This window comes from Polaromonas sp. P1_H6 (genome assembly GCF_056405195.1).
The window spans coordinates 57,672-110,206 of record NZ_JBFUCN010000013.1 but is presented as its reverse complement, the minus strand read 5'-3'; the positions used below and the strand labels follow the sequence as shown (position 1 = coordinate 110,206).

The 52,535-nt window shown below is 63.7% G+C and carries 64 protein-coding genes, 1 tRNA gene and 1 riboswitch (2 of these 66 cut by a window edge); of the genes, 36 read left to right on the top strand and 29 right to left on the bottom strand.

All coding sequences use genetic code 11. The annotated features are described in order from the left end of the window. The 7 genes from AC1D1F_RS14010 to AC1D1F_RS13980 all read right to left on the bottom strand — a co-directional run. A protein-coding gene (locus AC1D1F_RS14010; RefSeq protein ID WP_477676913.1) for a DinB family protein crosses the window boundary here: on the bottom strand, positions 1 to 166 show its 5' portion. Its footprint begins 362 nt before the window's first position; only the first 166 of its 528 coding nucleotides appear in the window; its start codon is at positions 164 to 166; its stop codon lies beyond the left edge, outside the window. Continuing rightward, positions 163 to 372: a DUF1737 domain-containing protein gene (locus tag AC1D1F_RS14005; protein WP_477676914.1), complete on the bottom strand. Its 210-nt coding sequence runs from the start codon at positions 370 to 372 to the stop codon at positions 163 to 165. Before AC1D1F_RS14005 ends, AC1D1F_RS14010 begins: the two co-directional genes overlap by 4 nt. Before the next feature lie 70 nt (positions 373 to 442). Beyond that, positions 443 to 1,756, bottom strand: coding sequence for a D-amino acid dehydrogenase (locus AC1D1F_RS14000; protein ID WP_477697092.1), 1,314 nt, complete (start codon positions 1,754 to 1,756; stop codon positions 443 to 445). Positions 1,757 to 1,865: 109 nt separating this feature from the next. Then, positions 1,866 to 1,974: riboswitch (glycine riboswitch) on the bottom strand. Between the two features lie 193 nt (positions 1,975 to 2,167). Beyond that, positions 2,168 to 2,701: a GrpB family protein gene (locus tag AC1D1F_RS13995; protein ID WP_477676916.1), complete on the bottom strand. Its 534-nt coding sequence runs from the start codon at positions 2,699 to 2,701 to the stop codon at positions 2,168 to 2,170. A gap of 14 nt (positions 2,702 to 2,715) precedes the next feature. Beyond that, the gene (locus AC1D1F_RS13990; protein ID WP_477676917.1) at positions 2,716 to 3,198 is read right to left on the bottom strand and encodes a thioredoxin domain-containing protein; all 483 of its coding nucleotides are present in this window, start codon (positions 3,196 to 3,198) and stop codon (positions 2,716 to 2,718) included. Next, on the bottom strand, positions 3,195 to 3,929 hold the full coding sequence (locus tag AC1D1F_RS13985; RefSeq protein WP_477676918.1) for an alpha/beta fold hydrolase: 735 nt from the start codon (positions 3,927 to 3,929) through the stop codon (positions 3,195 to 3,197). The genes AC1D1F_RS13990 and AC1D1F_RS13985 overlap by 4 nt, the downstream gene beginning before the upstream one ends. A gap of 56 nt (positions 3,930 to 3,985) precedes the next feature. Continuing rightward, positions 3,986 to 5,218 (bottom strand): CaiB/BaiF CoA transferase family protein, encoded by a 1,233-nt coding sequence (locus tag AC1D1F_RS13980; protein ID WP_477700756.1) that lies wholly within the window; start codon positions 5,216 to 5,218, stop codon positions 3,986 to 3,988. Between the two features lie 211 nt (positions 5,219 to 5,429). On the opposite strand from AC1D1F_RS13980, the gene AC1D1F_RS13975 reads away from it, so the two are divergent. The 7 genes from AC1D1F_RS13975 to AC1D1F_RS13945 all read left to right on the top strand — a co-directional run bounded on the left by AC1D1F_RS13975 (position 5,430) and on the right by AC1D1F_RS13945 (position 11,187). Continuing rightward, complete coding sequence (locus AC1D1F_RS13975; RefSeq protein ID WP_477676919.1) at positions 5,430 to 6,398, top strand: hypothetical protein; 969 nt, start codon at positions 5,430 to 5,432, stop codon at positions 6,396 to 6,398. 126 nt (positions 6,399 to 6,524) lie between these two features. Further along, positions 6,525 to 6,908, top strand: a complete 384-nt coding sequence (locus tag AC1D1F_RS13970) for a DUF1801 domain-containing protein (RefSeq protein WP_477700755.1) — start codon at positions 6,525 to 6,527, stop codon at positions 6,906 to 6,908. A gap of 340 nt (positions 6,909 to 7,248) precedes the next feature. Further along, a complete protein-coding gene (locus AC1D1F_RS13965) occupies positions 7,249 to 7,701 on the top strand; it encodes a hypothetical protein (protein WP_477679402.1) in 453 nt (150 codons plus the stop codon). 175 nt (positions 7,702 to 7,876) lie between these two features. Beyond that, positions 7,877 to 8,662 carry a hypothetical protein gene (locus AC1D1F_RS13960; protein ID WP_477696811.1) on the top strand — a complete coding sequence of 262 codons (786 nt, stop codon included), beginning with the start codon at positions 7,877 to 7,879 and terminating at the stop codon, positions 8,660 to 8,662. A 41-nt stretch (positions 8,663 to 8,703) separates the two neighbouring features. Next, on the top strand, positions 8,704 to 9,393 hold the full coding sequence (locus AC1D1F_RS13955; protein ID WP_477696810.1) for a hypothetical protein: 690 nt from the start codon (positions 8,704 to 8,706) through the stop codon (positions 9,391 to 9,393). A gap of 5 nt (positions 9,394 to 9,398) precedes the next feature. Next, on the top strand, positions 9,399 to 10,250 hold the full coding sequence (locus AC1D1F_RS13950; RefSeq protein ID WP_477696809.1) for a hypothetical protein: 852 nt from the start codon (positions 9,399 to 9,401) through the stop codon (positions 10,248 to 10,250). A 163-nt stretch (positions 10,251 to 10,413) separates the two neighbouring features. Then, positions 10,414 to 11,187: a hypothetical protein gene (locus AC1D1F_RS13945; RefSeq protein ID WP_477678244.1), complete on the top strand. Its 774-nt coding sequence runs from the start codon at positions 10,414 to 10,416 to the stop codon at positions 11,185 to 11,187. Between the two features lie 52 nt (positions 11,188 to 11,239). Here the strand turns inward: AC1D1F_RS13945 and cynS are convergent, their stop codons facing one another. The 8 genes from cynS to AC1D1F_RS13905 form a co-directional block, all read right to left on the bottom strand. Further along, entirely contained in the window at positions 11,240 to 11,683 is a 444-nt protein-coding gene (gene cynS, locus AC1D1F_RS13940) for a cyanase (RefSeq protein WP_477648254.1), read from the bottom strand. Between the two features lie 48 nt (positions 11,684 to 11,731). Beyond that, positions 11,732 to 12,526: an ABC transporter ATP-binding protein gene (locus AC1D1F_RS13935; RefSeq protein ID WP_477678243.1), complete on the bottom strand. Its 795-nt coding sequence runs from the start codon at positions 12,524 to 12,526 to the stop codon at positions 11,732 to 11,734. A gap of 154 nt (positions 12,527 to 12,680) precedes the next feature. Continuing rightward, positions 12,681 to 13,544: a nitrate ABC transporter permease gene (gene ntrB / locus AC1D1F_RS13930; protein WP_477678242.1), complete on the bottom strand. Its 864-nt coding sequence runs from the start codon at positions 13,542 to 13,544 to the stop codon at positions 12,681 to 12,683. Beyond that, complete coding sequence (locus AC1D1F_RS13925; protein ID WP_477696808.1) at positions 13,541 to 14,899, bottom strand: CmpA/NrtA family ABC transporter substrate-binding protein; 1,359 nt, start codon at positions 14,897 to 14,899, stop codon at positions 13,541 to 13,543. The genes ntrB and AC1D1F_RS13925 overlap by 4 nt, the downstream gene beginning before the upstream one ends. A gap of 117 nt (positions 14,900 to 15,016) precedes the next feature. Further along, the gene (locus AC1D1F_RS13920; protein ID WP_477678240.1) at positions 15,017 to 15,682 is read right to left on the bottom strand and encodes a response regulator; all 666 of its coding nucleotides are present in this window, start codon (positions 15,680 to 15,682) and stop codon (positions 15,017 to 15,019) included. After that, positions 15,679 to 16,902: a sensor histidine kinase gene (locus AC1D1F_RS13915; RefSeq protein WP_477696807.1), complete on the bottom strand. Its 1,224-nt coding sequence runs from the start codon at positions 16,900 to 16,902 to the stop codon at positions 15,679 to 15,681. The genes AC1D1F_RS13920 and AC1D1F_RS13915 overlap by 4 nt, the downstream gene beginning before the upstream one ends. Before the next feature lie 114 nt (positions 16,903 to 17,016). Then, the gene (locus AC1D1F_RS13910; protein ID WP_477696806.1) at positions 17,017 to 18,822 is read right to left on the bottom strand and encodes a heparinase II/III domain-containing protein; all 1,806 of its coding nucleotides are present in this window, start codon (positions 18,820 to 18,822) and stop codon (positions 17,017 to 17,019) included. Positions 18,823 to 18,897: 75 nt separating this feature from the next. Continuing rightward, positions 18,898 to 19,485 (bottom strand): hypothetical protein, encoded by a 588-nt coding sequence (locus AC1D1F_RS13905; protein ID WP_477675946.1) that lies wholly within the window; start codon positions 19,483 to 19,485, stop codon positions 18,898 to 18,900. A 262-nt stretch (positions 19,486 to 19,747) separates the two neighbouring features. On the opposite strand from AC1D1F_RS13905, the gene AC1D1F_RS13900 reads away from it, so the two are divergent. The 11 genes from AC1D1F_RS13900 (at position 19,748) to AC1D1F_RS13850 (ending at position 28,301) form a co-directional block, all read left to right on the top strand. Further along, complete coding sequence (locus tag AC1D1F_RS13900) at positions 19,748 to 20,242, top strand: hypothetical protein (protein ID WP_477675945.1); 495 nt, start codon at positions 19,748 to 19,750, stop codon at positions 20,240 to 20,242. Positions 20,243 to 20,247: 5 nt separating this feature from the next. Continuing rightward, on the top strand, positions 20,248 to 21,555 hold the full coding sequence (locus AC1D1F_RS13895) for an MFS transporter (RefSeq protein WP_477675944.1): 1,308 nt from the start codon (positions 20,248 to 20,250) through the stop codon (positions 21,553 to 21,555). After that, on the top strand, positions 21,552 to 21,995 hold the full coding sequence (locus AC1D1F_RS13890; RefSeq protein ID WP_436155839.1) for a PTS sugar transporter subunit IIA: 444 nt from the start codon (positions 21,552 to 21,554) through the stop codon (positions 21,993 to 21,995). Before AC1D1F_RS13895 ends, AC1D1F_RS13890 begins: the two co-directional genes overlap by 4 nt. Then, positions 21,964 to 22,233, top strand: a complete 270-nt coding sequence (locus AC1D1F_RS13885) for an HPr family phosphocarrier protein (protein ID WP_477675943.1) — start codon at positions 21,964 to 21,966, stop codon at positions 22,231 to 22,233. The genes AC1D1F_RS13890 and AC1D1F_RS13885 overlap by 32 nt, the downstream gene beginning before the upstream one ends. Before the next feature lie 3 nt (positions 22,234 to 22,236). Beyond that, on the top strand, positions 22,237 to 23,163 hold the full coding sequence (locus tag AC1D1F_RS13880) for a tetratricopeptide repeat protein (protein ID WP_477696805.1): 927 nt from the start codon (positions 22,237 to 22,239) through the stop codon (positions 23,161 to 23,163). After that, the gene (ptsP, locus tag AC1D1F_RS13875; protein ID WP_477675941.1) at positions 23,160 to 24,926 is read left to right on the top strand and encodes a phosphoenolpyruvate--protein phosphotransferase; all 1,767 of its coding nucleotides are present in this window, start codon (positions 23,160 to 23,162) and stop codon (positions 24,924 to 24,926) included. The genes AC1D1F_RS13880 and ptsP overlap by 4 nt, the downstream gene beginning before the upstream one ends. 117 nt (positions 24,927 to 25,043) lie before the next feature. Beyond that, on the top strand, positions 25,044 to 25,505 hold the full coding sequence (locus AC1D1F_RS13870) for a Spy/CpxP family protein refolding chaperone (RefSeq protein ID WP_477675940.1): 462 nt from the start codon (positions 25,044 to 25,046) through the stop codon (positions 25,503 to 25,505). Beyond that, positions 25,462 to 25,953 carry a DUF4260 domain-containing protein gene (locus AC1D1F_RS13865; RefSeq protein WP_477696804.1) on the top strand — a complete coding sequence of 164 codons (492 nt, stop codon included), beginning with the start codon at positions 25,462 to 25,464 and terminating at the stop codon, positions 25,951 to 25,953. Before AC1D1F_RS13870 ends, AC1D1F_RS13865 begins: the two co-directional genes overlap by 44 nt. Next, on the top strand, positions 25,947 to 26,321 hold the full coding sequence (locus AC1D1F_RS13860) for a hypothetical protein (protein ID WP_477675938.1): 375 nt from the start codon (positions 25,947 to 25,949) through the stop codon (positions 26,319 to 26,321). Before AC1D1F_RS13865 ends, AC1D1F_RS13860 begins: the two co-directional genes overlap by 7 nt. 7 nt (positions 26,322 to 26,328) lie before the next feature. Beyond that, positions 26,329 to 27,012 (top strand): response regulator transcription factor, encoded by a 684-nt coding sequence (locus AC1D1F_RS13855; protein ID WP_477675937.1) that lies wholly within the window; start codon positions 26,329 to 26,331, stop codon positions 27,010 to 27,012. Continuing rightward, positions 27,009 to 28,301 carry a sensor histidine kinase gene (locus AC1D1F_RS13850; RefSeq protein WP_477675936.1) on the top strand — a complete coding sequence of 431 codons (1,293 nt, stop codon included), beginning with the start codon at positions 27,009 to 27,011 and terminating at the stop codon, positions 28,299 to 28,301. Before AC1D1F_RS13855 ends, AC1D1F_RS13850 begins: the two co-directional genes overlap by 4 nt. Before the next feature lie 7 nt (positions 28,302 to 28,308). Here AC1D1F_RS13850 and AC1D1F_RS13845 read toward each other — a convergent pair whose 3' ends face one another. Next, entirely contained in the window at positions 28,309 to 28,869 is a 561-nt protein-coding gene (locus AC1D1F_RS13845) for a 2OG-Fe(II) oxygenase (RefSeq protein ID WP_477675935.1), read from the bottom strand. A gap of 30 nt (positions 28,870 to 28,899) precedes the next feature. After that, the gene (locus tag AC1D1F_RS13840; protein WP_477675934.1) at positions 28,900 to 29,817 is read right to left on the bottom strand and encodes a LysR family transcriptional regulator; all 918 of its coding nucleotides are present in this window, start codon (positions 29,815 to 29,817) and stop codon (positions 28,900 to 28,902) included. Between the two features lie 153 nt (positions 29,818 to 29,970). Here AC1D1F_RS13840 and AC1D1F_RS13835 point away from each other — a divergent pair, with 153 nt between their 5' ends. Continuing rightward, positions 29,971 to 31,440 (top strand): MFS transporter, encoded by a 1,470-nt coding sequence (locus AC1D1F_RS13835; RefSeq protein ID WP_477675933.1) that lies wholly within the window; start codon positions 29,971 to 29,973, stop codon positions 31,438 to 31,440. On the opposite strand, the gene AC1D1F_RS13830 is transcribed toward AC1D1F_RS13835, so the two are convergent. Beyond that, positions 31,403 to 32,242, bottom strand: a complete 840-nt coding sequence (locus AC1D1F_RS13830) for a DMT family transporter (protein ID WP_477675932.1) — start codon at positions 32,240 to 32,242, stop codon at positions 31,403 to 31,405. The two genes, AC1D1F_RS13835 and AC1D1F_RS13830, sit on opposite strands and share 38 nt — an antisense overlap. Positions 32,243 to 32,447: 205 nt before the next feature. On the opposite strand from AC1D1F_RS13830, the gene AC1D1F_RS13825 reads away from it, so the two are divergent. Next, on the top strand, positions 32,448 to 32,648 hold the full coding sequence (locus AC1D1F_RS13825) for a hypothetical protein (protein ID WP_477655772.1): 201 nt from the start codon (positions 32,448 to 32,450) through the stop codon (positions 32,646 to 32,648). Here AC1D1F_RS13825 and AC1D1F_RS13820 read toward each other — a convergent pair. The 7 genes from AC1D1F_RS13820 to AC1D1F_RS13790 are packed head-to-tail and all read right to left on the bottom strand — an operon-like array spanning position 32,642 to position 37,422. Beyond that, positions 32,642 to 33,352, bottom strand: coding sequence for an AraC family transcriptional regulator (locus AC1D1F_RS13820; protein ID WP_477675931.1), 711 nt, complete (start codon positions 33,350 to 33,352; stop codon positions 32,642 to 32,644). The genes AC1D1F_RS13825 and AC1D1F_RS13820 overlap by 7 nt on opposite strands. A 10-nt stretch (positions 33,353 to 33,362) precedes the next feature. Then, positions 33,363 to 34,400 carry a lipoyl synthase gene (gene lipA, locus AC1D1F_RS13815; RefSeq protein ID WP_477675930.1) on the bottom strand — a complete coding sequence of 346 codons (1,038 nt, stop codon included), beginning with the start codon at positions 34,398 to 34,400 and terminating at the stop codon, positions 33,363 to 33,365. Between the two features lie 28 nt (positions 34,401 to 34,428). Next, positions 34,429 to 35,139, bottom strand: a complete 711-nt coding sequence (gene lipB, locus AC1D1F_RS13810) for a lipoyl(octanoyl) transferase LipB (RefSeq protein ID WP_477675929.1) — start codon at positions 35,137 to 35,139, stop codon at positions 34,429 to 34,431. A 16-nt stretch (positions 35,140 to 35,155) separates the two neighbouring features. After that, positions 35,156 to 35,482 (bottom strand): YbeD family protein, encoded by a 327-nt coding sequence (locus tag AC1D1F_RS13805; protein WP_477675928.1) that lies wholly within the window; start codon positions 35,480 to 35,482, stop codon positions 35,156 to 35,158. A 14-nt stretch (positions 35,483 to 35,496) separates the two neighbouring features. Further along, a complete protein-coding gene (locus AC1D1F_RS13800) occupies positions 35,497 to 36,399 on the bottom strand; it encodes a D-amino acid aminotransferase (RefSeq protein WP_477675927.1) in 903 nt (300 codons plus the stop codon). A 46-nt stretch (positions 36,400 to 36,445) separates the two neighbouring features. Continuing rightward, entirely contained in the window at positions 36,446 to 36,979 is a 534-nt protein-coding gene (locus tag AC1D1F_RS13795) for a DUF2062 domain-containing protein (RefSeq protein ID WP_477675926.1), read from the bottom strand. Then, the gene (locus tag AC1D1F_RS13790; RefSeq protein ID WP_477696802.1) at positions 36,976 to 37,422 is read right to left on the bottom strand and encodes a DUF4149 domain-containing protein; all 447 of its coding nucleotides are present in this window, start codon (positions 37,420 to 37,422) and stop codon (positions 36,976 to 36,978) included. The genes AC1D1F_RS13795 and AC1D1F_RS13790 overlap by 4 nt, the downstream gene beginning before the upstream one ends. A gap of 219 nt (positions 37,423 to 37,641) precedes the next feature. On the opposite strand from AC1D1F_RS13790, the gene AC1D1F_RS13785 reads away from it, so the two are divergent. The 10 genes from AC1D1F_RS13785 to AC1D1F_RS13740 all read left to right on the top strand — a co-directional run bounded on the left by AC1D1F_RS13785 (position 37,642) and on the right by AC1D1F_RS13740 (position 45,402). Further along, the gene (locus AC1D1F_RS13785; RefSeq protein ID WP_477677890.1) at positions 37,642 to 38,142 is read left to right on the top strand and encodes an ATP synthase subunit I; all 501 of its coding nucleotides are present in this window, start codon (positions 37,642 to 37,644) and stop codon (positions 38,140 to 38,142) included. A gap of 12 nt (positions 38,143 to 38,154) precedes the next feature. Continuing rightward, positions 38,155 to 39,027 carry a F0F1 ATP synthase subunit A gene (gene atpB, locus AC1D1F_RS13780; protein ID WP_477655763.1) on the top strand — a complete coding sequence of 291 codons (873 nt, stop codon included), beginning with the start codon at positions 38,155 to 38,157 and terminating at the stop codon, positions 39,025 to 39,027. A gap of 72 nt (positions 39,028 to 39,099) precedes the next feature. Next, positions 39,100 to 39,363, top strand: a complete 264-nt coding sequence (atpE, locus tag AC1D1F_RS13775) for a F0F1 ATP synthase subunit C (protein WP_007868969.1) — start codon at positions 39,100 to 39,102, stop codon at positions 39,361 to 39,363. Positions 39,364 to 39,437: 74 nt separating this feature from the next. Then, positions 39,438 to 39,908, top strand: coding sequence for a F0F1 ATP synthase subunit B (locus AC1D1F_RS13770; RefSeq protein ID WP_477677889.1), 471 nt, complete (start codon positions 39,438 to 39,440; stop codon positions 39,906 to 39,908). A 12-nt stretch (positions 39,909 to 39,920) separates the two neighbouring features. Then, the gene (locus tag AC1D1F_RS13765; RefSeq protein WP_477655761.1) at positions 39,921 to 40,451 is read left to right on the top strand and encodes a F0F1 ATP synthase subunit delta; all 531 of its coding nucleotides are present in this window, start codon (positions 39,921 to 39,923) and stop codon (positions 40,449 to 40,451) included. Between the two features lie 62 nt (positions 40,452 to 40,513). Further along, the gene (gene atpA / locus AC1D1F_RS13760; RefSeq protein ID WP_411884717.1) at positions 40,514 to 42,067 is read left to right on the top strand and encodes a F0F1 ATP synthase subunit alpha; all 1,554 of its coding nucleotides are present in this window, start codon (positions 40,514 to 40,516) and stop codon (positions 42,065 to 42,067) included. 47 nt (positions 42,068 to 42,114) lie between these two features. After that, entirely contained in the window at positions 42,115 to 42,981 is an 867-nt protein-coding gene (gene atpG, locus AC1D1F_RS13755; RefSeq protein WP_477655760.1) for a F0F1 ATP synthase subunit gamma, read from the top strand. A 5-nt stretch (positions 42,982 to 42,986) separates the two neighbouring features. Further along, complete coding sequence (locus AC1D1F_RS13750) at positions 42,987 to 43,502, top strand: hypothetical protein (protein WP_477696801.1); 516 nt, start codon at positions 42,987 to 42,989, stop codon at positions 43,500 to 43,502. A gap of 28 nt (positions 43,503 to 43,530) precedes the next feature. Beyond that, complete coding sequence (gene atpD / locus AC1D1F_RS13745; RefSeq protein ID WP_477700754.1) at positions 43,531 to 44,943, top strand: F0F1 ATP synthase subunit beta; 1,413 nt, start codon at positions 43,531 to 43,533, stop codon at positions 44,941 to 44,943. A gap of 39 nt (positions 44,944 to 44,982) precedes the next feature. After that, entirely contained in the window at positions 44,983 to 45,402 is a 420-nt protein-coding gene (locus AC1D1F_RS13740) for a F0F1 ATP synthase subunit epsilon (protein WP_477655757.1), read from the top strand. A gap of 374 nt (positions 45,403 to 45,776) precedes the next feature. Here AC1D1F_RS13740 and AC1D1F_RS13735 read toward each other — a convergent pair whose 3' ends face one another. From AC1D1F_RS13735 to AC1D1F_RS13725, 3 genes are read right to left on the bottom strand one after another with little or no spacing between them, the layout of a single operon-like run. Next, positions 45,777 to 46,313: a TPM domain-containing protein gene (locus tag AC1D1F_RS13735; protein ID WP_477696798.1), complete on the bottom strand. Its 537-nt coding sequence runs from the start codon at positions 46,311 to 46,313 to the stop codon at positions 45,777 to 45,779. Between the two features lie 4 nt (positions 46,314 to 46,317). Then, entirely contained in the window at positions 46,318 to 47,208 is an 891-nt protein-coding gene (locus AC1D1F_RS13730; RefSeq protein ID WP_477696797.1) for a TPM domain-containing protein, read from the bottom strand. 18 nt (positions 47,209 to 47,226) lie between these two features. Continuing rightward, positions 47,227 to 47,829, bottom strand: coding sequence for a LemA family protein (locus AC1D1F_RS13725; protein WP_477696796.1), 603 nt, complete (start codon positions 47,827 to 47,829; stop codon positions 47,227 to 47,229). Positions 47,830 to 47,872: 43 nt separating this feature from the next. Between AC1D1F_RS13725 and AC1D1F_RS13720 the strand changes: the two genes are divergently transcribed. The 4 genes from AC1D1F_RS13720 to AC1D1F_RS13705 are packed head-to-tail and all read left to right on the top strand — an operon-like array spanning position 47,873 to position 50,832. Then, the gene (locus tag AC1D1F_RS13720) at positions 47,873 to 48,721 is read left to right on the top strand and encodes a hypothetical protein (RefSeq protein WP_477678782.1); all 849 of its coding nucleotides are present in this window, start codon (positions 47,873 to 47,875) and stop codon (positions 48,719 to 48,721) included. Between the two features lie 40 nt (positions 48,722 to 48,761). Continuing rightward, positions 48,762 to 49,208 (top strand): YybH family protein, encoded by a 447-nt coding sequence (locus AC1D1F_RS13715; RefSeq protein WP_477655751.1) that lies wholly within the window; start codon positions 48,762 to 48,764, stop codon positions 49,206 to 49,208. 24 nt (positions 49,209 to 49,232) lie between these two features. Next, positions 49,233 to 50,219, top strand: coding sequence for a YheT family hydrolase (locus AC1D1F_RS13710; RefSeq protein ID WP_477678784.1), 987 nt, complete (start codon positions 49,233 to 49,235; stop codon positions 50,217 to 50,219). A gap of 28 nt (positions 50,220 to 50,247) precedes the next feature. Continuing rightward, the gene (locus AC1D1F_RS13705) at positions 50,248 to 50,832 is read left to right on the top strand and encodes a DUF2946 family protein (protein ID WP_477696795.1); all 585 of its coding nucleotides are present in this window, start codon (positions 50,248 to 50,250) and stop codon (positions 50,830 to 50,832) included. A 64-nt stretch (positions 50,833 to 50,896) separates the two neighbouring features. Here the strand turns inward: AC1D1F_RS13705 and AC1D1F_RS13700 are convergent, their stop codons facing one another. Beyond that, positions 50,897 to 51,763: a c-type cytochrome gene (locus AC1D1F_RS13700; RefSeq protein ID WP_477696794.1), complete on the bottom strand. Its 867-nt coding sequence runs from the start codon at positions 51,761 to 51,763 to the stop codon at positions 50,897 to 50,899. Positions 51,764 to 51,995: 232 nt separating this feature from the next. Here AC1D1F_RS13700 and AC1D1F_RS13695 point away from each other — a divergent pair. Both AC1D1F_RS13695 and AC1D1F_RS13690 read left to right on the top strand, forming a co-directional pair. Then, a tRNA-Arg gene (locus AC1D1F_RS13695) sits at positions 51,996 to 52,071 on the top strand. 113 nt (positions 52,072 to 52,184) lie between these two features. Next, a protein-coding gene (locus tag AC1D1F_RS13690) for a DUF6538 domain-containing protein (RefSeq protein ID WP_477700753.1) crosses the window boundary here: on the top strand, positions 52,185 to 52,535 show its 5' end (the start). 1,374 nt of this gene lie beyond the right edge of the window; 351 of the gene's 1,725 nt are visible here — the first part of the coding sequence; its start codon is at positions 52,185 to 52,187; its stop codon lies beyond the right edge, outside the window.

The window sequence follows — 52,535 nt, the reverse complement described above, 5'->3', positions numbered from 1 at the left end:
CATGGCAGACCTGGCCCAGCGCCGAAAAGGTCTCGCTCGGGATGCCCTCCCACGACGAAGGCGTCCAGTCGCTGTGGCTTTCGGGAATGGCCGCGTAAAACTGCTCGAGCTGGTTCGGGAAGTTCGCCATCGCCTGCAGGGTGGCGGTATTCAAGGGAGCGCTCATGGCTTGTCGCTCCGAACCGAAGGCCAGAGCAGCGCCTGCGCCACGATCACCCTCTCGCCATTGAAGGTCGCCGTCGGCGAGCCGTAAAGCTCGTAGCCCAGCGCCAGCATCTCGCTGACCCGGTGGCAGAAACTCGCGTCATCCGGGCCCGTGAGGAGGCGGTAGGCGGGAAGGCCGTCGGGCGGCGTGGTGGTGGGTGATGTCATGGCGGCAGGCGGCGAATGAACGGAGGGCGATATTACCGTGTCCGTTCAAACGCTGCATGGGCGCCCGCCCTCAGGCCTTCGCCATGCCCGGCAGGGCCATAGGGCGGCCCGGCGATTGCATGCCGGTGAACGCAAAATCCACTTCCGGCACACGCCCGCTCACGATGTCGGCAATCGCCGCGCCCGAGCCGCAGGCATGCGTCCAGCCCAGCGTGCCGTGGCCCGTGTTGAGGAACAGATTGGAGGTTTTGCTCTTGCCGATGTAAGGCACGTTGCTAGGCGTCGCCGGCCGCAGCCCGGTCCAGAACTGCGCGCCTTCGCCGTCCGTCATCTCCGGGAAGAGCTGCTTCACGCGGCGCACGATGGCATTGCAGCGCACCAGGTTCAGCTCGGTGTTGTAGCCGTTGAGTTCCGCCGTGCCCGCGATGCGCAGGCGATTGCCGAAGCGCGAGAACACCAGCTTGTACTCGTCGTCCGTCAGGCTCACCTGGTAGGAAGCCGCCTCGTTGATCACCGGCAGCGTCACCGAATAACCCTTGGCCGGGTAGATGCGCAGGCTCTGTCCCAGCCGCTTCGCCCATGGCGCGCTGAAGGCGCCCAGGCACATCACATAGGCATCGGCCTTCAGCATCTCGACGCGCCCGCCCGCCTCGCCGTGGCCCCCGGCGACCAGCACGCCGTCCAGTTGCCCGCCGCTGGCCAGCACATCCAGGATGTTGGTGTTGTAGAGAAACTTCACGCCTGCCTGCTCGCAGCGCGCGGCCAGTGCGGTGGTAAAAGCCTGCGCGTCGCCCGACTCGTCGCTGGGCGTCATGCTGCCGCCCACAATGCTGGCGCGGCACTGCGCCAGCGCGGGCTCAATCGCCACACATTCGTCGGCGGTTTTCATGTCCAGTTCGCAGCCGTGCTCGCGCATGATGCGCGCCGGCTCCTGCGCCGCGTCGTACTCGGCCTGGCTGGTGTAGAAGTGCAGGATGCCTTGGGTCTTCGCGTCGTACTGCAGGCCCAGTTCGGCGCGCAGTTTTTGCAGCGCGCCGCGGCTGTACATGCCCAGGTTCACGATCTGCCGGATGTTTTGCGCGGTGCGCGCCGGCGTGCAGTTGCGCAAAAACTCCAGGCCCCACAGCCACTGGTTCACATCGGCCCGCAGCCGGAACAGCAGCGGCGCGTCTTCCCGCGCCAGCCACTGCAGCACCTTGAGCGGCGCGCCCGGGTTGGCCCAGGGCTCCGCGTGGCTCACGGAAATCTGCCCGCCGTTGGCAAAGCTGGTTTCCATCGCGGCCGCGCCGCGCCGCTCAATCACCGTGACCTCATGCCCGCGCTGCGCCAGATACCAGGCCGTCGTGACCCCCGTGACACCCGCACCCAAAACCATGACTTTCATGGCGATTCCTTTTTTCAAGCAGAAATGGCTGTTGCGCAAGCGCAATGCCTTGGAGGTGCTTGAGTCAAAGAAGAATCATGGCAACCGCCAGGCCATTACAGGCTTGCGGCCGCTTCCACTGTCCTTGGTACCTGAGAGATTCAGCCGCTGCTTTCGCAACGGCCTTGCTCCTTCGGTGCGCCGCACCTTGCATGCGGCGTCTCTCCAGACGGCTGTGTGTTTCCGGGCAGTACGGGACCTGAGCGATTATGGAAGTTTGCGCCTTCGGTGGCCGCCCCCTGGGGGCAGCGCTCTCCTGCTTGAACGGTTTGAATTTACCACCGAAGCCGCAGTTGCCAAGCGCGAATCCGTCATCCAGTACAGGTCCAGCGGGTTGATTCAGCGGCTTAATAGTAGCTAGTAGGGTGGCGTTCAGCCTTCACACACCGAACGCACAAACGCGGCCTTGCCCTCGGTATAGGCCTCGCGGTCGCTCGGGAACCGGGTCGCCAGGTCGGCCTTGAGCGCCGCATAACGCGCCGCCAGCGCGGCATCCGCCCTCAGCGCATCGCGAAAACGCAGGCGCTGCGCCCACACCCCGCCGCCATGCACCACCAGGTGCAGGTGGTGCGTGCGGTGCCCGTTCGCCCAGCGCATCAGCCATTGGCGGTTTACCAGCGTGGCATTAAATTCGGCGGAGGCCGTATAGCCTTGCGTGCACAGCGGCGCCACCAACGCCCTGGCCGCCGCCATCGAGGCCACACCAGCCAGGATGTCGATCACCGGCTTGGCGACCAGCCCCGGCACGGCCGTGCTGCCTATGTGCTCAATGGCGATGAAATCATCGGGAAACAGCGACAGCAACCGCTCGCGCTCGGCCTCGAACAGGCCGGGCCAGCGCGGGTCGTAAGCCCGCAGCGTCACCTCCTCATGGATAGCGGCCTGCAGCGACCCGGCGTCCGTCATGGCGTTATCAGGCCCTAGCGCAGCGCCACCACCGCCCGGCGCGCCAGCAGCAGTCGCTCGTCCAGGTAGGCTCCGTAAAAATCCGGGATCGCCGCGCCCACCAGCGGCTCGGCCAGCTTCTGCCCCTGCGGGCCCAGGAAGAGCACCGTGGGCGTGAAAGTCGCCTTCCAGGTCCGGGCCTGCGCGGCCGCGGTCGTGGCCTTGCCGTCAAAGCCCGTCAGCGGCGTGTGGCTGTCGGTGACGTTGAGCTGCCAGGCCTCCAGCCCGGTCTCCTTGCGCGCGGGCAGCAGGTAATTGCGCCGCACCAGTTCGCAATAAGGGCAGCCGGGCAGGGTGACCAGCAGCACCAGCGGTTCGCCGCGTGCGGCGGCCAGCCCGGCCGCCTCCGGCAGCGAGGCCGGCACCGGCAGGGCGCTGTCCTTGGCTTGGGCCTGCAGCGGCCAGGCCAGGCTGCCCGCCAGCGCCGCCGTAAAACCGCGCCGGCCCACCGCCTTCATTCAGCGCACTCCAGCAGGATGTGCGCCAGCGCTGCCGGCTCGGTCACCATGGGGTCATGGCCGGTGGCCAGTTCCACCACCCGTGAATTCGGCAGCCAGGCGCCGTCCCAGAAGGCCGGGTCCCGCGCGCGCAGCCGGCTGGGCGTAATGGTCGCCAGCGCCGGTGCTATGCAACTCACAAAGGTGCGCGGCACCGCCGCCACGCGCTTCACGTCAAAATCCAGCGGCGCCTGGTAGGTGTTGCCTGGGTGCGGCGTCTGTCGGCGCTGCACCCAGTCGTGGTCCGCGCCCTGCAGGCCGAACACTTCCGGGTCGGGCGGCGCAAAACTGAAATTGGCTGTGGCTTGCGCCCCCGCCATGCGCTTTTGCTGCGTGGCCGCGTCGTGTGTGCTGCTCCAGCTTTCGCCCGGCTGCGGCACCACGGCATCGACATACACCAGGTGCTTGAGGCGCCCGCCCATGCGGTCGGCCACGGCCGTGCCTATCATGCCCGCGTAGGAATGCACCGCCAGCGTCACCTCGTGGAGCTCTTCCGCTTCGATCAAATTGATCACGTCGTTGATGTGGGTATCGAGGTTGATGGCCGGCGACAGCAGATGCGCCCGCTCGCCCAGGCCCGTCAGCGTCACCGCAAAAGCCTTGTGGTGGTCCAGCTGCAGCACCTGCGCCACCCGCCGCCAGCACCAGCCGCCATGCCAGGCACCGTGCACCAGAACAAAATTGTGTTTCATCGCGTCACCTCTTTGAATCAGGTATTTGCATCAGGTTTTTGTGCGGACTTGCCGCGTCAAATTGTCTTGCCGCCCTTTAACTCCGACAGCTTGGCGTCGGAATAGTTCAGCAGTTCGCGCAGCACCTCATCGGTGTGCTGGCCCAGCAGCGGCGGCGGCAGGTCGGTGCGCACCGGCGTCGCGCTCATGCGAATCGGGCTGGAGACCAGCTTCAAGTCGTCCTTCACCGGGTGCGTCCACTCGGTCACCATGCCGCGCGCCGCTATCTGCGGGTCGGCAAACACTTCCGCCAGGCTGTTGATCGCGCCGCAAGGCACTTTCGCCGCCTCCAGCGCCGCCAGCCAGTCGGCCTTGCCGCGCGTTTTCATCACGGCTTCCAATATCGGCACCAGCTGGCCGCGGTTCAGCACGCGGTCGCGGTTCTTCGCGAACAGCGGGTTGGTTGCGAGTTCAGGGATATTCGCCACCGCGCAGAACTTCGCATACTGCGAGTCATTGCCCACCGCCAGAATCAGATGATCCTTGCTGCCATCGGCTGCAGGCGCGACTTCAAACACCTGGTAGGGCACGATGTTCTGGTGCGCATTGCCGGCCCGGCCCGGCGCCTTGCCGCTGACCAGGTAGTTGGCGCCCAGGTTGGCCAGCATGGCCACCTGCGTGTCCAGCAGCGCCATGTCCACCTGCTGGCCCTCTCCGGTTTTTTCGGCATGGCGCAGCGCGGCGAGTATCGCCACCGTCGCATACATGCCCGTCATCAAATCCGCCACCGCCACGCCCACCTTCTGCGGCCCGCCGCCCAGGTCGTCGCGCTCGCCCGTCACGCTCATCAGTCCGCCCATGCCCTGGATCGCGTAGTCATAGCCCGCGCGGTCGGCATAAGGCCCGTTCTGGCCGAAACCGGTCACCGAGCAGTACACCAGGCGCGGGTTGATGGCTTTGAGGGAGGCATAGTCCAGCCCATAACGCGCCATGTCACCGACCTTGAAGTTCTCCACAAACACATCGCAGTGCACCGCCAGCTCCCGCACCAGCGCCTGGCCGGCGGGCTGGGCAATGTCGCAGGTCACCGAGCGCTTGTTGCGGTTGGTGCCCAGGTAATAAGCCGCCTCGGTGTCCGCGCCCTGCGCGTCTTTCAAAAACGGCGGCCCCCAGGTCCGCGTGTCGTCGCCGCTGCCCGGCCGCTCGATCTTGATCACGTCGGCGCCCAGGTCGGCCAAAGTCTGGGTGCACCAGGGGCCCGCGAGCACGCGGGAGAGGTCGAGGATGCGGATGCCGCTTAGGGAGTTCATGTGTGGCATTTTGCCTTTACATCGGAGCGGGCGGTGTATAACGCGCCGAGATCATCGGCGACTTTGTCGAATTCAATATACCTGTGTGCTTTCACGGAAGGTTGATGTAATCTGCTGTTTCTCATGAAAAATGTTAGAGGCTCAAGACCCTGCCATTTCGCACGACGCCATGTTGGCGCGCAGTTTTTGGGATACATCAAAGTTAGGTCTCATGACTCGTTACCTCGACGCAATTCCCCAGCCGTGGACCCGTGATGCGATCCAAAAGGCCCTCTTTGACAATTTCACAGAGGCACGATCGGCGATCGAAGATACCGATGGAGGACGGCTATGGCGTCGCTTGGAAGAACTTGATGAGACGGTCTGGATCTTTCACTTCAGCGTGACAGATCTGCTTGATGAAATTTGCTTGTTCGGTGACCGAAGCAAGTATCAGATGTTCTGGCACACAGCAAATGCTGACGAAGCGGAGTCTCATACACGTGCGGTGAAGCGAAAACTATTCAACTGCACGTCAGCGCTAATGACCCTCGTGGACCACGCACGCAACTTTCAACGACAAACGCCCGTCGCGAAGTACGACGAGAGGTTGAAAGAGGAGTTTTCAGTTCCCGGCCTTCATGAGTTTCTGCAGTGCTTCCGCAACTACAACACTCATTGGCGAATCGCTCAAACAAATTGGCAGATTACACATGACTTTCAAGAGAAGAAGCGAGAGGCTCGATTTCAAGTAACGAAGGAGGAGCTGCTCGCGTGGAGTGGTTGGACTTCAAAGGCAAGAGAGTTTATCGATCAATCAAAAGACACCATGGATGTCTACGAGCTGTTCGCCGGCTACCGAGAGTATGTTGAGAAGTTCTACGCCTGGCACAAGGGGGCTGTTCTCGACGAGTATTCAGGCGTTGTAGGTACATATCTTGAGCACAAGAGGCTGTACGAAGGACTAAGTAAGAAGTTCGAGTGGAACCTGGTGCTCACGCGTGCGCGAAAAGACATTAACCCTTACCAATACATTGGCCGATATCTTCCGAAGCAAAAGTTGAAGCGCCTCTTAGCGTACCAGCACAGAAGTGAAGAGCAGGTGGAAGCCTTGATTCGAATGCTCGATATGGAAGATTTTTGTGATGAAGATCTTCGTCGAAAGCTTTTCGCGTTATTTCGGCCGTCAGATAAGGCTTAACTCCCCTTGCGGTCCGGCTGACGCACGACATCCATATTGAGGTCAATCGCGCTCAAGATGCAATCGAAGAATTCTTGGTGGACATAAGATGCGCCTGATCTACACAAGGCCCCAACCTTTGCCATGATGAAGAAAAACATCCCCGCTGCTAGTCCAGATGCTTATATGGCCGCGCTGTTCGGCTGGCAGCGTGTCACGGTTGAGCAGTTGCGTGCGACCGTCCTGTGCGGCAGCATCGCGCTGGACGAAGCCATCAAATGGGGCCACCTGGTCTATCTGTCGAACGGGCCAGTGCTGCTCATTCGTGCTGAAGAAAGCCGCGTGCTGTTCGGCTTCTGGCGGGGTCAACGCCTTCGCGAGATGGACCCGTTGCTAAAGCCCGGCGGCAAGTACGAAATGGCGACGAGAGAATTTCACGAGGGTGATGAGGTCAACGTCGCTTTGTCGCGCCGCCTTGCCAAGGAAGCGGCGCGACTCAATAAGACGTTTGGCGACCCAACCAAGCTCTAGCGACGAATTATGAGCAATATTGGCTAAGCTCGCGGCGCGCCGACGCCAAGCCAAGGCGCGTTGAGACTCGAGACCGCGCGCTGAATCAATCGATATCTCGTGTACGGCGAAAAAAAAGACGACGTACTCCTCCGATCGGAGGATGGACTGAACTCGATAGGGGACTAAAATTTTTTGTCAAATGCTGATGGATTGCTTGGTTCCTCGCTATGTAGGTTCAGGCAATCCTCAAAAAGCTGGTAGGGCTGACTGCTTTAGAGGATCGCGTGGCTAACTCAAGCCGTAGTTGCGAGATTCTGCGAAGGCATTGCTGTGCAAGTTATGCATAAGGGAGGGGGCTATGCAAGCGTTAGTTGGCATACACAAAGGCAAGTCGATGGAGGAGGTTGTTCTGAAGGAGCCGGCTTATGTTCATTGGCTCCTCGGTCAAACTCCCACGGGACCTCTTCTCGCCATGAAAAGCGAGGCTAAGCATCTCGTCCAGAAATTCGATAAGAAGCTGTACACCACGAAGTGCTGGGGTCGTAACTGCACGAATACCGCGACTCGCCTCAGCGTCTATCTGGACAACATAGTCCCGCATTGGTGGTGCGATGCGTGTGACCCCTACGAAACCGGAGCCAACGGTGGAAAACTCCAAATCTTTAGCGCTTATTCAGAAGCGCTGAATCATGTGAAGTTTTTCTGTAAGGGGAACAAGAGCGACTACAAAAGCCTAGTGAGAGACATGGCCAAGGCAAAAGGACTCCCGGCGCGCGTTGGAGATTCGCAGGCGAAAGCATTCTTCACATGAGGCATAACCAAGTTGCAAGGCGCTCTTTGCTTCCAACTTCAGAGTGCGGAAAAACGTGATCCCACCACTACCTCAAGAGGTCGTCGCATATGTTCGCAGGGTCTTTCGCACATGCGATAAAGAGTTGAGTCTTCGAATTGCACGAGTACCAAATGTTCACGAAACCGCCCTGGATATGGCGCTGATCGATCGACTTGCGGCTTTTTCGTCGCCCTCATTGGTGGCCCCGAACTGGACTGTTCGCATCGATACCCATTTTTTGGGAGGTCGACGACACTTTCACTCATGGGAAGTTGCAGATATTGGTCTCCTCGTCTTTGTTCGAATCGGTGGTCGTGTATGTGCAAAGAAAGTCGCTCTTCTGCAGTCTAAGCGTCTCTTCCCGTCCAGCGGTGGCACGGTAACGCCCGATACCATTGACGACTATCACATAGGATTCGGTAGGCTTTTGCCTTCCGATGAGATCACGGTTGCGCTATCCAGTCCAACTACATTTCGTTTTTCACAGTCATCCAGATATAAGTCTCTGCAGGCTGGGGATCACCAGACCAGTGCAATTGCCGAGTTTGAAAGAACGCGGAATATTCCGGTGCATTATTTGCTCTACAACCCATGGGAAGTCCCATTCGAAGTGCAAACCCCCTTGACGTCAAAACCTAAGTTGATCGGCGCAGGCAACGCGGGAACTCGCGTAGTGCCCGCAGCGTTAGTTGCGCAGAAAATGGTAGGCAAGTCACCGACGTTTACTCCTTCGTTCCAAGATATGCACGGACTGACGGGCAGCAGTCGTCATATGGCAGGCTGGCGTCTTGATCATTTCGTAGCTGATCTGGTTCTTGGCTGTAAAGAAGGAAAAATCATCAATACGGAAGACCAGAACACCATGCGAAGCCTATTCTCGGAAAGATCTGGCCCCATCTCGGCGGCAATTGCCATCGGTATAGAAGGCTCCAACGGATGAAGCTGCGCGTTCTTGCCTAGCGCGACGACTTAGGATTAGGGATGGAAAACCCTCCAAAAAAAACGACGGGCGATACCGTCCATGCGATAGTGAAAAGTATCGCGAGTGCCGTACCGACGGCAGGTGGGCCACTGTCCGTGCTGCTTGAGACGTTGTTTTCCCCTCCTATCGAACGGCGAAAAGAGAAGTGGTTCAAACAACTTGCCGAAGTTGTTTCGCAGTTGGAGCAGCGAGTTGAAGATCTCTCCGTCGAGAAGCTATCGAAAAACGAGCTTTTCATCACTATTGCTCTTCAATCAACACAAATTGCACTGCGCAACCATCAAGATGAGAAGATCAGTGCATTGAGGGGTGCGATTCTTCATGCCGGACTCCCGGGCGGACCGGACGAGCAGCTTCAATTAATGTTTCTGCAGTTTGTTGACGAACTTACGCCATTGCATTTGGTAATGCTTGCAGTACTCAATGGCCCTGTTCGTTGGATGGAACAGCATCAGATTCCGTATCCCGGTTGGGGTATGGGTGGCGTGTCGGCCGTTGTTGAACACTGCCTTCCCGCAGTTCGCGGTAGGCGCGAGATCTGCGAGCAAATCGTTCGCGACCTTCAAGCCCGAGGACTGATCCATCAAGGCCAGTTTCTCAATGTCACTATGACGGGTAATGGCATGGTGGAGTCACGCACTACGGAGATGGGTAAAGCCTTCATCGCTTATGTGTCTGAGGGGGCGTAGCCGGTATGGAAAACACTCAAGGCGACCGCGGCTCGTATCTCCGTGGACTTGCAGTGTCCATTTCTGTCATCGATGATTTTGGCCTTTTCCGTGCGTGTGTCCATTGTCTTTCTCCGCATGAGGCTATCGATCTTCTTCGTATCGAGGCGGGAAAGTCCTCTAAGCTACGAGATGCGCTACTCCGAAAAGTCGTGAGCGATGCGGCACATGAGATATGTGCCGAGCATCTCCAGTTGACGGAGACCCTGCTGCAGGACCTCTCTTCGGCAGACGCTCGTGCCAGGCAAGGCCTGGGCTACTGTCTTTCTTCTCTGCACCCAACTTTGCCTCGTAAAGAGCAGGAGCGAATCCAGGCTGGATTCTTTTCTTCCCGCTATGTCGGGGTCCGACGTCGCGGTTACAAGGCGGCCAATGCAGTGGGATGGGTCCAGGCCGAACTACTCTTGTCCACGTGGGAGATGTATCGAGACCCTGAGTCTGCGTTGTTGCTTATCAAGCTGCTCCCATCAGAGCATCTGCTTGTAATGCGATGGGACCTTATGCCGGCTTTGTCGGCGGGATGGATGCGGTCTCGTCTATACCTCCGATTGGCAGAAGTTGCGCCTGAAACCGTCGGGGAGCTTGAAAGAGTCGATGGCATCTCATATTGTTACGTGTTGGCCAAGCTCGGACGCGAACTGACGGTGGCTCAGGCGAAAGCCATCGTGAAACGGTTTGAGGGTGATGAGCATTTCGGGCTTGTCGTTTGGTCCTTAGGGCAAATGAAATTGTGGCAAGTCTTAATCTGGCTCGCTAAGCGCTTGCCAGAGGTTCATGAGGCAAGGTTGGCCGCTTTGAGTGCGAAATTTGCCATCTAGCACTTTCTTTCTTGTGTAGTGCACTTTCGTTGCTTGTGGAGAGAGATCTAAAGATGAATTTATCCATCAAGACAACTTGCCAAGCAGTCAATTCGAAAGCCTTATTAGCTTGCTTCGCCAAACTACAGTTCATAGTTGCCATCGACGTTGACAGGCGCAAAAAATGAGCGCCTCGCGCGTCTGTGCATATTGCATGAAACCCGGCCCCCTTACTAAAGAGCACATTTGGCCCGGTGGCATCATCAAGCGCGCTAAAGGTATCAATACCAGTTACCTTGGCAAGCTCGAAAAGTTCATTGACGCCGAACTTACGATCAAGGATGTTTGTTCTGTCTGCAACAACGGGCCACTCAGCGCACTTGACGCATACATCTGCGACTTGTTCGATGCTCAGTTCAGTCGTCCGGCCATTCGACGAAAACCCAGAACTTTCATCTATAACTACGAGGTGCTCCTGCGTTGGCTCCTTAAAATCTCATACAACTCAGCAAGGATGAACGAGTCAGATGTTGAGGTGCTTTCTAAGCACGTCGAGTTCATGCTCAACGGCGGTGAACTGCCTACAGATGTACAGATTCGACTCGAACTAATTCATTCATCGCCGAATCCAAACTGGTCGCCTGGAAGCGAGACGGCAAAGGAAATTCCAGCAGTCTCTATACGTTGTGCTCGGGTGGAAATGCCCGAAACCCCCCTCCCAGGTGCAAAGCTTCGTCTTGTTGCGATATACGGCTTCTATTTCTGGATAGTTATTACACCGCCGCACGCCGACACTTCACTCTTGCACGAGGGGCTTCCAGGAACGCTTCTGCCGAGCAACCGAAGCAAGTTGTCTCTATACGCCACGCGCGGAATGCTGGAGCTTCACGCTACCTGGGCGCTAAATCCACGTGCTTCAGAATCAATGCGGGAATTGAGGGGGCGCCGTGCCGGCTAGCCCCTCTCGTTTATTTCGCTATATCCCATGACTTGTAGGCTTAGCCAGTAGCCTAATAAGTCTTGTACGGCAAGAACTTCCCCGACAACACCACATTGACCCGATCCCCCTTGGGGTCCGGTTGTCGCACGATGTCCATGGAAAAGTCGATGGCGCTCATGATGCCGTCGCCGAATTCTTCGTGGATCAGCTCCTTGATGGTCGTTCCATACACGCTGACGATTTCATACCAGCGGTAGATCAGCGGGTCGGTGGGAACGGGCGTGGGCAGCGAGCCCTTGTAGGGCACAACCTGCAGCCATTTTTGTTCTTCGGCCGTCAAACCAAAAATCTTGCCGATCACTTTCGCCTGCTTGGCGTCGAAGGTCATCTGGCCCAGGCAGCCCGCGGTGACCCATTCCTTGCTGAGGCCGACTTTCTTGGCAACGGATTCCCAGGTGATGCCTTTGCTGACTTTGACGGTGATGATTTTTTCGGTGATGTCGTTGCGGTTCATGGTTTTTGGCTCCTGTGTTTGAGGTGGTTTAAAAAAGAAATGGAATAGTCAATGCGCCTTGGCGCGCGTGACCAGGAAATCGACGATGTGGTTGCGCAGCTCGTAATAACCGGGCAGGTGGTGCAGGCCGGCGCGGGTGCGTTCCCTGGGCAGCGGATTGACGACTTCTTCGGCGATGCGGCCTGGCGCGTAGACGCCGTCGTTGTCGGTTCCGTTGCTCATCAAGAGGATGCGGTCGGCCAGCAGGATGGCCTCGTCGACGTCATGCGTGATCATGAAGACCGTCTGCTGTGTCTCGCGCACGATGGCCATCAGTTCGTCCTGGATGGTGCCGCGGGTCAAGGCGTCGAGGGCGCCAAAGGGTTCGTCTAACAGCAGCATCTTGGGCTGTATCGCGAAGGCACGGGCAATGCCCACGCGCTGTTTCATGCCGCCCGAGAGCTGCGAGGGTTTTTTGTCGATGGCGGCCGAGAGGCCGACCATGGCGACGAATTTCTCGACATGGGTATTGACCTGCGCCGAGGTCCAGTCGGGCCAGCGCGAGACCACGGCGAAGGCGATGTTCTTGCGCACCGTGAGCCAGGGCATGAGGGCGTGGCTCTGGAAGACCACGCCGCGCTCCAGGCTGGGGCCGCCTATCTCGCGGTTGTCCATAAAGACATGGCCGGCGCTCGCGCTGTCCAGCCCGGCCAGCACATTGAGGATGGTGGTCTTGCCGCAGCCCGAGTGGCCGATGATGCAGACAAACTCGCCCTTGCTGATAGTGAAGGACACATCGGCAAACACCGGCCGGCCCGGCGTGAAGCTTTTGCTAAGCCCCTCGATCTTGAGAAATCCCTGCATGCTGTGTTCCTTCTTTGGAGGGCGCCCCTCAAAAAGCCCTCCTGGCGTTGTTGCGCCGCCTTGCCGTACTGGTGTACTGTCTGCGGCGACGCGCCTAGCCAGGACCGCTTCGCTGGGCTTTGTGAGCGGCTCTAGTGCGGTTCTTGCTATGGAATCACTCCACATAAGTCACCACTTTTTGGAGTTGCGCAAACGCCAGGTCCAGCAGCATGCCGACAATGCCTATGACCAGGATGGCGAAGATCACATTGGTGAGCGAGAGGTTGTTCCACTCGTTCCAGACGAAATAGCCGATGCCGGTGCCGCCCACCAGCATCTCGGCGGCGACGATCACCAGCCAGGCGATGCCCATGGAGATGCGCATGCCGGTCAGGATAGTGGGCGCGGCCGCCGGCAGGATGACCTGGAAGGCCTTGCGCAGGGGGCTGACTTCCAGCGTGCTGGCCACGTTAAGCCATTCGCGCTTGACCGAGGCCACACCAAAGGCGGTGTTGATCAGCATGGGCCAGACCGAGCAGATAAAGATCACAAAGATGCCCGAGATCGACGAGTCCTTGATGGTGTAAAGCGCCAGCGGCATCCAGGCTAATGGAGAGATCGGCTTGAGCACCTGGATGAAGGGGTCGAAGGCCCGGCGCAGCAGCGGCGACATGCCGATCACAAAACCCAACGGCACGGCGACCGCGCAGGCCAGCAAAAAGCCCAGGCCCACACGCGCCAGCGAATGGCCCAGTTGGATCAGGATGCCCTTGTCATTGGGGCCGTTGTCGTAGAGCGGATTGGAGACCTGCTTCCAGATGGCCGTGCCCATCTGGCCCAGCGTGGGGAAGCCGGTGGTCTTGGTGCTGCCCGGGTCCTTGCCCATCATCTTCTGGTACTCGATCTGCTCGGCGCTCAGGCCCGCGGTGCTGGCCGCGACCGTGCCGGGTGCGGGCAAGGTGGCCGTGTACCAGATGGCGAGAAAAGCCAGGAAGATCAGCAGCGAGACCAGGCCCGCCTTGAGGTTCAGGGACTTCATGAGAGCTTGTTGATGGTGAAGCTCTTGACGTAGTCTTCAGGTTTTGCTGGGTCGAATTCCTTGCCCATGATCTTGAACTTTTTGTACGCACCTTCAGGCGGCTTGAAGCCGGCCAGCGCCATCTGTTTCTTGGCGTCGGTCAGCATGAAGACCTTCTCGGCGATCTGTTTGTAATTGACTTCGCCCTTCACATAACCCCAGCGTTTCATTTGCGTGAGCATCCACACCGCCATGCTCTGCCAGGGCACGGGGTCGAAGTTGGCGCGGTCCGGCACGTTGCGGATGTTGCCCAGGCCGTCGGCGAACTTGCCGGTCAGCACCTGCTGCAGCACGGCCTCGGGCTGGTTCAGGTATTGCGTGGGCGCGATGACCTTGGCGATCAGGTCGCGGTCCTTGGGCTGGCTGGCCATGAAGGAGGCGCCCAGCACCGCGCGGTAGAGCGCGGCAAAGGTGTTGGGGTTCTGCTTGATGAATTCATCGCTGACACCGAAGGCGCAGCAGGGATGGCCGTCCCAGATTTCTTTCGACAGGATGTGGATGAAACCGACTTCGTCATACACCGCGCGCTGGTTGAAAGGGTCGGGGCCCAGGAAGCCGTCGATGTTGCCGGCGCGCAGGTTGGCCACCATCTCGGGCGGCGGCACCACGCGCAGCTGAACGTCGGTGTCGGGGTTCAAGCCGTTCTCGGCCAGGTAATAGCGCAGCAGGAAGTTGTGCATGCTGTACTCAAACGGGATCGCGAACTTGAAGCCCTTCCAGTTTTTCGGGTCGCGGTTGTTCTTGTGCTTGACGTGCAGCGTGATGGCCTGGCCGTTGGTGTTCTGGATGCTGGCGACATTCATGTTGACCTGGTTGGAGCCCAGGCCCATGGTCATGGCCAGCGGCATGGGCGACAGGAAGTGCGAAGCGTCATGCTCCTTGTTGATCATCTTGTCGCGTATCAGCGCCCAGCCGGCGGTCTTGTTGAGCTGCACGTTGAGGCCTTCTTTTTTGTAGAAGCCCAGCGGGTCGGCCATGATCAGCGGGCTGGCGCAGGTGATGGCGATGAAGCCTATCTTGAGGTCCTTCTTCTCCAGCGACTTGCGCTCCTGCGCCATGGCTTGCAGCGCGCCCAGCGGCAGCACCGAGGCAATGGCGGCGCGCGCCGTGTTGGCGCCCACCGCGCGCAGAAAGCCGCGGCGCACGCTGTCGATCGGGAACAGCGCTTTCACCAGGCTGGCTTCCATAAAGCCGTGCGAGAGTTCCTGCGGGTTGTCGGCGGCGCTGCCGTGTTCACCGGGCGCGTGGTTTTCGCCGCAGGCGCAGCGCAGCATCAGTGGACGGTCGGCATCATAGGCATCGAAACGGTTGGACATGGCAAACCCCTTTGGCAAAGATGCAGGTTTCCATGCAAGGCGCGGGCCTGTGGGCGCGGTTTGCGGCATCGCCGCCGCAAATCGCCGGGCCCCGCCCTAAGCGCTGTAGGGCCAGCCCTACAAATTCGGCGTTTTGGCGTGGCGCTCGGCATACAGCGCGAGTTCCACGTCGTTGCGGGTGCCGGTTTTTTCGAGGATGCGCGCGCGGTAGGTGCTCACGGTGTTGGCTGCCAGGCCCAGCTGCGCACCAATTTCGCCCACGGACTTGCCAGCCGTGAGCAGGCGGAACACCTGGTGCTCGCGGTGCGACAGCGATTCGGTGCCGCCGCTGCCGCTGCCGGCGGCGCTGCCGCCCATGGCGCTGGCCAGGGCCTCGGCGGCAATCGCCGACACATAAATTCCGCCGCCGGCCACCTTGCGCACCGCCGCGATCATGTCGTCGGGATTCGCGCTTTTGTTCAGGTAGCCGGCCGCGCCCAGCTTGATGCAGCGCACGGCGTATTGTTTTTCGGGATAGGTGCTGAGCATCAGCACCGGCAGGCGCGGCCAGCTTTTTTTCAGGGCCTGCAGCACGTCCAGGCCGTCGCGGTCGGGCAGGGCGATGTCCAGCAGCACCGCGTCCAGGCCCTTGTCGCCGCCCAGGGCTTCGACGCGCAGCAGGACGTCGGGGCCGGTTTCGGCTTCGGCCACGACCTCGATTTCAGGGGCGTCGGCCAGCACCTGCTTCAGGCCCTCGCGCACGATGCGGTGGTCGTCGCCGATCAGGATTTTGAGCATGTTCATGGCGGGGTGGCGGCTGCGGCCGGCAGCGCGATGCGCAGGTGGAAAAGCGAGCCGCAGCCGGGTTCGCTGCTGATCTCCAGGCTGCCACCCAGATGCCGCGCGCGTTCGCGCATGCCCATCACGCCATAGGCATCGGCCGCTTCAAAGGCGGCGGCTTCGGCGCCGCGGCCGTTGTCCTGCACCGCGATGCTGATGCCGGCCGCATCGGCGTGGATGCGGATGGCGACTTCGCTGGCGGCGGCATGCCGGCCCACGTTGCTGAGCATTTCCTGGAAGATGCGGAAGATGGCGATGGACCCCGGCTCGGGCAGGGGCGCGGCGCCGGCCACGTCCATCTGCCAGTCCAGCGCCAGTTCGGCCGACTGCACGAACTCGTGCGCCTGCCAGTCGAGCGCGGCCCAGAGTCCCTGGTGGTCCAGGATGCTGGGGCGCAGGTCGGTGATGATGCGGCCCACGTTGTCGACGGCGCTTTCGATCAGCCGGCCCATGTTCTGGCATTTGTGGCGCATGGTGTCGCGCATGGCCTGGGCCGCTTCGGGTTCGCGCTGCTGCTGCTCGCCCAGGCGCTTGTCCAGCCAGCCCACGTCCATCTTGAGGGCCACCAGCAGGCTGCCGAGTTCGTCGTGCACCTCGCGCGCGATGCGGGTGCGTTCTTCCTCGCGCACCGTGTGGGTGTAGGCGGTGAGTTCGCGCAGGTGCTGCAGCGCTTCCGAGAGCGCATGGGTGCGTTCGCTGACGCGCTGCTCCAGCACCGCATGGGCCTGGCGCAAGGCATCTTCGGCCTGGCGGCGCGCCGAGATGTCGACAAAGGTGACCACCGCGCCCTGCACCACGCCGCCTTCGACGATGGGGTAAGAGGAATACTCGACCGCGAAGGCGCTGCCGTTTTTGCGCCAGAACAGTTCGGTGTCGATGCGGCAGGGCAGGGCCTTGCGGAAGGCGTTGAAGATGGGGCACAGCTGCTCGGGGTAATGCGCGCCGCCGGCGTGCGAGTGGTGCGCGAGTTCGTGCATGTTGCGGCCCAGCACCTGCTCCGCTTCATAACCCAGTTGCTCGGCGCCGGCGCGGTTGATGAAGGTGCAGCAGCCGTCCATGTCGATGCCGAAGATGCCCTCTCCGGTGGATTCCAGCAGTTGCGACAGCCGGTCGCGCCAGAGCGGCTGGTTGACGCCGGGAAGGTGGGTGGGCGGCGTCACCGGCGTGGTCGCTGTGACGGGCATAACCGGAATGGCGATGTCTTCAAACATGCACTGCATTAGCAAGCCGCGTGCCCAGCTTGGTGCAGGCCCTGGCCTGCACAGTGCGCCAGGGCGGTGCGAAAACCGCAATAGCGTCTAGCCCCGCGAAAAGCGGGCCCCCAGTTTCCAGCTGCCGTCTGCCCTGGGCTTTCCGGACACCACCAACTGGCGAACGTTGGGATTCGGCTGGTCGAAGTCGCGGCGGGGCGCCGAGATATCGAGCACGTCCAGCTGGATTGCGTCGCCTTCAAACTGCACGGCCAGGCGTTTGCCTTTTTGCGTCAGAAACGCGGTATGGCCTTCCAGCCTGACCTCCGCCTCGGTGGCCATCGCCCACCGGACTGTGCTGCCCGGACGGGCGCCGAAAAGCTCGTCGTCAAGTTGCACCGCATCGCCCAGGAAACGGGCGCGGCGGGTGGCGCGCGTGACCTGGCCCGGCAACAGCGCTGCGGTCAGGTCTATCAAGGCTTCGCGCTCGTCAACCATGCGCAGCGTGGCCATGCCGCGCACACTGTGCGCCTGGCCGCCCAGCGTCAGTGTGTTGTGCGCTTCAGCTGACAGCCTGAAGACCTGCCAGCGTGTTGACTCCCGTCTCATGTTCCACAGGTCGATGCCGCGTGATTCCAGGCTGCCGTAGTCCTGCGCGCCGAGGTCTTTGGCCCATCGCAGGCCATCCAGGTCGAGCACGAAACTGCCCGCATCCATGTGCCCATGGCTGTGCGCCGCGCCGCCCGCCTTGATGGCGAACCACCACGCGTCCGGGTCGGACCATGATGAACGCCAGATGGCGAGCGGCTGCGCCCCCTGGCCCGAGAAACGGGTGGGCGCGGTATTTGCCGCGGTTCTTGTGGGCCACCACAACACCGAGAGGGGCGCGAAGCGGTCAGACAGGCCCTGCCCGTTGCGGATCATCTGGCGCTTGGCCGTCAACAGCGCGGGCTGATCCAGTTCACGGGCCATGTAGACGATGGCGCATGGCAGGCCCTGCGTCTCGTTGCCGTCGGCAAAATTGAAATACTTCCCGGACGGGCCGATGGCGTGTGCATAGAACTCCGCACTGCGCTTGAATCCAGGCGCATCGAGCAAGCCCCAGCCGTCGTCCCTGGTGTCGCGGAGTGCGGCGGCCAGCATCACCGTGTAGCTGCTTCCATAGCTCCAGTAGTCCGGCCCCTCCGGGTAGATCCCATCCGGCCGATAGGCATTCAGCCCGATAAATACGCCTTGGCGCGCCGCCGCGAGAAGGTCGATAGCCAGTGCGGGCTCATCTTCCTCCACGGCCAGCGCCCCCAGGACCATGCTGCCAATGCAAACCTGGTTCCAGTTGTTGGTGGACCTGAACGTTTTGTGGCCGTTGCGCGCCTGGGCAATGCCCTTGTCGACAATCGCGGCGCGCAGGGTGGCGCGGTCAGTGGCCGACAGATCGTTGAAAAGCCAGCTGTAGGAAATGGCCATGCCCGTGGTCATCTCGGCGAGGTCCAGGAAGGGATCCGGATGCCAGTCACTGAATGCAGCGACGGCGAGCATTTCCTGCCGGGCGCGGTCCAGGAAAACCCGCTCCCTTGTCACGCGGTAAGCGAAAGCCCACTGCAGGCTTCGGCGAATGAACTCGCGCGAGACACCCAGCAGGCGGCCGTCCTCGAGTTTGTGCGCTAGAGGAGGCAGGGCGATGTCGGTGCGGGCGCGTGCCAGCAGTGCTGCGGTGAAACGGGCAAGATCAGGGTCGGCTTTGCATCGATCAGGCAGGGAAGACCAATCGGTTTCGCTGGCAAGCAGTGTTGGGTGAGCCTGAACTGCTGGCGGCGGTTCGGCAGATTCGGCCATAAGCTGCAGGCTCCCGCACCCGGTCAACTGGGTGGCGACTGGAAACATCGCGGCAAGAAACTCGCGGCGTTTGAAAGGCATCCTTTTGTCCTTCAGCTTGCGTTAGCTTCGCGACCTGGCCTACGCAAGATTGCGGAGTAGCGGGTTAACAGGCTCCTAGTCCGTAAATTCAGTAAATAGGGTGCCGGCGCAACGCCCGCCTAAGCCATTGCGTGCGTAATAGTTCCAGCGATAGGCCATTTCGGTGTTGTCCTGGCAGGCCACACCCTTGTACAACTTGCCATAAGTGGCCCTTGCGCCCGAGGATGACCGGTAGCTGTCATGGGATTCAGCCACCAGCACGCCATCCTTGGGGTAAACCTTCAGCACGCCATAAGACGCATTGCTCGGAATGTCGTAGTCCACATAGAGTGTGTTTCGCTCGGCATCTCGCCCCGATTTTTCTATCAAGATAAAAACCGCCTGTTGCTGCTCAACCAGCTCCTGCTGCGTCAGGTGGGTAAATGATTGGGATTGGATTTTTTTGCCGAATTTCAGCGCGGGGCCCAGCACCAGCAAAGGTTTTCGCTCGCCCGTAGCGGCAGGGTTGAACCGATGTTGAAGCGGCTTCTTGAACCGGTTGACGACAGCCGAGAAAATTTCATCGTCGCTGAAGTTCTGGTTCTGCAGCTCCAAAGCCCAGACAGGGCTTGCGGCGCATAGCAGCATTGCCGCCATGAACGAGTGTGTTTTGAAATTGACCATGACCAAGCTTACCAAGCCAGGGCCCAATTCAGACGGCCGCGATGGCGGGCCCGCATCATGGCGCGAAGTCCTGAACTTCTTCGATAGGGGTTCTGGGCATATGCCAGGCATGAGCAAGCAAGGTGCCCAGCTTGGTGCAAGGCTGGATGCTTTTTGCGCGCCAAAGCGGTGCAAAACGCCGCCTCCAGGCGGGAATCCCTGTAAAGTCCAAGGCATGCTTATGATTTCCGGGGCCGCTATACGCTCCTTGCCGCGGCCCTCCTTGGCTCTTTTGATTGCCACGGCCCTGCTCGCGGCCTGCAGCCCCACCCTGAACTGGCGCGAAGTGCGGCCCGAGGGCACGCGCCTGGCGCTGCTGCTGCCCTGCAAGCCAGACAAGGCGCAAAAAAACGTGCCCCTGGGCGGGCCGGCGACGCCGCTGTCCATGCTGGGCTGCGATGCGGGCGGCGCCACCTTTGCCGTGGCAGTGGTGCAACTGGGCGATGCGGCCCAGGCCGGGCCTGTGCTCGCGCAGTGGCAAAACCTTACGCTGGCCAACATGAAGGCCGGGCCGGCACAGGTCTCGCCGCTCAAGCTGCCCGGGGCGGCTGATGCCATCCTGGTCAAGGCACAGGGCCAGCGCGCCGACGGCACGGCGGTGAGCGGGCAGGCGGCTTACTTTGCCCAGGGCGCGCAGGCCTTCCAGGTGGTGCTGTATGCCGACCGCATCGCGCCCGAAGTCGCCGAGACCTTTTTCTCCAGCCTTAAATTCGAATGAGTCGAATGACGACCGCCGAAACCTCTTTGTCCGCCGCGCACAGGGCATCATCCGCCGCGTCCGAGCCCGGCCGGCTGGACGCCTGGACCGGCGCTATTGTCTTCCTGGCTTTTGCCGCGGCCTATTTCTGTTCGGCGCTGGTGCGGGCCATCACGGCCACCTTGTCGCCGGTGCTGACACAGGATTTCTCACTGCATGCGCGTGACCTGGGCTTGCTGGCGGGCGGCTACTTCCTGGGTTTTGCCGCGACGCAGCTGCCGCTCGGCACCTGGCTGGACCGCCATGGCCCCAAGCGTGTGATCCTCAGTTTTTTAAGCCTGGCGGTGCTGGGCTGCCTGGCGTTTTCGCTGGCGACCAGCTTTGCCTGGCTGCTGGCCGCGCGTGTGCTGGTGGGCATGGGCGTGAGCGCCTGCCTGATGGCGCCGCTCACGGGTTACCGCCGCTGGTTCGAGCCGGGCACGGTGCTGCGCGCCAATTCCTGGATGCTGATGACGGGCTCGCTGGGCATGCTGGCCTCGACCCTGCCGGTGCAGTGGCTGATGCCGGTCACGGGCTGGCGGCCGCTGTTCTGGATCCTGGCGGCCATGATTTTGCTGTGCATGATGGCCATTGCCTGGGTGGTGCCGACCTGGAAGCTGAGCAGCTCCAGCGCGCCGGGTGCGCCGGCTGAAGCCGAGGCTGAGACCGGCTATGCGCCCATCTGGCGCAGCCGCTATTTCCGCAAAATGACGCCCATGGCCTTTTTCAACTACGGCGGGCTGGTCGCGGTGCAGACCTTGTGGGCCGGTCCCTGGATGGTCAAGGTGGCAGGTTATACGCCGCTGCAGGCCGCCACCGGCCTCTTCTCTATCAATGCCACCATGCTGGTGACCTTCTGGAGCTGGGGCATGGTCAATCCCTGGCTGGCGCGCCATGGCTGGTCGGCGACCCGGCTGATCACCTGGGGCGTGCCGGTCAGCATCGCGGTGCTGGCCTTCAACATCGCGGCCGGCACATCCACCGGCTGGCTGGGCTGGGCCCTGTTCTGCATGGGCTGCAGCGTGATGGGCCTGGCGCAGCCGGCGGTGGGCATGGCTTTCAAGCCCGCGCTGGCGGGCCGGGCGCTGTCGGCCTACAACCTGATGATTTTTGCCGGCGTGTTCGTGGTGCAGTGGGGCATAGGCCTGCTGATCGACGTGTTTGCGGCCCTGGGCCTGGGGCAGGTGGCCAGTTTCCAGGCGGCCATGGCGGTGTTATTGTGTTGTTGTATCGCCTCATATGGGTATTTCCTCAGTGTCCGCGCCGATAATTCAGTGGAACCCGCAAACCCATGAACGGCATTTTTATCATCGCCCACGCCCCGCTGGCCTCCGCCCTGCGCCAGTGCGTGCTGCATGTATTCCCCGACAACGCCCCCGGCGTCGCCGCGCTGGACGTCCAGCCCAACATGCCGCCCGAGGAAACCCTGGCCCAGGCGCGCATCATGCTGGCGCAACTGGGCACCTCGCATGCACTGGTGCTGGCCGACGTGTTCGGCGCCACGCCCTGCAACGTCGCGCAAAAACTTGTCGACGGCGTTCATTCCAAACTCATCACCGGCATCAACCTGCCCATGCTGCTGCGCACCATCTCCTACCGGCACGAGTCCCTCGACGCCCTGGTGGCGCGCGCCCTCATCGGGGCCACACAGGGCGTGATGCAGGTGGCCATCACCGCACCGCAGAACCAGGTACGCCGAAACCATGATCAAGACCAGCACGACCATCAGCAATAAGCTGGGCCTGCACGCCCGCGCCTCCGCCAAGCTCACCAAACTCGCCGGCAGCTTCGGCTGCGAAGTCTGGATGAGCAAGGGCGAGCGCCGCGTCAACGCCAAAAGCATCATGGGCGTGATGATGCTGGCCGCCGGCCTGGGCAGTACCGTCGAGGTCGAGACCAACGGGAATGACGAGCAGGCGGCCATGGATGCCATCCTCGCGCTGATCGCCGACAAGTTCGGCGAAGGGGAATAAACCGTGCCCAAGCGGATTTCAAGGTCGGGCCTGGCGTTTCGCGCCAATGAACGCGGAATCCAGTGTCGTGACGGGGATGAGGACGAGCTCGCCCTGGCCTGTTACCGCGAAGCCATCCGCTACAGGCCCGACTGGGCCAAGCCCTGGTACAACATCGGCCTGCTGCACAAATACCGCTGCGAATGGCGCGAATCGCTGGAGGCCAACCTGGAGGCCATCCGCCTGGACCCGTCCAGCGAAGCGGCGATCTGGAACGCCGGCATTGCCGCCACCGCCCTGGGCGACTGGGCCCGCGCGCGCAGCGCCTGGAAGCAGTACGGCATCAACGTCGGCGAGGGCGATGGGCCGGTCGACTACCCCATCGGTGCGACGCCGGTACGAGTGGCCGTCGACGGCGAGCCCGAGGTGATCTGGACCCGGCGCATAGACCCGGCCCGGGCCGTGATCGAAAGCGTTCCGCTGGCGGCTTCGGGCCGCCGACACGGTGATCTGCTGCTGCATGACGGCGCGCCCAACGGCTACCGCAAGATCGGCACGCGGGAAGCCGCCGTCTTTGATGAGCTGCAGCTGCTCCAGGCCTCCGCCTATTCAACCTTCGAAGCAGTCGTCGAGGGCGCGACCAGCGCCGACCTCGATGAGCTGCGCGCGCGCTGCGATGCCGAGCGTGTGGCCATGGAAAACTGGTCGGAAACGCTGCATACCCTGTGCAAGGCCTGCTCCGAAGGCCGGCCGTTTGCCGACGGCGGCCACAACCATGACGAGCCGGCCCCCAGCGGCGATTCGTGGCGGCTGGGCATCGCGGCGCAGGAAGCCGGCCAGGCCAGGCGCGCGCTGGACGCCTGGCTGGGCGCCAAGCCGGGGGCCAGGCTCTCGGCCTTCGAATGCGTGCTGGACGCGGCCGCCACGCCGCAAACAGGGAGTGCCGCATGACTTTTTCCGTCCACGGCCTGGCTGTTTCACGCGGCATCGCGATCGGCCGTGCCGTGCTCGTGGCGTCCAGCCGCGCCGACGTGGCGCACTATTTTGTCGACGATGCCAAGACGGCGGACGAGATCACGCGGGTGCGAGTGTCGCGCAATGCGGTGGTGGAGGAAATCACACGCCTGCAGCAGGACCTGCCCAAGGACGCGCCGCATGAACTCGCCGCGCTGCTGGACGTGCACCTGATGCTGCTGCAGGACGAGCAGCTGATCAGCGGCGTGAAGCACTGGATCACCGACCGCCACTACAACGCCGAGTGGGCGCTGACCACGCAGTACGAAATCATCGCGCGCCAGTTCGACGACATGGAGGACGAGTACCTGCGCGAGCGCAAGGCCGACCTCGAGCAGGTGGTCGAGCGCATCCTGCGCCACATGAAGGGCGTGGCCTCGCCGGTGCAGCCGGCCGGCCAGGCGGGCGCGGGCCGCAAGCTTTCGCAGCAGGACCTGCTGCTGGACGACACCACCGACGTGCCGCTGGTGCTGGTGGCGCACGACATCTCGCCGGCCGACATGCTGCAGTTCAAGCAAAGCCTGTTCGCCGGCTTCGCCACCGACGTGGGCGGCAAGACCTCGCACACGGCCATCGTGGCGCGCAGCATGGACATCCCAGCCGTGGTGGGCGCGCGCAGCGCCAGCCAGCTGATCAAGCAGGACGACTGGGTCATCATCGACGGCGACGCCGGCGTGCTGATCGTCGACCCTTCGCCCATCATCCTGGCCGAGTACGGCTTCAAGCAGCGCCAGGGCGAGCTCGAGCGCCAGCGCCTGAACCGCCTGAAGAACACGCCCGCGCTGACGATTGACGGGCAGCGCATCGAGCTGCTGGCCAACATCGAGATGCCCGAGGACACCGTGGGCGCGGTGACGGCCGGCGCGGTAGGCGTCGGGCTGTTCCGCAGCGAGTTCCTGTTCATGGGGCGCAGCGGCAAGCTGCCCGACGAGGAAGAGCAATACCAGGCCTACCGCAAGGCGATAGAAGGCATGCACGGCCTGCCGGTGACCATACGCACGGTGGACATAGGCTCCGACAAACCGCTGGACCGCCACGCCAAGGCGCAGGACACGCACCTGAACCCGGCGCTGGGCCTGCGCGCCATACGCTGGAGCCTGGCGGACCCGCCGATGTTCCTCACGCAGCTGCGCGCCATCCTGCGCGCGGCGGCGCACGGCCAGGTCAACCTGCTGGTGCCCATGCTGGCGCATGCCACAGAAATCCGCCAGACCATGTCGCTGATAGACCACGCACGCGCGATGCTCGACAACAGCGGCACGCCCTACGGCCCGGTGCGCCTGGGCGCGATGATCGAGATCCCGGCGGCCGCGCTCACGCTCAAGCTCTTCCTGAAGTACTTCGACTTCCTGTCGATAGGCACCAACGACCTGATCCAGTACACGCTGGCGATAGACCGCGCCGACGAGACGGTGTCGCACCTCTACGACCCCTGCCACCCGGCGGTGCTGCGCCTGATCGCCGACACGATCGCCGAATGCGATGCCCAGGGCAAGGGCGTCAGCGTCTGCGGTGAAATGGCCGGCGACGTGGGCATGACGCGGCTGCTGCTGGGCCTGGGCCTGCGCAGTTTTTCCATGCACCCCTCGCAAATCCTGGCGGTCAAGCAGCAGATCCTGCGCGCCGATGCCTCCAAGCTGCAGCCCTGGGCCGCACGGGTTTTAGCCAGCGAAGACCCGGCTGCCCTGCTGCAAGACTGAGCGGGGCCGGGGCACCGTCCCGCCGAAACAAAGCGAAACATGCCGTAACCCGGGCGAAAACACCTGCCTCCCCGGCGCAGGCACCATGAAGACCTTCCAACCTCTGCAAGGCTCTTCATGAAACACCGCATCAAAAAAACGCTGCTCGGCCTGTTCGGCGGGGCGCTCATCATCGGCAGCCTGGGCGCCTGCGCGCAGCGCGGCCCCGGCGGCATGCACGGCGACATGGGTTCGCCCGAAGCCCGTGCCCGCATGGTCGAAAAAATCGGCTCGCGGCTGGACCTCGATGCCGCGCAAAAACAGAAGCTCACGGTGCTGGCCGACAAGCTGCAGGCCCAGCGCACCGCCCTGCGCGGCACCACCGAGCCGCGTGACACGGTTCGCGGCCTGTTCGCCGGCAACAAGCTGGACCAGGCCGGTGCGAAAAAACTGATCGATGAAAAAACCGCGGCCCTGCAGGCCGGCAGCCCCGAGGTGATCGCCGCCGCGGCCGATTTCTTCGACAACCTGCGCCCCGAGCAGCAACAGAAAGTGCGTGACTTCATGGAACGCGGCCGCCGCTGGGGCCACCATGGCTGAGGCGCTGTTCTTTCCGCCCGCCCGCATGGCGCGGGCTGTGCGGCGCGTGAGCACCGTGGCCGGGACTGGCAGCGCCAGTGGCGGCGTGCGCCTGCTGCTGCGCGCTGAAGGGCTGGTGGTGCTGGCCGCTTCGGTGGCGGCCTATGCCCAGTTCGGCGCGGGCTGGGGCTGGTTCGCGGCGCTGTTCCTGCTGCCCGACCTGTCCTTCCTGGCCTACCTCGCGGGGCCGCGCTGGGGCGCACTGGCCTATAACGCGGCGCATTCTTATTTAGGTGCGGTCGGTTTGCTGGCCGCGGGCGTGCTTGGTGCTTCACCGATGTTGCTGGCGGCGGGGCTGGTCTGGTGCGCGCACATCGGCTTTGACCGCCTGCTCGGCTACGGCCTCAAGTACAGCGCGGGTTTCGGCCATACCCATCTGGGCCGGCTGGGTCCACAAGACCCATGGTGAAAACGGCCCATTCCTGGCGCATGCTGCGCGGCTTCCTGTTGCTGGAGTCCGGCCTGCTGGTGGCCGCCTCGCTGGTGCACAGCGGCCTGCTGTTGCGGGGCCATGCCCACGGCCAGGCCCGCATCGCCGAGGCGGTGATCGCCGCCGTGCTGCTGGCGGCCTGGGGGCTCAGTTTTGTGCTGCCCGGGCGCACGCGCAAGCTGGCGCTGCTGGGGCAGTCCTTCGCGCTGATCGGCACGCTGGTGGGCCTGTTCACCATCTTCATCGGCATAGGGCCGCAGTCGGCGCCCGACCTGGTGTTCCACCTCGCCCTGGTGACCCTGCTGCTGGCGGGCCTGTACTTTGCACGCCGCGCGAGTTTCATATGATGGCCGCATGCCCCGCATACTCCTGATTGACGACGACGAGCACCTGGCCGCGCCGCTGGCCGCTTATTTCGCGCGTTTTGACTTCGTGCTGGACAGCGCGCTGCGCCCCGGCGAGGGCCTGGCGAAATTGCGCGCCGGCGCTTATGACGCGGCCATCCTGGACGTGATGCTGCCCGAGATGGACGGCTTCGCGCTGTGCCGCGAGATCCGCAAGGAAAGCGACATCCCGGTCATCATGCTGACGGCGCGCGGCGACGTCATGGACCGCGTGGTCGGCCTGGAGCTGGGCGCCGACGACTACCTGCCCAAGCCTTTTGAGCCGCGCGAACTGGTGGCGCGCGTGCAGACCATCCTGCGGCGCCAGCGCACCGTGGCGCCGGCCGGCCCGCGCCGTGTGTTCGAAGGCCTGGTGATCAATACCGAAACGCGCGAGGTGCTGCGCCTGGGCGAGAAGGTCGAGCTGACCGGCACCGAGTTCGAGCTGCTGGCGCTGCTGGCGGCCGACCCGGGCAAGGTGTTCAACCGCGACGACATCCTGAACCGCCTGCGCGGCCACGAGGCGGAGCTGTACACACGCGCGGTCGACATCGTGGTGAGCCGGCTGCGCAAAAAACTCGAGCCGCTGGACTGCATCAAGACGCTGCGCAACGCCGGCTACACGCTGGCGGTGGGCAAGGCGGGCGCGCCATGAGGCGGCCCAAGCGCTGCCGCCCATCCCGGCCCGAGCGCTGGCGCCACCGCTGGGGGCACTCGCTGCGGCTGCGGCTGATCACGGTGTTCCTGCTGCTGGCGCTGGCCATGGGCGCGGTCTTCATGGGCGGCATGCAGCGCGCGTTTTCCAGCGGCTGGCGCGATGCGGCCAGGCCGCTGATCATCGACTACACGGACAGGCTGGTGGCCGACCTGGGCTCGCCGCCCGACCTGGGCCGCGCGCAGGCGCTGGCGGCGCGGCTGCCGATTTCGATCCGCATCGAGGGTCCGCAGGTGAACTGGCAGTCGCACCCCGAGCGCCATCGCTTCGAGGGCCGTACCGGCGAGTGGCTCAGCCGCACCACGGCCGACGGCCACAAGGTGATCTTCGGCCCCGGCACCATTCCCTCGCATGGCATGTTCGGCTGGATCACGCTGGCGCTGCTGCTGGGCCTGCTGGTGGGCGCCTATTCCTATGTGCGGCGCTTGCTGCGCCCGCTGGACGACATACGCGCCGGGGCCGAGCGTTTCGGCCGCGGCGTGTTCGACACGCCCATCCCGCTGCGCCGGCGCGACGAACTCGGCGACCTGGCCGGGCGCGTCAACACCATGGCGCACGACATCAAGGCCATGCTGGACGCCAAGCGCGGGCTGCTGCTGGCGCTGAGCCACGAGCTGCGCTCGCCGCTGACGCGCGCGCGCCTCAATGCCGAGCTGCTGCCGGTGGCGGGCGAGGGCAGCGCGCCGCGCGAACGCGAGGCGCTGTTGCGCGACCTCGGCGAGATGCGCGACCTGATCAGCGACCTGCTCGAAAGCGAGCGCCTGGCCAGCCCGCACGCCGCCTTGCAGCGCGAGACGGTGGACCTGGCCGCGCTGGCGCGCGAGGTGGTGGCCGACATGCCGCAGGCGGCGGGCGTGGAACTGGACCTGGCGACTGACCTGCCGCCGCTGGCGCTGGACCGCATGCGCGTGCGCCTGCTGCTGCGCAACCTGCTGGATAACGCGCTGCGCTACAGCGCCGGCGCGGCCAGCCCGCCGCGCGTGTCGCTGCATGCGGCGGAGGGCGGCGGCGTGCTGCTGGAGGTGCGCGACTTCGGCCCCGGCGTGGAGCCGGCGCAGCTGGAACACCTGACCGAGCCTTTTTTTCGCACCGACGGCGCACGCCAGCGCGCCACCGGCGGTGTCGGCCTGGGTATGTATTTGTGCCGGCTGGTGGCGCAGGCGCACGGCACCCAGCTGGAGCTGAGCAACGCGGCGCCGGGGCTGGCTGTGCAGGTGCTGTGGCGCTAGCCGCGCTTCAACCGGCTGGCTGCGCGCTTTTGCTGTACATCACGTCGGTACGCAGGACGTACTTTGTGCCGCTGGCAATGGGCGCACCCTGGTGCCTCATGGCATGGGGGAAAACCAGGGCCATCCCTGTGGACGGCTTGATGATTTCCCACTGGAATTCCGTGTTCCCGCCTTCATAGCCTTCGTTGAGGTAGATGATGAAAGTCAGCAGGCTGACCTCATCGTCGCTCTTGAAATAAAACCCGTCTTTGTGCCATTTGAAATACTGGCCGGGGACGTAGCGGTAAAACCGGAACCGTTCATTGAACCCCGACAGCGTCCACTGGTCGAGCTCGTTCGGAAGGCAAGGCCGCGCGCGTTCAAACAGGGTTTTCGCGAGCGCCGGGTCGTCAAAAACAATCCGGTCGTTGTTCCTGATTTCCCTGGCTATTTCAGCGCCATTGGCGGTCTGGATGGCGGCCTCTTCATAGCCGGTTTGTTCGCTGCCACCGATGTAGACGGCGCATTCCTGCGGCGTCAGGAATTCCTTGAGCGTGAACAGGCCTGCGCCGTGGCTGATCTTTTCCATGGGGAGACTCGTTGTTTTGGGTGGGCCCGATCATAGGGCTGGTTCATCACTGGCGGGCTGCCCGGAGCAGACCTCGCGCACGCAGGCGCGCAGCCAGCGGTGCGCCGGGTCGGCATCCAGCCGCGGGTGCCACATCAAGGACACGGTGATGTCCGGCGTGGCGACCGGCAGGGGAAAGCTCAGCATGCCGGCGCGCAGCTTGCCGGTATGCCGCTCGGGCACGCTGGCGACCAGCTCGGACTCGCGGGCCAGGGCCAGTGCTGCGGAAAAACCGCCGACGATGGCGGCGACCTCTCTTTGCAGCCCGAGCGGCGCCAGCGCCTCGTCCACCGGTTCCGCGCCCAGGCCGCGCCGCGAGACGGCGATGTGCCGGGCGGCCGCATAGCGGGCTGACGTGACTTCACCCTCACTCAGCGGGTGGCCCATGCGCACGACACCTATGAAACGGTCGCGGAACAAGGCCTGCACACGCAGTTCAGGCGCCGTGGTCTTGCCGATCACGCCGGTTTCCAGGTCGACGGCGCCGTCGCGCAGAGGCGTGCTGTCCTTGTCGAGTTTTTGCACAAAACACAGGCGCACGCCGGGTGCTTCGCGGCCGACGCGGGCAAGCAGCGCCGGCCCGAAGTTCTCGACAAAGCCTTCGCGGGTGCGCAGCGTGAAGGTGCGCACCAGCCGTGTGAGATCCAGCTTTTCGGCAGGGCGCAGCACCGCTTGCGCGTCCTGCACCAGTTGCCCGACCTGTTCGCGTAATTCGATGGCCCGCGGCGTGGGCACCAGGCCGCGCCCGGCCCGGACCAGCAGTGGGTCGCCGGTGGTCTCGCGCAGGCGGGCCAGCGCCCGGCTCATGGCCGAGGGACTGAGCCGCAAGCGCTTGGCCGCGCCGGCCACGCTGCCTTCGGCGAGCAACACGTCGAGCACGGCGAGCAGGTTGAAATCGGGGGTGGACATGGACTAACCATAGCGCATTTGCCTGTGACATGGCGTTTGATGCACGAATAAAGTGCAAATGCTGCGTCTTCCGCTATGTGAGGCAAAAACTTAGGCTTGAGACCTCGGGTAACTCCATTCCGTGAGTTGCCAACGAAATAGAAAGCGCAGTCCATGTCCAAGCCAATCCCAGCCAAACCCGATAAGGCCGCCCCGCCCTCCATGCCAGCCTCCGTGCGCTGGGCACTGGCCGGCCTGTCACTGTCCATGCTGCTGTCCTCGCTGGGCACCAGCATCGCCAATGTCGGCCTGCCCACCCTGGCGCAGGCCTTTAACGCCTCTTTCCAGGAAGTCCAGTGGATCGTGCTGGCCTACCTGCTGGCCATCACCACCCTGATCGTCGGCGCCGGGCGGCTCGGCGACATCGTCGGGCGGCGGCGCCTGCTGCTGGCGGGCATCGCCCTGTTCACGGCGGCTTCGGTGCTGTGTGCTGTCGCGCCCACGCTCTGGCTGCTGGTCGCGGCACGAGCGGCGCAGGGCCTGGGCGCCGCCGCCATGATGGCGCTGACCATGGCCTTTGTCGGCGAGACGGTGCCCAAGGCCAGGACCGGCAGCGCCATGGGCCTGCTCGGCACCATGTCCGCGGTGGGCACGGCCCTGGGCCCCTCGATGGGTGGGGTGCTGATCGCCGGCTTCGGCTGGCGCGCGCTGTTTTTTGTCAATGTGCCGCTGGGCCTGCTCGCGCTGTTCCTGGCTTACCGCCACCTGCCGCAGGATCGCCAGGCCGGGGCCGGTCAATCCGGCAGGGCCGGTTTCGACGCCGTGGGCACGCTGTTGCTGGCCCTGACGCTGGCGGCCTATGCGCTGGCCGTGACCCTGGGGCGTGGCAATTTCGGTGTGCTCAACATCGCGCTGCTGTCGGCGGCGGCACTGGGCGCCGGCCTCTTTGTGTTCGCCGAGGCCAGGGTCGCATCGCCGCTGGTGCGCCTGGCGATGTTCCGCGACCCGGTGCTGAGCGCCAGCCTCGCGATGAACGCGCTGGTCGCGACGGTGATGATGGCGACGCTGGTGGTCGGGCCTTTCTACCTGTCGCGCGCGCTCGGGCTGGGCACGGCGCTGGTGGGGCTGGTGCTGGCGGCGGGCCCGGTGATGGCCGCGCTGAGTGGTGTGCCGGCGGGCCGGCTGGTCGACCGCCTGGGTGCGCCGCGCACGGCGATTGCGGGCCTGGCCGCCATGGTGGCCGGCTCGGTGGCGCTGTCGCTGCTGCCGGGACTGTTCGGCCTGGCGGGCTACATCGCCGCCATCGCCGTGCTGACGCCCGGCTACCAGCTGTTCCAGGCCGCCAACAACACGGCCGTCATGGCGGAGGTCGCGCCGGACCGCCGCGGCGTGGTGTCCGGCCTGCTGAGCCTGTCGCGCAACCTCGGGCTGGTCACCGGCGCTTCCGTCATGGGCGCGGTGTTCGCGTTCGCTTCGGCGGCCAGCGACATCACGGCGGCAAACCCCGAGGCGGTGGCCACGGGCATGCGGATCACCTTCGCGGTCGCGTCAGTCCTGGCCGTCGGCGCGCTGGCTTTGGCGCTGGCAATCCGTGCGCTCGCGGCGCCTAGCGTGCCCGCGTGCCCAGCACCGCCGCGCCTATGATCATCACGGCCGCCAAGCCTATGCTCCAGCTCAGCGCGCGGCCGCTGACCCCCATCAGCAGCGCGGTGGAGCCCAGCGGCGTGAGATAGCTCAGGATGCCGATCTGCCGGGCGTCGCCGAGCTTGAGGGCCTTGTCCCAGAGGAAGAACGCCGCGCCCAGTGGACCGAGGCCCATCACGGCCAGCAGCAGCGCGTCTTGCACCGAGAGCGTGGCGGCAGGCTCCAGCGCCCAGTGGCACAGCAGCGACAGCACGCCCGACACCAGGCCGAAAAGGCCCATGGCCGCAGTGGGGAAGGCCGGCACCCGTTTTGTCAGCAGCGAGTAGCTGGCCCAGATGAAGGCCGAGCCGAGTGCCGGCAGGTAGCCCCATGACCAGCCGCCTGTGGCGGTGCCGCCAGCTGCACCCAGGATGGCGATGGCCGCGCCGGCAAAACCCAGCAGGGCCGCGGCCACGTGCACCGCGCGCAGCTGCACGCCGCGCAGGAACAGCGGCGCCAGCACCACCATGAAGAGCGGCCAAAGGTAGTTCACCAGGTTGGCCTCGACCGCCGGTGCATGCCGCAGCGCAATGAAGATCAGGAAGTGAAACCCGAAGAGGCCATACACGCCAAGCGCCAGCGTGGCGGCAGGAATTTTCCATTGCGTGCGGTCTCGCAAGACAAAGGGCAGGGCCAGCACGCTGCCGATCAACAGCGCGACGCCGGTGAGCAAAAAAGGCGGTACGTGTTTGAGTGACACCCCGAGCGAGGCAAACAGGGCCCAGAGGGCGATGGCGCCCAGTGCATAAAGATTGGCTGGCATGGCCGCAAGCATAAAAGTCGCAGTGCCCGCCGTCGTCGCGCAAGCACGGTCTGCCGTCGCGCAAACGGGGCCTAACGGGGGGTCTGTGTCCTACAGGAATGCCTACATCCGGTAACCAGCTTCACCTCCCAGGCGCGGGGCGGACACTTGGCGGGCACGGGCCGGGCTTGAAATGAGGGCTCTCATCCCACTTCGAGGAGACCCCATGAAAAAGCTTTCCATTCTTTTGCTGTCGGTGATCGGTTTTATGGCCTTGTCAGGCTGCGTGGCCTATCCCGTGCCTTATGACAATGGGCCGCATTACCGCGGCGGCGGCCCTGGCTACGGCGGCCCGCGCTACGACCGTGACGGCGACGGCGTGAGCGACCGCTACGACCGCCGGCCCAACAATCCCAACCGTTACTGATTTGCCGGGTTTGCGCTTGACCGCCGCCTGAGGGCGGCAGTCAGCGCCGAGGGCGAGTTGTAGCCGCAGTGCAGCGCGGTGTCGGCCACGCTCATGCCGCGGCCGCGCAGTTGCAGCGCCAGGTCCAGGCGTTGCCGGCGCAGCCAGTGCATGACGCTGAGGCCGGTTTCGCGCCGGCAGCGCGCGGCGAATTGCGTGGGGCTTGAGAACACCTGCGCGGCGAGTTGCGCGACGCTGAGCGGCTCATGCAGGCGCTGCTGCGTCCAGGTGGCCAGCTGTTCCCATTGAATGGGGCGCTGGTAGCGCGCGGGTGTTGAAACCTCCGGCAGCGACTGCCAGGCCTCGAGCAGCAAGGCCGGGCCGTAATGCTGCGCCAGGCTGCCCCGCTGCTGCAAAGCATGCGCCAGGTAATTGCCCAGTGCCAGGGCTTGCGCGGTGTGGGCCGGGTCGTAAGCACAGCGCGCCCAGCCGGCCTGCGTGGTGTCCAGCACCAGGCAGCGGGCACCTCCGCGAGATTCAAAATCATGGTGCTCACCGGGCGGGATCACGCAGCCCTGGCCGGCCGCGATGCGGTGCCCGCGCCCCTGCACTTCCAGTTCAAGCACGCCGTCCAGGCTCAGCAACACCTGGAAGTGCCCATGCGCATGGCTGCTGTGCGAGGCGCCGTAGTGGCGCAGCGACAGGGAGTTTTGCGGCGCGTGCATCACGCGAATATCAAATGGCGGCGATGGCCGCGTCGGCCTTGTCGGCGACACCGGCCGCATGGGCCTGCTGGTCGGCGTGGTAGCTGCTGCGCACCATGGCGCCGACGGCGGCGTGGGTGAAGCCCATCTTGTAGGCCTCTTCCTCGAACATCTTGAAGGTGTCGGGGTGCACGTAGCGGCGCACCGGCAGGTGGCTGGTGGAGGGCGCGAGGTACTGGCCTATGGTCAGCATGTCGATGTTGTGGGCGCGCATGTCGCGCATCACCTGCAAAATTTCCTCGTCGGTCTCGCCCAGACCGACCATGATGCCGCTCTTGGTCGGCACGTCGGGGTGCAGGGCCTTGAATTTCTTGAGCAGGTTCAGGCTGAAGGCGTAGTCGCTGCCGGGGCGCGCTTCCTTGTACAGGCGCGGCGCGGTTTCGAGGTTGTGGTTCATCACGTCGGGCGGTGCGGCCTTGAGGATCTCGAGCGCGCGGTCGTCGCGACCGCGGAAGTCGGGCACCAGGATTTCAATCGTGGTAGCGGGCGAGAGTTCGCGAATTTTCTGGATGCATTCGACAAAGTGGCCGCTGCCGCCGTCGCGCAGGTCGTCGCGGTCCACGCTGGTGATCACGACGTATTTCAGTTTCAGGGCCGCGATGGTTTTGGCCAGGTTCAGCGGCTCGTCCTTGTCCAGCGGGTCGGGCCGGCCGTGGCCGACGTCGCAGAAGGGGCAACGGCGCGTGCACTTGTCGCCCATGATCATGAAGGTGGCCGTGCCCTTGCCGAAGCATTCACCGATGTTGGGGCAACTGGCTTCTTCGCAGACGGTGTTGAGCTTGTTCTCGCGCAGGATCTGCTTGATCTCATAGAAGCGCGTGGTCGGGCTGCCGGCCTTGACGCGTATCCAGTCAGGCTTCTTGAGTATTTCGCCCTGCACCACCTTGACGGGGATACGCGAGAGCTTGGCCGCGGCCTTCTGTTTGGCCAGCGGGTTGTAGCCTTCCAGGGCCTGGACTTCGCGGACCACCGGGTTGGCCGTGGTTTGGAGGGGGTCGGGTGTGCTCATGAATGTGTTTCGTGTTGGCGGCAGGTTCTTAAGGAGCCAGGTAGGTGACGAGCTTGCGGCCCAGCACATCCGCGGCTTCCTGCCAGCTTGCCGATACCCCGATTGTAGAAAGGTCTGTGGTTTGCAGTCCCACATAGCCGCAAGGGTTGATGCGCGAGAAGGGTTCCAGGTCCATGGCGACATTCAGCGCCACGCCGTGGTAGGTGCAATGCCGGCTGACCTTGATGCCCAGGGCGGCGATCTTGCCGAGGCCGCGAAACGGGTCGGCCGGGTTCAGCGGGCCGGTCAGCGCGGCGTGCGAGGCCGGGTCGTCCAGGCGCACGTAAATGCCGGGTGAGCCGGCCACGCGGTGGCCGGTGACGCCGAAATGCGCCAGGGTCTTGATGACGGACTCCTCGATGCGGTAGACGTATTCTTTGACGTAGTAGCCGGCGCGCTTGAGGTCTACCAGCGGGTAGGCCACGACTTGGCCGGGGCCGTGGTAGGTCACCTGGCCGCCGCGGTTGGTCTGCACCACCGGGATGGCGCCGGGATTGAGTACATGGTCGCTTTTGCCCGCGAGGCCCTGGGTATAGACCGGCGGGTGCTCGCAGATCCACAGCTGGTCGGGCTCGCCCTGCGCCGCCTGTAGCCCGCCTTCAGCGGCGCCGGCCGGGTGGCGGGCGGCCGTGAAGGCTTGCATGGCTTCATAGGTGGGCAGGTAGTCGACCCGGCCCAGGTGGCGTGTTTCGGCCTGCATCCGCGGTCCGTCTTGTTTAGAGGACCACTTTGACCATGGGATGCGTGGACAGCGTGCGGTAAAGCTCGTCGAGCTGCTCGCGGCTGGTGGCCGTGACGGTGATGGTCACACCCAGGTAGTTGCCGCCCTTGCTTTCGCGCAATTCAATGGTGGAAGCGTCGAAGGCCGGGTCGAACTGGTGCGCCACCGAGGTGATGGCGGCGACCAGGCCTTCGACCTTGGGGCCCATGACCTTGATGGGGAACTGCGACGGATATTCGATCAGCGACTCCTGGCGCGAAGGCTCGGAGCCGGGGACTCCGATGATTTTCGGGGTGTTCGGAGTATTGGGCGATGTCGTCATGGCAAGGGGTCCTTTCAGGCCTGTTTTACACGCTGGTATTGGGCGTACAGCTTGGCATAGATGGGGCCGGGCCGGCCTTTTTCCAGGCCGTGGCCCACGGGCTGGCCGTCGAGCAGGGTGACCGGCAACACTTCCTTTGTGGCCGAAGACAGCAGAATTTCATCGGCCGCCAGCACTTCGTCGCGTGTGATGCGGCGCAGCTCGAAGGGAATGCCGGCGGCGCGGCAGATTTCCTCGATCAGGCCGAAGCGTATGCCTTCGAGCACCAGGTTGTCCTTGGGCGGCCCCATGACTTTGCCGTCCTTGACGATCCAGACGTTGCTCGAGGAGGCTTCGCTCAGGTGCTCGCCGCGGAACATCACGGTTTCCACCGCGCCGGCGTCGACGCTGATCTGCCGCGCGAACACCGCGCCCAGCAGGCTGGTGCTTTTGATGTGGGCTTTTTCCCAGCGGAAGTCGTTGGCCGTCACGCAGGCCACACCGGCCTCGCGCTGCTGAGCGCTGGGCAGTTTCATGGCATTGGCCACCGCGAACACGGTGGGCGTGAGGCCGGGCAGCATGGGGTGGTCGCGCATGGCCACGCCGCGGCTGAGCTGGATATAGACAAGCTGGTTGCCGCTTTCGGCCGGCGTACCGGTGGATTGCGCGTGGGCCGCGACCAGTTTCAGGGCCATGGCCTGCCATTCGTCACGCGTCATCGGGTTGGGGATGCGCAGCTCGGCCAGGCTGCGGTCCAGGCGCGCCATGTGCTGCTCAAAGCGGAACAGCCGGCCGCCGTAGGCCGGCACCACTTCGTACACGCCGTCGCCGAAGATGAAGCCGCGGTCCATCACGCTGATCTTGGCGTCTTTCAGGGGAGTGAATTCGCCGTTGAGGTAGCAGGGCGTGTCGGGAAGGCTGGGGGAAGGCGTGGTCATGGTGAAGTTGAAGAAGAGAAAAAGTGGATGCCGGATTGTCCGGTGTTTAGCGGTGGCGGCGCTTGAACCAGACGCGCAGGCGCCAGGCCAGCTTGACCAGCAGGTAGCCGGCGGTCGAACCCAGCACCGCAAACAGGCCCATGCCCAGTATGGCAGGCCCGCCGAAGGAGGCGAGCCAGGCGACCACGCCCACGCCTTCGGAGATATGCACCGGCGGTGGCGCATCGAGCACCAAGCTGCCGACCTGGTAGGCCAGCCAGAGCCAGAAGCCCACGGTGAAGGGGTTGGTGATGAACGTAATGCCGGCCGCGACCGGGATGTTGGCGCGCCACCAGACGCTGTGGGCCGCGGCCGCCACGATTTGCGCGAACGGAAGCGCAAAAGCCCAGAAGATGCCGATGGCCACGCCGCGCGCCACGGCTTCGTGCTGCAGCCGCCACAGCTGTGGGTCCAGCACACGGTGCGCCACCGGCCTGAGCCAGGGATGGGCGGCCAGCGCCTCGCGGGTCGGCACCGACGCCTTCAGGCGTTCCAGCCAGCCGGCGGGTTTTCGGGGTTTGTGCCGCGGCTTCTTCTTCACGCGAGAAAAATGACGGCGGCGATGGCCAGCGCGCCCAGTGCGAGGTTGACGATGGCCAGGGTGGCGATCTGCCCGACACGGCGTCCGCCCTCGGGCCAGTCGGAGGCGCTGACAGCCAGCTTGAGGCGGCGGAAAGGGCCGAAATACAGGTGGCCGAAAAGCGCGAACATCAACAGGCCCAGGCCGAACATCAGGTGCCAGCCGGTGGGCGCGGTTTTCATGCCGACGGCCAGCAGCATGGCCAGACCGGTCAGCAGCAGGATCGCGATGGAAACCCAGACCCCCACAAAAAAGCGCCGCAGCACCTGCACGATCAGGGGCAGGCGCTGCGGCGGCGCGAGTTGCTCGGCGGCGGCGGGGCGCAGGGCGAACAGCATGAAGGAAATTCCGCCCAGCCAGGCAATGGCGGCGGCGAGGTGCAGGAATTTCATCAGGGCGTGCATGAGGGGATCTTTCAGTGGGGGTGGGCGGCGCCGGCCGTCGGGCCGTGTTGTCAGTCCATTGTGAACCAGCAGCCTGGTGTTTACCCCGATGCACGCGAGGAAGGCCCCTAATTCAACCCCGAGCCGGGGTTTTTGTCGGAGCGCTGGGGTTTCTACGTATAATCAAGGGCTTTGCTAATAGCGGCCCCTGTAACTTTCCCGTAATTTGTAGGTTTCAAAATGACAAATTCGGCGAAGTCGGCAACGAACCCGGTCTCCCGGGCAGTTACAGATGAGTTTGAGGCGGATGTGGAGGCTTTCAAGCCCCTGACCCGTGAAGAAGCCCAAAAGCTTCGTGAAACGGTTCCGCTTCTTTCCCCTTGGTCGGTGTTGGCGGGGCAGTTGGCGGTTGGTGTTCTGGTGGCATGTGTCACTTGGGCCCTGACAGGCCAGCGGTCCGCCGGCTGGTCGGCGCTCTACGGGGCGCTGGCGGTGGTGATTCCGGCGGCGCTTTTTGCGCGCGGTTTGACCGGCAAAGTGTGGTCTATGAATCCAGGCACTGCGGTGGCTGGATTCTTTTTGTGGGAAATGGTCAAGATCGCCTTGACGGTGGCAATGCTGTTTGCCGCGCCAAGGCTGGTTTCGATGCTGAGTTGGCCGGCCATGCTGGTCGGCCTGGTGGTGACAATGAAAACGTCCTGGATCGCGTTGTTGTTCGCGGTCAGGAAAAATAAACTTTGAGGCGAGCAATAAATGGCTGCTGAGAATGCTGCTGGACATGGCGGTCCAACCGCTGGTGAATACATCGTTCACCACCTGACGCACTGGCGTAACAAGGAACTTGTTGGCCCGTTCGATCTGAGCGTCATCAATATCGACTCCACCATTTTCACCATCCTTTTGGGTGTGATCGGCTGCTTCCTGCTCTGGAAAGCCGCCCGCAAAGCCACCTCCGGCGTTCCCGGCCGTTTCCAGGCCGCGGTTGAAATCCTCGTTGAAATGGTCGACGCGCAAGCCAAGGGCATCGTGCACAACGCCGAAAGCCGCAAGCTGGTCGCGCCGCTGGCCCTCACCGTGTTTGTCTGGATCTTCCTGCTGAACGCCATGGACTTGCTGCCGGTCGACCTGCTGCCGGTGCTGTGGGCCTGGGTGTATGGTGCTGCCGGCCATGACGCGCACCACGCTTACATGCGCTCGGTGCCCACCGCCGACCTTTCCATCACCATGGGCCTGTCCATGGGCGTGCTGATCACCTGCCTGGTCTACAACGTCAAGATCAAGGGCGTGGGCGGCTGGATCCACGAGTTGTTCACCGCGCCTTTCGGCAACCACTGGGCGCTGTACCCCTTCAACTTCCTGATGCAGGTCATCGAGTTTGTCGCCAAGACGGTCTCCCACGGCATGCGACTGTTCGGCAACATGTATGCCGGCGAACTGATTTTCCTGCTGATCGCCCTGATGGGCGGCGCCTGGTCGCTGTCGGCGACCGGCATCGGCCTGGCCATCGGCCACATCATCGCGGGCTCGGCCTGGGCGATTTTCCACATCCTGATCATCACGCTGCAAGCCTTCGTGTTCATGATGCTGACGCTGGTGTATATCGGCCAGGCGCACGATCACCACTAGTCAGGCAACAGCTCAGTTATCCCCCGTTTTCGTTTTTGTTTTTCTCTCGTAACCAAGTCCTAAGGAGTCATCATGGAAGTTATTAGTTTTGTCGCTCTGGCCGCCGGCCTCATCATTGGCCTGGGCGCAGTCGGCGCTTGTATCGGCATCGGCATCATGGGCAGCAAATACCTCGAAGCAGCTGCACGCCAGCCTGAACTGATGGGCGAACTGCAGACCAAGATGTTCCTGCTGGCCGGCCTGATCGACGCCGCTTTCATTATCGGCACGGGTATCGCGCTGTGGTTCGCCACCGCCAACCCCTTCCTGGCGCAAATCGCCAACCTGCCCAAGTAAGCATTGATCAAAGTCCCAAGAATGTCATTCCTTCGGGCCGGCTTCTGGCTGGGCCCCAAGGGAAAGGATGAGCAGTGAGCATTACCGGTACCCTAATTGTCCAGCTGATCGTGTTCCTGATTTTGGTCGGGTTCACGATGAAGTTTGTGTGGCCACCCATCGCGGCGGCCCTGGACGCGCGCGCGCAAAAAATCGCTGACGGCCTTGCTGCTGCCGACAAAGCCAAATCCGAACTCTCCGTCGCCAACAAGCGCGTGGAAGAAGAGCTGGCCAAGTCGCGCAACGAAGCGGCCGTGCGCCTGGCTGAAGCCGAGCGCCGGGGCCAGGCCCTGATCGAAGAGGCCAAGGCCAAGGCCACCGAAGAAGGCGGCAAGATCATCGCCGCCGCCAAGGTCGAAGCCGAGCAGCAAGCCGTCAAGGCACGCGAAGCCCTGCGCGAGCAGGTGGCAGCGCTGGCCGTCAAGGGCGCCGAGCAGATTCTGCGCAAGGAAGTCAATGCCGGTGTGCATGCTGACTTGCTGGGCCGCCTGAAGACCGAACTCTAAGCGAGCATCAACATGGCAGAACTAGCCACCATTGCCCGTCCCTACGCTGAAGCGCTGTTCAAGGCCTCCGGCTCCGACCTGGGCGGCACCGCCGTCTGGCTCGACGAGCTGGCCGCCATCGCTGCCAATGCGCAGCTGCAGCAGTTCGCCGGCAACCCCGGCGTCACTTCGGCGCAGGCGTTCGACGTGATTTCGGGCGTTGCCAAAACCAAGCTGCCGGACGCCGCGAAAAACTTCCTGCGCACAGTGATCGAGAACGGCCGCCTCGGCGCCCTGCCGGAAATCGCCGCGCAGTTCCGTGTCCTGAAAAATGCGCAGAGCGGTTCGTCCGATGCGACCGTCTACAGCGCTTTCGCGCTCGACGGCGCAGCGCTGGCCGGCCTGTCAGCAACGCTGGAAAAACGTTTTGGCAAGAAGCTCAACCTCCAGGTTGAGCTGGAGCCGGCCCTGATCGGGGGCGTGCGAGTCGTGGTGGGTGACGAGGTGCTGGACACCTCGGTCAAAGCCCGTTTAGAGCAAATGAAAGTGGCGCTGATCTCCTGAGCCGGTGCCCAGGCGCCATCCGCAGGTTTTAAGCCAACAAACATAGAAAGAAGGAAAGAGTCATGCAACTCAATCCCGCAGAAATTTCTGAACTGATCAAGAGCCGTATTGAAGGCCTGACCGGCAGCAGCGACATCCGCAACCAGGGCACCGTGGTGTCCGTGACCGACGGTATCGTCCGCATCCACGGCCTGTCCGACGTGATGCAGGGCGAAATGCTGGAATTCCCCGCAACCGCCGACGGTACCCCCACCTACGGCCTGGCACTGAACCTCGAGCGCGACTCGGTCGGTTCCGTGATTTTGGGTGAATACGAACACATCGCCGAAGGCGACACCGTCAAGTGCACCGGCCGCATTCTGGAAGTGCCTGTCGGCCCCGAGCTGCTCGGCCGCGTGGTGAACGCCCTGGGCCAGCCTATCGACGGCAAGGGCCCGATCAACGCCAAGCTCACCGACGTGATCGAAAAGGTCGCGCCCGGCGTGATCGCCCGTAAATCCGTCGACCAGCCCCTGCAGACCGGCCTGAAGTCCATCGACTCCATGGTGCCCGTCGGCCGCGGCCAGCGCGAGCTGATCATCGGCGACCGCCAGACCGGCAAGACGGCCGTGGCCATCGACGCCATCATCAACCAGAAGGGCAAAGGCGTTTCCTGCGTCTACGTCGCGATCGGCCAGAAGGCTTCCTCGATCAAGAACGTGGTGCGCTCGCTGGAGCAAGCCGGCGCCATGGAATACACCATCGTCGTGGCGGCTTCCGCTTCCGAATCCGCCGCCATGCAATACGTCAGCGCCTACTCCGGCTGCACCATGGGCGAATACTTCCGCGACCGCGGCGAAGACGCGCTGATCGTGTATGACGATTTGTCCAAGCAGGCCGTGGCCTACCGCCAGGTTTCGCTGCTGCTGCGCCGTCCGCCAGGCCGCGAAGCCTATCCCGGCGACGTGTTCTATCTCCACAGCCGCCTGCTCGAGCGCGCAGCCCGCGTGAACGAGAAGTACGTTGAAGACTTCACCAAGGGTGCGGTCAAAGGCAAGACCGGTTCGCTGACCGCGCTGCCGATCATCGAAACGCAGGCCGGCGACGTGTCCGCTTTCGTTCCGACCAACGTGATCTCGATCACCGACGGCCAGATCTTCCTGGAAACCAGCCTGTTCAACGCCGGTATCCGCCCCGCCATCAACGCCGGTATCTCGGTGTCGCGCGTCGGTGGTGCAGCCCAGACCAAGCTGATCAAGAACCTGTCCGGCGGTATCCGTACCGACTTGGCCCAGTACCGTGAACTGGCTGCCTTCGCGCAGTTCGCTTCCGACCTGGACGAAGCCACCCGCAAGCAGCTGGACCGCGGCGCCCGCGTGACCGAACTGCTCAAGCAGGCCCAGTACTCGCCTCTGTCCATCTCCAACATGGCGGCCACGCTGTTCGCCGTGAACAAGGGCTTCATGGACGACGTGGAAGTCAAGAAGGTCCTGGCTTTCGAGCACGGCCTGCACGCTTACCTGAAGGACAAGAACGCGGCCCTGATGGCCAAGCTCGAAGCCAACAAGGCCATGGACAAGGATGCTGAGGCTGAACTGAACACGGCCGTGGCCGAGTTCAAGAAGTCGTTCGCCTGAAGGCGTGACGGCTACATCAGTTAAGGCAAGAACCTCCAGGAAATCCTATGGCAGCAGGTAAAGAGATTCGCGGCAAGATCAAATCGGTGGAAAACACCAAGAAGATCACCAAGGCCATGGAAATGGTGGCCGCCTCCAAGATGCGCAAGGCGCAGGAGCGGATGCGCGCTGCCCGTCCTTACAGCGACAAGATCCGCAACATCACGGCCAACCTGAGTCAGGCCAACCCCGAGTACACCCACGCGTTCATGGAGTCCAACGACGCCAAGGCCACCGGGTTCATCGTGGTGACGACCGACAAGGGCCTGTGCGGCGGCATGAACACCAACGTGCTGCGCGCCGTGACGGCCAAGCTCAAGGAAGTGCAGGCCGCCGGCCATGATGCCAAGGCAGTCGCCATCGGCAACAAGGGCCTCGGTTTTCTGAACCGTGTGGGCGCCAAGGTGGTGTCGCACGCGACCCAGCTCGGCGACAAGCCGCACCTGGAAAAACTGATCGGCCCCGTCAAGGTGCTGCTCGATGCGTACAGCGAAGGCAAGATCAACGCGGTGTACCTGTGCTACACCAAGTTCATCAACACCATGCGCCAGGAACCGGTGGTCGAGCAGCTGCTGCCGCTGACAGCGGCGCACCTGCAGGCCGACAAGGACCAGCACGGCTGGGATTACATCTACGAGCCTGACGCGCAGACCGTGATCGACGACCTGCTGGTCCGCTACGTGGAAGCGCTGGTCTACCAGGCGGTTGCCGAGAACATGGCGTCCGAGCAGTCCGCCCGCATGGTGGCCATGAAGGCCGCCACCGACAACGCCGGCAGCGTGATCGGCGAACTCAAGCTGGTTTACAACAAAACGCGTCAAGCGGCGATTACGAAAGAACTTTCGGAAATCGTTGCCGGTGCTGCTGCGGTTTGATTCACATGAAAATCATTCTCACAGCTATCCTGGCTTCCGTTCTGGCGCTTGCCGGTTGCGGTGTCACGTCGAAGACGCAGACGCTCAGCAGCAACGCTTCGGCGGCGGCCAATGTCGCTGGCCTGAGCATGAAGATCTCGGACGCCGCACGCATCCGCATGCGGGACAATCCGGGCTTCAAGGAAGACCAGTTGCAGTCGGCAATCACGGGTGACCTGACCAAGCGCAAGCTGTTGCTGCCCGGCTCGACGCAGACCCTCGATGTGAACGTGACTGATCTGCGCGTGCGCAATGGCGCGGCCGTCTACTTCGCCGGCGTGTTCGCCGGCAATGACTTTGTGGTGGCTGATGTCATCGTCAAGGACGCGGCCGGCAAAATCCTCAAGAGCAGCCAGATCAACGTGACGTTCCGCCTTGCGAGCTGGGGAAGCATGGGAACCGCCGCGCGCAATGCGCAAATGTATGAGACGTTTGCGCGCCATGTGGCCGCAGTAGTCGATCCTTCCATCTCGGTGGAATGAGTCAAAAATCTGATAACGGAGTTTCAATATGAATAACGCTTCACAAGCTCAAGGCAAAATCGTTCAATGTATCGGTGCGGTGGTTGACGTGGAATTCGCGCGCAACCAGATGCCCAAGATCTATGACGCGCTGAAAATGGAAGGCTCCGCGCTGACGCTGGAAGTCCAGCAGCAGCTGGGCGACGGCATCGTGCGCACCATCGCGCTGGGCACCTCCGACGGCCTGCGCCGCGGCAACATGGTGTACAACACCGGCGCCAACATCACGGTTCCCGTCGGCAAGGCCACGCTGGGCCGCATCATGGACGTGCTGGGCGCGCCCATCGACGAGCGCGGCCCGGTCGACCAGACCCTGACCGCTCCCATCCACCGCAAGGCGCCTGCTTATGACGAACTCTCGCCATCGCAGGAACTGCTGGAAACCGGCATCAAGGTGATTGACCTGGTTTGCCCGTTCGCCAAGGGCGGCAAAGTGGGCCTGTTCGGCGGCGCCGGCGTCGGCAAGACCGTGAACATGATGGAACTCATCAACAACATCGCCAAGGCGCACTCGGGCCTGTCCGTGTTCGCCGGTGTGGGTGAGCGTACCCGCGAAGGCAATGACTTCTACCACGAGATGGCCGACTCCGGCGTCGTGAACCTCGAGAACCTCGGCGAATCCAAAGTGGCCATGGTCTACGGCCAGATGAACGAGCCCCCAGGAAACCGCCTGCGCGTCGCGCTGACCGGCCTGACGATCGCCGAATCCTTCCGTGACGAAGGCCGCGATGTGCTGTTCTTCGTGGACAACATCTACCGCTACACACTGGCCGGTACCGAAGTGTCCGCGCTGCTGGGCCGTATGCCTTCCGCCGTGGGTTACCAGCCTACGCTGGCCGAAGAAATGGGCCGCCTGCAAGAGCGTATTACCTCCACCAAGGTCGGCTCCATCACTTCCATCCAGGCCGTTTACGTCCCTGCCGATGACTTGACCGACCCGTCGCCCGCCACCACCTTCGCCCACCTGGACTCCACCGTGGTGCTGAGCCGTGACATCGCCTCGCTGGGTATCTACCCCGCGGTCGACCCGCTCGACTCCACCAGCCGCCAGCTGGACCCGAACGTCGTCGGTGAAGACCACTACGCAACGGCCCGCGCCGTGCAAGGCACGCTGCAGCGCTACAAGGAACTCCGCGACATCATCGCGATTCTGGGCATGGACGAACTGGCCCCTGAAGACAAGCTGGCCGTGGCCCGCGCCCGCAAGATCCAGCGTTTCCTGTCGCAGCCTTTCCACGTCGCTGAAGTGTTCACCGGCTCGCCCGGCAAGTACGTCAGCCTGGCCGAAACGATTCGCGGCTTCAAGATGATTGTGGCCGGCGAGTGCGATCACCTGCCGGAACAAGCGTTTTACATGGTCGGCACGATTGATGAGGCATTCGAAAAGGCGAAGAAGGTCTAAGGCTCAGGCCCCAAAACTTTTTCTCACTAAGGATCGCTTATGTCAACCACCATTCACGTCGACGTCGTATCCGCAGAAGAGTCCATCTTCTCGGGCGAAGCCAAGTTCGTGGCATTGCCTGGCGAAGCCGGCGAGCTGGGCATTTACCCGCGCCACACGCCGCTGATCACCCGCATCAAGCCGGGCGCCGTGCGCATTGAAAAAGCCGACGGCACGGAAGAATTCGTCTTCGTGGCCGGCGGCCTGCTCGAAGTGCAGCCCAACTGCGTGACGGTGTTGAGCGACACCGCCATCCGCGGCAAGGACCTGGACGAGACCAAGGCCAGCGAAGCCCGCGCTGCGGCCGAGGAAGCGCTGAAGAACGCCAAGAGCGACATCGACATCGCCATGGCCCAGTCTGAACTCGCCGTCATGGCCGCGCAGATCGCCGCCTTGCGCAAGTACCGTCAGAAGAAGTAATACACACGCCTCCGGTTCCACCGGATCGCATCAAGCCCCTGCCGAAAGCCAGGGGCTTTTTTGTGGGTGGCACGTTGGGAGGTGTGCGGACGGTAGGCCTTTAGCGCTCATGCTGTTGCGCAAATGCCGCAAATAACAACTCGACACGCTAAATGACAGCCAGCCGGCATACCCCCGCCTTATCGTTGGCACAGGATTTCAACTGAAGCAACGAGGTGAGGCTATGAACAGCACGCTGGACAGTCTGACATGGGGGGATGAGCTTTCACCGCACCGCAGGGGGAAGCGTTCGCGCATGACCTGGGTACGGCGGGTACTCGTCGTGCTGACAGCTTTATTCGTCCTGGGCGTTTTGCTGTCGCCCTGAGCCGTTCTTATTGCAGCAGCGGCGTATCGGGCAACTCATTGGTGTTCGCCTCCGGGCTGCCGGCATCCACCGCGAAGTGTTGCATCAACACGGCCGAGGTTTCCTCCAGCGCCTGCGTCAACCCGTCTTCATAACGCTGCTCGCGGAAGGCCACCGCCATGCGGGCCACCATGGCCTGCCATTGGTTCGGGCCCACCTGCCGCGCCACGCCGCGGTCGGCCACGATCTCGATCGCACGCTCGGCCAGCAATACGTAAATCAGCACGCCGTTGTTGTGTTCGGTGTCCCAGACCCGCAGCTTGCCGAACATCGTCACCGCGCGCTGGCGCGTGAGTGTGGGGATGGAAAGCTGTTTGCCCAGCCGCCGCAGATAGCTCAGGGGCAGCGAAGCTTCCACGCAGATACGGATCTCGCCGCTGTGACGCTGCTCGCTGGCCGCCACGCGCCGCGTGAGCCGTTCCAGCATGTCGGGCGGGATGGCGCGCCTGGCGTCGGATGCGTCAAGCCAGAGATGCTTGAGGATAGTTTTGAGTTTGTTGAGCATGTGCCTACCAGTCTCCCGAGGCGCCGCCGCCGCCAAAATCACCACCACCGCCGCTGCTGAAACCACCGCCATCACTGCTGCTGCCGCCGCTCCAGCCGCCTGAGGAGCGCCCGCCGCTGCCCAGGGCGCCCAGGCTGGCGACCAGCGCGAACACCGTGCCCACCAGGATGGCAAGGCCGGCCACGATCAGGCTGCTGGTGAAAACCCAGGCCAGCACACCGACCACACCGCCGGTGGCCAGCGAGCCGAACTTGCGCCCCAGGACCATGGCGGCAATCCGCCCGCCTATCGGCACGGCAAAAAACAGGAAGACGGCGAGGTCGGTCCATTCGAAACCGTCGTTGGTGCTGCCGCTGCGGCGTTCGGGCGCGGGCAGGTTTTCGCCGCTGATCCGCGCGATGAGCTGGTCGGCCGCGGCGTTCAGTCCGCCGGCGAAGTCGCCCTGCTTGAAACGCGGCGTGATGGCTGTGTCTATCACCTGGCGCGCCGCCAGGTCGGGGATCGCGCCTTCCAGCGCCTTCGTGGTTTCGATGCGTACCTTGCGGTCGTTTTTGGCCACCACCAGCAAGAGGCCGTCGCCGACGCCCTTGCGGCCTATCTTCCAGCTGTCGCCTACGCGTTGCGCATAGGCGGCGATGTCTTCCGGCTGGGTTGTGGGCACGATGAGGAACACGACCTGGGCGCCCCGGCTTTGTTCAAACGCCGTGAGCTTGGCCTCGAGCGCATCGCGCTGCGCCGCGTCCAGTGTGCCGGTGCCGTCCATGACATGGGCCGTCAGCACCGGTACCGCCTGCACACCGCCCTGCGCCCAGGCCGCCAGCGGCAGCCAGGCGGCCAGCAGCAGGCCCAGCACCAGCAGGGCGCCGCGGTGAAGGAGTAGCGCGGGTCGCTGCACGGCCGGGTCCGCTGCGTTTTATTTCTTGTTGAAATCCACCACCGGCGGCGTGGAGATCTGCGCCTCGTTCTGCACCGAGAAGTTGGGCTTGACCTGGTAGCTGAACATCATGGCCGTCAGGTTGCTCGGAAAGCTGCGTGCGAGCACGTTGTATTCCTGCACGGTCTGGATGTAGCGGTTGCGCGCCACGGTGATGCGGTTCTCGGTGCCTTCGAGCTGCACGCGCAGGTCGCGGAATCCCTGGTTGGCCTTCAGGTCGGGGTAACGTTCGCTGACCACCATGAGGCGGCTCAGCGCGCCGCCGAGTTCACCCTGCGCCGCCTGGAATTTGCGGAAGGCGGCCGGGTCGTTCAGGGTTTCGGGCGTCACCTGGATCGACGTCGCCTTGGCGCGCGCCTCCACCACCTTGGTCAGCGTGTCCTGCTCAAACTGGGCTTCACCCTTGACCGTGGCCACGATGTTGGGCACCAGGTCGGCGCGGCGCTGGTACTGGTTCAGCACCTCGGACCAGGCCGACTTGCTTTGCTCGTCCAGGCGCTGGAAGTCGTTGTAGCCGCAGCCCGTGAGCAGCAGGCCCAGCAGGGCCGCGAAGGTGAATGTCAAAAAGCGGGATATCGTCATGTCGCTGCTCCGAAAATGCAAGCCGCAACACTAACATAGTCGAATGTCCTTTCCTTCCCAGCCTCCCGTCGCGGGCAGCCCGCTGCAGGCCTTGCAGTCCGCGATGCGCCCCGTATCCACCGCCCCAGGCAAGCCGCGCCTGCTGGTGGCCGGCGCCACCGGCGTGCTGGGCAACGAGGTGCTGCGCCGCCTGGCCGGCAGCGGCCGCTATGCGCACACCGAAGTGCTGGCCACCGAAGCCATGGCGACCGGGCTGTCCGGCGTCGGCATCGCGCTCACGGGTGCGCCCTTGCCGATAGAACAATGGGCCGCCAGGCCGCTGCCGGCGCATACCGGGCTGGTCATGTTCGAGCCGCCACGCATGTACTACGGACGTGAGCGCACGCTCTGGACGCCGGCGCCTTCAGAGTTGCCCGCGCTGGCGCAGTGGTTCAAGCGCTGCGGCGTACAGACCCTGGTCGTGGTGGTGCCGCATGCCACCGGGCGCCTGCCCGACGCGCTCAAGCGCGGCCTGGCCAACCTTGACGAGCAGGCTGTCGCCGCCCTGGGGTTTGAACGCCTGCTGCTGGTGCGCTCGGCGCGCAAGGCGCAGGACGCGGCGGGGAAGAACTTTCTGGAGAGGGTCGCGTCCTGGATGCTGTCCACCCTCAAGTTCATGGTTCCTCAGGCCGAGCAGCCGGTGCGGCCCGCCAAGCTCGCCGAGTTTGTCGATGCCGCGCTGCAGGTCTTGCCGCCCGGCACCCATGTGGCCGCGCCGGAATTGCTGTGGCAGGCCAACCAGAGCGGCGGTGGGCGTTTGGGCGGCGGTAGCATGCAAGGCGTGGTGCAGGCCTGGCTTGCTGCGGCGCGCAATCCCGCGCAGAATTCAACACCAAATGCCGGGCAGGATTGACGCCGGCGCCTCCCTTGCCAGAACCCTTTTGATCGCCTCCATGCCCAAACCCAGAGTCCCGCCCGCCAGCACCGGCAACGCCGATGACATCGAAGCGGCTTTTTACGAGGCGCTGCAAAGCGGCGACATTGAAAAGCTCATGGCCTGCTGGGGCGACGACGACGACATCGTCTGCGTGCACCCGGGGGGCGCCCGGCTTGTGGGGCCGGCGGCCATACGCGCGACGTTCGACGCGATGTTCTCCAACGGCACCATACGCGCGCAGGCCATCAAGGTGCGCAAGGTCGAAACCATGAGCGCCAGCGTGCACAGCGTGCTTGAGCGCATCGAGGTGCTGACCGGGGAAGGCCCGCGCCACGCCTACGTCATCGCCACCAACGTGTACCACAAGACCGCACAAGGCTGGCGCCTGGTGGCCCACCATGCCAGTCCCGGCACGCCGCGCGAAATGCAGGAAGTGTCGGAAACACCCACCGTTCTTCACTGACCCGGCCTTCGCGTGGAACCCGCCATGAACTATGCCGCGCCCTGGTGGCTCCCGGGTGGCAACCTGCAAACCATCTGGGCCGCCTTGCGCTCGCGCCGCTTCCTGGGCCCGCAGCCGCTGTTTCGCCGTGAGCGGTGGACGACGCCCGATGAAGATTTCGTTGACGTCGATTGGCTGGTCACCGGCGATTCGGCTGATGACGCAAGCTCCGCGCAAAAGCCCTTGCTCGTGGTGTTCCACGGCCTTGAAGGCTCTTCCGCCAGCCATTACGCCGAAGCGCTTGCCGATGCTGCGCGCGAACGCGGCTGGGCCTGCGCGATTCCGCACTTCCGCGGCTGTTCGGGTGAGCTCAACCTCGCGCCGCGCGCCTACCATTCGGGCGATTTCGCCGAGATCGACTGGATACTGCGGCGCTTCGTGGGCCGGCGCACCGGGCCGGTGATGGCCGTCGGCATTTCCCTGGGCGGCAACGCGCTGATGCGCTGGGCCGGCGAGATGGGCGCCGAGGCCCGGCAGGTCGTGGCCGGCATCGCCTCCGTGTGCTCGCCACTGGACCTTGCCGCCAGCGGCTGGGCCATCGGCCGGGGTTTCAACCGCCAGGTCTACACCCGCATGTTCCTCAAGACCATGGTGCCCAAGGCCTTGCTGAAGCTCGAGCAGCACCCCGGGCTGTTCGACCGCGACCGGCTGCTGGCCGCGCGCGACCTCTACGCTTTCGACAACGTCTTCACCGCACCCGTCCACGGCTTCAAGGACGCCGACGACTACTGGTCGCGCGCGTCGGCCAAGCCGCACCTGCACCGGATCGCCGTGCCCGCACTGGCCTTGAACGCGCTCAACGATCCCTTTGTGCCGGCGTCCAGCCTGCCCCAGGCCGCGGAAACCGGCCCGCATGTCACGCTGTGGCAGCCGGCCCAGGGCGGCCATGTGGGCTTTCCCTCCGCGCCGTTTCCGGGCCACGTGCGCGCCATGCCCGACGCGGTCACGGGTTTCCTCGCGGCGCAGCTATAAGAAAAGCATCGCGGCGCAAAATACACCCATGGACGACATAGTTCGGCAAGCGATCGCCAAGTGGCCCAACGTTCCCGACTGCTACGGCTGGCTCGGGCTGGACGCGCGCGGCAACTGGTATATGCGCGACGACAGGGCCCAGGCCGCCGGCCCTTTCAGCGGTGTGCCCGGCGCCGATCCCGCGCGCAACCAGGCCGCCAAGGGTTCGCTGCTCAAGCACGACAAGCTGATCGACTTCATCCAGCGAAACTACGAGAGCGACGCCGCCGGCCGCTGGTTCTTCCAGAACGGCCCGCAGCGCGTGTATGTGGAACTCGAAGCCACGCCGCTGGTCTGGCGCGTCGGCCCGGCGCCCACGTTCGCGGTCGCCGCGCACACCGGCGCGCCCGCGCGCATCCAGCGCTGCATCGTCGATGAGGTGGGCCGTGTTTACCTCGAAACCGACCTTGGCTTCGGCCTGGTCCACACCCAGGACATGACGCATGCCGCCGACGCGGTGGAGCAGGGCCTGTGGGTGCCCGAGGAATATCCCGCCCGTGATTTGCCGGGGCGCTTTGGGTATGTGCGCAGCCCGCAGGCCCTGAACGAAAAGCAGCAGCCCGCCGCCGTTTGACATGTGCAGGGGGCAACAAAAAAGCCGGTCAACGACCGGCTTTTTTTGTGGAGGAGGCAGGCGCTTATTTGGCGGCGTTGACCATGTACTGCACCACAGCCTTGATCTCGCTGTCGGGGGCAGCGGAGCCGCCCTTGGGAGGCATTGCGCCCTTGCCCTTGATGGCGCTGGCGGTCAGTGCATCGACGCCGGCGGCCACACGCGGGGCCCAGGCGGCCTTGTCGCCCAGTTTGGGAGCGTTGGCCACACCAGCCACGTGGCAGGCGGCGCACACCTGGCCGTACAGCGCGGGGACGGCGCCAGCGGCGGTAGCCGGCGCTGCAGCAGGTGCGGCGCCCTTGTTGGCGGCGGCCAGGGCAGCTACGACGTCTGCCGGTGGGGCGGCGGCCGTCGCAGCGGCGGCCGGAGCCGATGCCGCGGCGGCAGGTGCTGCGGGCTCGGCGAACTTGCCGCCGGCGGCTGCCGTCATATAGACCACGGCACGGCCGACTTCGACATCTTCAAAGTCGCCGCCGCCTTGGGCGCCCATCGCGCCCTTGCCCTTGAGGGCCGAGTGCCAGAGGGCATCGAAGCCGGTCTTGATGCGTGGGGCCCAGGCGCCCGCGTCGCCGAACTTCGGTGCGCCGGCGGCGCCCGTGCCGTGGCAGGTCACGCACTGGGCTTTATAGACTTCTTCGCCGGATTTGAGGGGGCGGTTCGCATCGCGGATTTCAACCGAACCGATTTTCTGGATGCGCTGGGCGACGGCCTTGGCATCTTCGTCGGCGCCGGCGGCAGGCTTGTTGGCCGAGGCCACGTAATAAACCAGGCCGATGATGGCGAAAACGGGGACGACAAAAGAGAAAAAAACCGCTGCCAGCAGTTGCTGGGGCGTCTTGATCGGGCCAGTGTGGGCTTCTTCGTGGGCCGTGGTGTGGTCGTTTGCGCTCATGGCGTCCTCAAAAAACTAAAAATCGGGGGCTATCGCGTATTGGTGGGGCGCGCCTGTGCAGCGCTTGCTCAGCAACCTCACATTATAACTGGGGCCTTGCGGGGCCAAGAGGGCGCCGCGGCCGGCTGGTAGAATCGGGCACGTTGCGCGGCGTGAACCGCTTGCGCAATGCAAATCGCCCTGATTCCGCGCCTCCCGGCCGCGAATTCCGGCGCAAACCGTTTCCAGCGTTGCGGCTGTAGCTCAGTGGATAGAGTATTGGCCTCCGAAGCCAAGGGTCGTGGGTTCGATCCCCGCCAGCCGCACCACAACTCCCGGGAATCCAGCAATTGCGCGGGTTCCAAGCGAATAGGACCTTCTCAAGGATTGCACTGTTCCACAGACCTGTTCCACATCGGGTCAAAATCGGAGTGTGCAAAACGTGAAGAAACCCCCTCATACCGAACGCCGTGGAGGCCAGTGGTGGTATCGCCGCCGTGTCCCAGAATTGCTTGTCCCGATAGTGGGTCGTGGTGAGTTCCGCGAATCGCTTAGAACCTCGGACATGGAGGTGGCTCGAACCAGAGCCGCCTACCGCGATGCTGAAGTGGCCGCCGAGTTCGAGAAGGCCAAGGCCATCCTCAGCAAGCAAACCGTCGCGCCCCTCCAGCTTGAAGACCTCACACCGGACGAGCAAAGCTATGTTCGAGAGCGGATTCGCGCTCATATCTTGGAGGAGGATGACGCAGTGCGAATGGCACGCCCCGACGATGACTCCCGAGAAGCTTACGAA

Coding starts and splice junctions, on each gene's coding strand:
- AC1D1F_RS13720 (WP_477678782.1), top strand. CDS start 47,873: ATGTCCTTTCCTTCCCAGCCTCCCGTCGCGGGCAGCCCGCTGCAGGCC.
- AC1D1F_RS13825 (WP_477655772.1), top strand. CDS start 32,448: ATGAAAAAGCTTTCCATTCTTTTGCTGTCGGTGATCGGTTTTATGGCC.
- AC1D1F_RS13860 (WP_477675938.1), top strand. CDS start 25,947: ATGGTGAAAACGGCCCATTCCTGGCGCATGCTGCGCGGCTTCCTGTTG.
- AC1D1F_RS13700 (WP_477696794.1), bottom strand. CDS start 51,763: ATGAGCGCAAACGACCACACCACGGCCCACGAAGAAGCCCACACTGGC.
- ptsP (WP_477675941.1), top strand. CDS start 23,160: ATGACTTTTTCCGTCCACGGCCTGGCTGTTTCACGCGGCATCGCGATC.
- AC1D1F_RS13710 (WP_477678784.1), top strand. CDS start 49,233: ATGAACTATGCCGCGCCCTGGTGGCTCCCGGGTGGCAACCTGCAAACC.
- AC1D1F_RS13840 (WP_477675934.1), bottom strand. CDS start 29,817: ATGTCCACCCCCGATTTCAACCTGCTCGCCGTGCTCGACGTGTTGCTC.
- AC1D1F_RS13925 (WP_477696808.1), bottom strand. CDS start 14,899: ATGTCCAACCGTTTCGATGCCTATGATGCCGACCGTCCACTGATGCTG.
- AC1D1F_RS13740 (WP_477655757.1), top strand. CDS start 44,983: ATGTCAACCACCATTCACGTCGACGTCGTATCCGCAGAAGAGTCCATC.
- atpE (WP_007868969.1), top strand. CDS start 39,100: ATGGAAGTTATTAGTTTTGTCGCTCTGGCCGCCGGCCTCATCATTGGC.
- AC1D1F_RS13715 (WP_477655751.1), top strand. CDS start 48,762: ATGCCCAAACCCAGAGTCCCGCCCGCCAGCACCGGCAACGCCGATGAC.
- AC1D1F_RS13950 (WP_477696809.1), top strand. CDS start 9,399: ATGGAAAACACTCAAGGCGACCGCGGCTCGTATCTCCGTGGACTTGCA.
- AC1D1F_RS13850 (WP_477675936.1), top strand. CDS start 27,009: ATGAGGCGGCCCAAGCGCTGCCGCCCATCCCGGCCCGAGCGCTGGCGC.
- AC1D1F_RS13845 (WP_477675935.1), bottom strand. CDS start 28,869: ATGGAAAAGATCAGCCACGGCGCAGGCCTGTTCACGCTCAAGGAATTC.
- AC1D1F_RS13750 (WP_477696801.1), top strand. CDS start 42,987: ATGAAAATCATTCTCACAGCTATCCTGGCTTCCGTTCTGGCGCTTGCC.
- lipA (WP_477675930.1), bottom strand. CDS start 34,400: ATGAGCACACCCGACCCCCTCCAAACCACGGCCAACCCGGTGGTCCGC.
- AC1D1F_RS13985 (WP_477676918.1), bottom strand. CDS start 3,929: ATGAAACACAATTTTGTTCTGGTGCACGGTGCCTGGCATGGCGGCTGG.
- AC1D1F_RS13800 (WP_477675927.1), bottom strand. CDS start 36,399: ATGACCACGCCTTCCCCCAGCCTTCCCGACACGCCCTGCTACCTCAAC.
- AC1D1F_RS13970 (WP_477700755.1), top strand. CDS start 6,525: ATGAAGAAAAACATCCCCGCTGCTAGTCCAGATGCTTATATGGCCGCG.
- AC1D1F_RS14005 (WP_477676914.1), bottom strand. CDS start 372: ATGACATCACCCACCACCACGCCGCCCGACGGCCTTCCCGCCTACCGC.
- AC1D1F_RS13960 (WP_477696811.1), top strand. CDS start 7,877: ATGGCGCTGATCGATCGACTTGCGGCTTTTTCGTCGCCCTCATTGGTG.
- atpA (WP_411884717.1), top strand. CDS start 40,514: ATGCAACTCAATCCCGCAGAAATTTCTGAACTGATCAAGAGCCGTATT.
- AC1D1F_RS13725 (WP_477696796.1), bottom strand. CDS start 47,829: ATGACGATATCCCGCTTTTTGACATTCACCTTCGCGGCCCTGCTGGGC.
- AC1D1F_RS13995 (WP_477676916.1), bottom strand. CDS start 2,701: ATGACGGACGCCGGGTCGCTGCAGGCCGCTATCCATGAGGAGGTGACG.
- AC1D1F_RS13990 (WP_477676917.1), bottom strand. CDS start 3,198: ATGAAGGCGGTGGGCCGGCGCGGTTTTACGGCGGCGCTGGCGGGCAGC.
- AC1D1F_RS13955 (WP_477696810.1), top strand. CDS start 8,704: ATGGAAAACCCTCCAAAAAAAACGACGGGCGATACCGTCCATGCGATA.
- AC1D1F_RS13915 (WP_477696807.1), bottom strand. CDS start 16,902: ATGCCCGTCACAGCGACCACGCCGGTGACGCCGCCCACCCACCTTCCC.
- AC1D1F_RS13805 (WP_477675928.1), bottom strand. CDS start 35,482: ATGACGACATCGCCCAATACTCCGAACACCCCGAAAATCATCGGAGTC.
- AC1D1F_RS13905 (WP_477675946.1), bottom strand. CDS start 19,485: ATGGTCAATTTCAAAACACACTCGTTCATGGCGGCAATGCTGCTATGC.
- atpG (WP_477655760.1), top strand. CDS start 42,115: ATGGCAGCAGGTAAAGAGATTCGCGGCAAGATCAAATCGGTGGAAAAC.
- AC1D1F_RS13945 (WP_477678244.1), top strand. CDS start 10,414: ATGAGCGCCTCGCGCGTCTGTGCATATTGCATGAAACCCGGCCCCCTT.
- AC1D1F_RS13830 (WP_477675932.1), bottom strand. CDS start 32,242: ATGCCAGCCAATCTTTATGCACTGGGCGCCATCGCCCTCTGGGCCCTG.
- AC1D1F_RS13920 (WP_477678240.1), bottom strand. CDS start 15,682: ATGAACATGCTCAAAATCCTGATCGGCGACGACCACCGCATCGTGCGC.
- AC1D1F_RS13890 (WP_436155839.1), top strand. CDS start 21,552: ATGAACGGCATTTTTATCATCGCCCACGCCCCGCTGGCCTCCGCCCTG.
- AC1D1F_RS13910 (WP_477696806.1), bottom strand. CDS start 18,822: ATGCCTTTCAAACGCCGCGAGTTTCTTGCCGCGATGTTTCCAGTCGCC.
- AC1D1F_RS13790 (WP_477696802.1), bottom strand. CDS start 37,422: ATGCACGCCCTGATGAAATTCCTGCACCTCGCCGCCGCCATTGCCTGG.
- AC1D1F_RS13895 (WP_477675944.1), top strand. CDS start 20,248: ATGACGACCGCCGAAACCTCTTTGTCCGCCGCGCACAGGGCATCATCC.
- atpB (WP_477655763.1), top strand. CDS start 38,155: ATGGCTGCTGAGAATGCTGCTGGACATGGCGGTCCAACCGCTGGTGAA.
- AC1D1F_RS13835 (WP_477675933.1), top strand. CDS start 29,971: ATGTCCAAGCCAATCCCAGCCAAACCCGATAAGGCCGCCCCGCCCTCC.
- atpD (WP_477700754.1), top strand. CDS start 43,531: ATGAATAACGCTTCACAAGCTCAAGGCAAAATCGTTCAATGTATCGGT.
- AC1D1F_RS13705 (WP_477696795.1), top strand. CDS start 50,248: ATGGACGACATAGTTCGGCAAGCGATCGCCAAGTGGCCCAACGTTCCC.
- AC1D1F_RS13885 (WP_477675943.1), top strand. CDS start 21,964: ATGATCAAGACCAGCACGACCATCAGCAATAAGCTGGGCCTGCACGCC.
- AC1D1F_RS13965 (WP_477679402.1), top strand. CDS start 7,249: ATGCAAGCGTTAGTTGGCATACACAAAGGCAAGTCGATGGAGGAGGTT.
- AC1D1F_RS13735 (WP_477696798.1), bottom strand. CDS start 46,313: ATGCTCAACAAACTCAAAACTATCCTCAAGCATCTCTGGCTTGACGCA.
- AC1D1F_RS13855 (WP_477675937.1), top strand. CDS start 26,329: ATGCCCCGCATACTCCTGATTGACGACGACGAGCACCTGGCCGCGCCG.
- AC1D1F_RS13935 (WP_477678243.1), bottom strand. CDS start 12,526: ATGCAGGGATTTCTCAAGATCGAGGGGCTTAGCAAAAGCTTCACGCCG.
- AC1D1F_RS13785 (WP_477677890.1), top strand. CDS start 37,642: ATGACAAATTCGGCGAAGTCGGCAACGAACCCGGTCTCCCGGGCAGTT.
- AC1D1F_RS14000 (WP_477697092.1), bottom strand. CDS start 1,756: ATGAAAGTCATGGTTTTGGGTGCGGGTGTCACGGGGGTCACGACGGCC.
- AC1D1F_RS13765 (WP_477655761.1), top strand. CDS start 39,921: ATGGCAGAACTAGCCACCATTGCCCGTCCCTACGCTGAAGCGCTGTTC.
- AC1D1F_RS13820 (WP_477675931.1), bottom strand. CDS start 33,352: ATGCACGCGCCGCAAAACTCCCTGTCGCTGCGCCACTACGGCGCCTCG.
- cynS (WP_477648254.1), bottom strand. CDS start 11,683: ATGAACCGCAACGACATCACCGAAAAAATCATCACCGTCAAAGTCAGC.
- AC1D1F_RS13870 (WP_477675940.1), top strand. CDS start 25,044: ATGAAACACCGCATCAAAAAAACGCTGCTCGGCCTGTTCGGCGGGGCG.
- lipB (WP_477675929.1), bottom strand. CDS start 35,139: ATGCAGGCCGAAACACGCCACCTGGGCCGGGTCGACTACCTGCCCACC.
- AC1D1F_RS13980 (WP_477700756.1), bottom strand. CDS start 5,218: ATGAACTCCCTAAGCGGCATCCGCATCCTCGACCTCTCCCGCGTGCTC.
- AC1D1F_RS13975 (WP_477676919.1), top strand. CDS start 5,430: ATGACTCGTTACCTCGACGCAATTCCCCAGCCGTGGACCCGTGATGCG.
- ntrB (WP_477678242.1), bottom strand. CDS start 13,544: ATGAAGTCCCTGAACCTCAAGGCGGGCCTGGTCTCGCTGCTGATCTTC.